Annotated in this window: 49 protein-coding genes and 2 pseudogenes; 40 read left to right on the top strand and 11 right to left on the bottom strand. The window is 41.1% G+C overall.

Features of this window, described 5'->3' with window-relative positions; all coding sequences use genetic code 11:
- Positions 1–3: 3 nt before the first annotated feature.
- Both DW059_RS08340 and DW059_RS08335 read left to right on the top strand, forming a co-directional pair.
- Positions 4–1,335, top strand: a complete 1,332-nt coding sequence (locus DW059_RS08340; protein WP_117698469.1) for a uracil-xanthine permease family protein — start codon at positions 4–6, stop codon at positions 1,333–1,335.
- A gap of 13 nt (positions 1,336–1,348) precedes the next feature.
- The gene (locus DW059_RS08335) at positions 1,349–1,885 is read left to right on the top strand and encodes a TIGR00730 family Rossman fold protein (RefSeq protein WP_117698464.1); all 537 of its coding nucleotides are present in this window, start codon (positions 1,349–1,351) and stop codon (positions 1,883–1,885) included.
- Positions 1,886–2,027: 142 nt separating this feature from the next.
- On the opposite strand, the gene DW059_RS08330 is transcribed toward DW059_RS08335, so the two are convergent.
- A complete protein-coding gene (locus DW059_RS08330; RefSeq protein ID WP_117698463.1) occupies positions 2,028–4,112 on the bottom strand; it encodes a methyl-accepting chemotaxis protein in 2,085 nt (694 codons plus the stop codon).
- Between the two features lie 320 nt (positions 4,113–4,432).
- Here DW059_RS08330 and thiE point away from each other — a divergent pair, with 320 nt between their 5' ends.
- From thiE to thiM, 5 genes are all read left to right on the top strand, one after another.
- Positions 4,433–5,080, top strand: a complete 648-nt coding sequence (thiE, locus tag DW059_RS08325) for a thiamine phosphate synthase (protein WP_117698462.1) — start codon at positions 4,433–4,435, stop codon at positions 5,078–5,080.
- 400 nt (positions 5,081–5,480) lie between these two features.
- The gene (thiD, locus tag DW059_RS08315; protein ID WP_117698460.1) at positions 5,481–6,284 is read left to right on the top strand and encodes a bifunctional hydroxymethylpyrimidine kinase/phosphomethylpyrimidine kinase; all 804 of its coding nucleotides are present in this window, start codon (positions 5,481–5,483) and stop codon (positions 6,282–6,284) included.
- Entirely contained in the window at positions 6,277–7,461 is a 1,185-nt protein-coding gene (gene cytX, locus DW059_RS08310) for a putative hydroxymethylpyrimidine transporter CytX (RefSeq protein ID WP_117698459.1), read from the top strand. The genes thiD and cytX overlap by 8 nt, the downstream gene beginning before the upstream one ends.
- Positions 7,462–7,503: 42 nt before the next feature.
- Complete coding sequence (thiW, locus tag DW059_RS08305) at positions 7,504–8,019, top strand: energy coupling factor transporter S component ThiW (protein WP_022243897.1); 516 nt, start codon at positions 7,504–7,506, stop codon at positions 8,017–8,019.
- A gap of 3 nt (positions 8,020–8,022) precedes the next feature.
- The gene (gene thiM, locus DW059_RS08300) at positions 8,023–8,823 is read left to right on the top strand and encodes a hydroxyethylthiazole kinase (RefSeq protein ID WP_117698458.1); all 801 of its coding nucleotides are present in this window, start codon (positions 8,023–8,025) and stop codon (positions 8,821–8,823) included.
- 21 nt (positions 8,824–8,844) lie between these two features.
- Here the strand turns inward: thiM and DW059_RS08295 are convergent, their stop codons facing one another.
- Together DW059_RS08295 and DW059_RS08290 are read right to left on the bottom strand one after the other, a co-directional pair.
- Complete coding sequence (locus DW059_RS08295) at positions 8,845–9,723, bottom strand: YitT family protein (protein WP_117698457.1); 879 nt, start codon at positions 9,721–9,723, stop codon at positions 8,845–8,847.
- A gap of 18 nt (positions 9,724–9,741) precedes the next feature.
- Complete coding sequence (locus tag DW059_RS08290; RefSeq protein ID WP_117698456.1) at positions 9,742–11,694, bottom strand: helicase-related protein; 1,953 nt, start codon at positions 11,692–11,694, stop codon at positions 9,742–9,744.
- 797 nt (positions 11,695–12,491) lie between these two features.
- Here DW059_RS08290 and DW059_RS08280 point away from each other — a divergent pair.
- Positions 12,492–13,876, top strand: a pseudogene (locus DW059_RS08280) (MATE family efflux transporter).
- 159 nt (positions 13,877–14,035) lie between these two features.
- On the opposite strand, the gene DW059_RS15905 reads toward DW059_RS08280, so the two are convergent.
- Both DW059_RS15905 and DW059_RS08270 read right to left on the bottom strand, forming a co-directional pair.
- Positions 14,036–14,860 (bottom strand): TPM domain-containing protein, encoded by an 825-nt coding sequence (locus DW059_RS15905; protein WP_158552085.1) that lies wholly within the window; start codon positions 14,858–14,860, stop codon positions 14,036–14,038.
- Complete coding sequence (locus DW059_RS08270; protein WP_117698454.1) at positions 14,853–16,448, bottom strand: zinc ribbon domain-containing protein; 1,596 nt, start codon at positions 16,446–16,448, stop codon at positions 14,853–14,855. The genes DW059_RS15905 and DW059_RS08270 overlap by 8 nt, the downstream gene beginning before the upstream one ends.
- 680 nt (positions 16,449–17,128) lie before the next feature.
- Between DW059_RS08270 and DW059_RS08265 the strand changes: the two genes are divergently transcribed.
- Entirely contained in the window at positions 17,129–17,395 is a 267-nt protein-coding gene (locus tag DW059_RS08265) for an RDAC family protein (protein WP_117698453.1), read from the top strand.
- Between the two features lie 50 nt (positions 17,396–17,445).
- Here DW059_RS08265 and DW059_RS08260 read toward each other — a convergent pair whose 3' ends face one another.
- Together DW059_RS08260 and DW059_RS08255 are read right to left on the bottom strand one after the other, a co-directional pair.
- Positions 17,446–17,802 (bottom strand): hypothetical protein, encoded by a 357-nt coding sequence (locus DW059_RS08260; protein ID WP_147326034.1) that lies wholly within the window; start codon positions 17,800–17,802, stop codon positions 17,446–17,448.
- Positions 17,769–18,563: a DUF4422 domain-containing protein gene (locus DW059_RS08255; RefSeq protein ID WP_117698451.1), complete on the bottom strand. Its 795-nt coding sequence runs from the start codon at positions 18,561–18,563 to the stop codon at positions 17,769–17,771. The genes DW059_RS08260 and DW059_RS08255 overlap by 34 nt, the downstream gene beginning before the upstream one ends.
- Positions 18,564–18,698: 135 nt before the next feature.
- Between DW059_RS08255 and DW059_RS08250 the strand changes: the two genes are divergently transcribed.
- Both DW059_RS08250 and DW059_RS08245 read left to right on the top strand, forming a co-directional pair.
- On the top strand, positions 18,699–19,460 hold the full coding sequence (locus DW059_RS08250) for a LysM peptidoglycan-binding domain-containing protein (protein WP_117698450.1): 762 nt from the start codon (positions 18,699–18,701) through the stop codon (positions 19,458–19,460).
- A 170-nt stretch (positions 19,461–19,630) separates the two neighbouring features.
- The gene (locus DW059_RS08245; RefSeq protein ID WP_117698449.1) at positions 19,631–20,059 is read left to right on the top strand and encodes a hypothetical protein; all 429 of its coding nucleotides are present in this window, start codon (positions 19,631–19,633) and stop codon (positions 20,057–20,059) included.
- 783 nt (positions 20,060–20,842) lie between these two features.
- On the opposite strand, the gene DW059_RS08240 is transcribed toward DW059_RS08245, so the two are convergent.
- Positions 20,843–21,106, bottom strand: a complete 264-nt coding sequence (locus DW059_RS08240) for a TIGR03905 family TSCPD domain-containing protein (RefSeq protein WP_117698448.1) — start codon at positions 21,104–21,106, stop codon at positions 20,843–20,845.
- 709 nt (positions 21,107–21,815) lie between these two features.
- Between DW059_RS08240 and secA the strand changes: the two are divergent.
- The 9 genes and pseudogenes from secA to recD2 all read left to right on the top strand — a co-directional run bounded on the left by secA (position 21,816) and on the right by recD2 (position 36,685).
- A pseudogene (gene secA, locus DW059_RS08235) lies at positions 21,816–24,385 on the top strand (preprotein translocase subunit SecA).
- 81 nt (positions 24,386–24,466) lie between these two features.
- Positions 24,467–25,666 (top strand): FprA family A-type flavoprotein, encoded by a 1,200-nt coding sequence (locus DW059_RS08230; protein WP_117698447.1) that lies wholly within the window; start codon positions 24,467–24,469, stop codon positions 25,664–25,666.
- A gap of 173 nt (positions 25,667–25,839) precedes the next feature.
- Complete coding sequence (gene uvrB, locus DW059_RS08225; RefSeq protein WP_117698446.1) at positions 25,840–27,822, top strand: excinuclease ABC subunit UvrB; 1,983 nt, start codon at positions 25,840–25,842, stop codon at positions 27,820–27,822.
- Positions 27,823–27,844: 22 nt separating this feature from the next.
- Positions 27,845–30,679, top strand: a complete 2,835-nt coding sequence (gene uvrA / locus DW059_RS08220) for an excinuclease ABC subunit UvrA (protein WP_117698445.1) — start codon at positions 27,845–27,847, stop codon at positions 30,677–30,679.
- Positions 30,680–31,160: 481 nt separating this feature from the next.
- A complete protein-coding gene (locus tag DW059_RS08215; protein WP_022244522.1) occupies positions 31,161–32,156 on the top strand; it encodes a rod shape-determining protein in 996 nt (331 codons plus the stop codon).
- Between the two features lie 19 nt (positions 32,157–32,175).
- On the top strand, positions 32,176–32,976 hold the full coding sequence (locus DW059_RS08210) for a flagellar hook-basal body protein (RefSeq protein ID WP_117698444.1): 801 nt from the start codon (positions 32,176–32,178) through the stop codon (positions 32,974–32,976).
- Positions 32,977–33,087: 111 nt separating this feature from the next.
- Positions 33,088–33,903 (top strand): flagellar hook-basal body protein, encoded by an 816-nt coding sequence (locus DW059_RS08205; protein WP_117698443.1) that lies wholly within the window; start codon positions 33,088–33,090, stop codon positions 33,901–33,903.
- 20 nt (positions 33,904–33,923) lie between these two features.
- Positions 33,924–34,283, top strand: a complete 360-nt coding sequence (locus DW059_RS08200) for a rod-binding protein (protein WP_117698442.1) — start codon at positions 33,924–33,926, stop codon at positions 34,281–34,283.
- 197 nt (positions 34,284–34,480) lie between these two features.
- A complete protein-coding gene (gene recD2, locus DW059_RS08195; protein WP_117698441.1) occupies positions 34,481–36,685 on the top strand; it encodes an SF1B family DNA helicase RecD2 in 2,205 nt (734 codons plus the stop codon).
- A gap of 180 nt (positions 36,686–36,865) precedes the next feature.
- Here recD2 and DW059_RS08190 read toward each other — a convergent pair whose 3' ends face one another.
- The 3 genes from DW059_RS08190 to DW059_RS08180 are packed head-to-tail and all read right to left on the bottom strand — an operon-like array spanning position 36,866 to position 39,646.
- Positions 36,866–37,663 (bottom strand): ABC transporter ATP-binding protein, encoded by a 798-nt coding sequence (locus DW059_RS08190; protein ID WP_022244517.1) that lies wholly within the window; start codon positions 37,661–37,663, stop codon positions 36,866–36,868.
- The gene (locus DW059_RS08185) at positions 37,656–38,585 is read right to left on the bottom strand and encodes an ABC transporter permease (RefSeq protein ID WP_117698468.1); all 930 of its coding nucleotides are present in this window, start codon (positions 38,583–38,585) and stop codon (positions 37,656–37,658) included. The genes DW059_RS08190 and DW059_RS08185 overlap by 8 nt, the downstream gene beginning before the upstream one ends.
- Positions 38,586–38,635: 50 nt before the next feature.
- Entirely contained in the window at positions 38,636–39,646 is a 1,011-nt protein-coding gene (locus DW059_RS08180; protein ID WP_330408337.1) for an ABC transporter substrate-binding protein, read from the bottom strand.
- 227 nt (positions 39,647–39,873) lie between these two features.
- Between DW059_RS08180 and DW059_RS08175 the strand changes: the two genes are divergently transcribed.
- The 20 genes from DW059_RS08175 to DW059_RS08080 all read left to right on the top strand — a co-directional run bounded on the left by DW059_RS08175 (position 39,874) and on the right by DW059_RS08080 (position 57,555).
- Positions 39,874–40,572 carry a ComF family protein gene (locus DW059_RS08175; RefSeq protein ID WP_242986176.1) on the top strand — a complete coding sequence of 233 codons (699 nt, stop codon included), beginning with the start codon at positions 39,874–39,876 and terminating at the stop codon, positions 40,570–40,572.
- 11 nt (positions 40,573–40,583) lie between these two features.
- Entirely contained in the window at positions 40,584–40,985 is a 402-nt protein-coding gene (locus DW059_RS08170) for a flagellar protein (protein ID WP_117698439.1), read from the top strand.
- Positions 40,986–41,082: 97 nt separating this feature from the next.
- Positions 41,083–41,505, top strand: coding sequence for a hypothetical protein (locus DW059_RS08165; protein WP_117698438.1), 423 nt, complete (start codon positions 41,083–41,085; stop codon positions 41,503–41,505).
- Between the two features lies 1 nt (position 41,506).
- A complete protein-coding gene (locus tag DW059_RS08160) occupies positions 41,507–42,508 on the top strand; it encodes a hypothetical protein (protein ID WP_117698437.1) in 1,002 nt (333 codons plus the stop codon).
- A 21-nt stretch (positions 42,509–42,529) separates the two neighbouring features.
- Complete coding sequence (gene cdaA / locus DW059_RS08155) at positions 42,530–43,441, top strand: diadenylate cyclase CdaA (protein ID WP_022244510.1); 912 nt, start codon at positions 42,530–42,532, stop codon at positions 43,439–43,441.
- Positions 43,407–44,789 (top strand): CdaR family protein, encoded by a 1,383-nt coding sequence (locus DW059_RS08150; protein WP_117698435.1) that lies wholly within the window; start codon positions 43,407–43,409, stop codon positions 44,787–44,789. The genes cdaA and DW059_RS08150 overlap by 35 nt, the downstream gene beginning before the upstream one ends.
- A 3-nt stretch (positions 44,790–44,792) precedes the next feature.
- Positions 44,793–46,142 carry a phosphoglucosamine mutase gene (gene glmM / locus DW059_RS08145; RefSeq protein WP_022244508.1) on the top strand — a complete coding sequence of 450 codons (1,350 nt, stop codon included), beginning with the start codon at positions 44,793–44,795 and terminating at the stop codon, positions 46,140–46,142.
- A 17-nt stretch (positions 46,143–46,159) separates the two neighbouring features.
- Positions 46,160–46,423: an HPr family phosphocarrier protein gene (locus tag DW059_RS08140; RefSeq protein WP_022244507.1), complete on the top strand. Its 264-nt coding sequence runs from the start codon at positions 46,160–46,162 to the stop codon at positions 46,421–46,423.
- Positions 46,424–46,426: 3 nt separating this feature from the next.
- Complete coding sequence (gene rfbD, locus DW059_RS08135) at positions 46,427–47,302, top strand: dTDP-4-dehydrorhamnose reductase (protein WP_117698434.1); 876 nt, start codon at positions 46,427–46,429, stop codon at positions 47,300–47,302.
- A gap of 11 nt (positions 47,303–47,313) precedes the next feature.
- Positions 47,314–48,138, top strand: a complete 825-nt coding sequence (locus tag DW059_RS08130; RefSeq protein WP_117698433.1) for a glycosyltransferase family 2 protein — start codon at positions 47,314–47,316, stop codon at positions 48,136–48,138.
- A 10-nt stretch (positions 48,139–48,148) separates the two neighbouring features.
- Positions 48,149–48,838 (top strand): glycosyltransferase family 2 protein, encoded by a 690-nt coding sequence (locus tag DW059_RS08125; RefSeq protein ID WP_117698432.1) that lies wholly within the window; start codon positions 48,149–48,151, stop codon positions 48,836–48,838.
- 9 nt (positions 48,839–48,847) lie between these two features.
- Complete coding sequence (locus DW059_RS08120; RefSeq protein WP_117698431.1) at positions 48,848–49,210, top strand: DUF2304 domain-containing protein; 363 nt, start codon at positions 48,848–48,850, stop codon at positions 49,208–49,210.
- On the top strand, positions 49,211–50,056 hold the full coding sequence (locus DW059_RS08115) for an NAD-dependent epimerase/dehydratase family protein (RefSeq protein ID WP_117698430.1): 846 nt from the start codon (positions 49,211–49,213) through the stop codon (positions 50,054–50,056).
- A 51-nt stretch (positions 50,057–50,107) separates the two neighbouring features.
- Positions 50,108–51,193 carry a dTDP-glucose 4,6-dehydratase gene (rfbB, locus tag DW059_RS08110; protein ID WP_117698429.1) on the top strand — a complete coding sequence of 362 codons (1,086 nt, stop codon included), beginning with the start codon at positions 50,108–50,110 and terminating at the stop codon, positions 51,191–51,193.
- A gap of 188 nt (positions 51,194–51,381) precedes the next feature.
- On the top strand, positions 51,382–52,260 hold the full coding sequence (gene rfbA, locus DW059_RS08105) for a glucose-1-phosphate thymidylyltransferase RfbA (RefSeq protein ID WP_117698428.1): 879 nt from the start codon (positions 51,382–51,384) through the stop codon (positions 52,258–52,260).
- A 20-nt stretch (positions 52,261–52,280) separates the two neighbouring features.
- The gene (gene rfbC, locus DW059_RS08100; protein ID WP_117698427.1) at positions 52,281–52,847 is read left to right on the top strand and encodes a dTDP-4-dehydrorhamnose 3,5-epimerase; all 567 of its coding nucleotides are present in this window, start codon (positions 52,281–52,283) and stop codon (positions 52,845–52,847) included.
- Between the two features lie 47 nt (positions 52,848–52,894).
- Complete coding sequence (locus tag DW059_RS08095) at positions 52,895–53,632, top strand: ABC transporter permease (protein ID WP_330408336.1); 738 nt, start codon at positions 52,895–52,897, stop codon at positions 53,630–53,632.
- Positions 53,633–53,643: 11 nt separating this feature from the next.
- Complete coding sequence (locus DW059_RS08090; RefSeq protein WP_117698425.1) at positions 53,644–54,381, top strand: ABC transporter ATP-binding protein; 738 nt, start codon at positions 53,644–53,646, stop codon at positions 54,379–54,381.
- Positions 54,382–54,391: 10 nt separating this feature from the next.
- The gene (locus DW059_RS08085) at positions 54,392–56,707 is read left to right on the top strand and encodes a rhamnan synthesis F family protein (protein WP_117698424.1); all 2,316 of its coding nucleotides are present in this window, start codon (positions 54,392–54,394) and stop codon (positions 56,705–56,707) included.
- Between the two features lie 5 nt (positions 56,708–56,712).
- Entirely contained in the window at positions 56,713–57,555 is an 843-nt protein-coding gene (locus DW059_RS08080; RefSeq protein ID WP_117698423.1) for an acyltransferase family protein, read from the top strand.
- Positions 57,556–57,671 lie beyond the last annotated feature (116 nt).

Raw genomic sequence — 57,671 nt, 5'->3', positions numbered from 1 at the left:
GGTATGGCAGCAGGTCAGAAAGCCAGCGTAGATAATATTTATGCGCTGGATGGCAAAGTGCCGGTTTTAAATGCAATTCCATTTGGCTTGCAGCATATTTTAGCTATGTTTGTAGCCAATATTGCACCGATTCTGATTGTGGCAGGGGCCTGCGGAATGGATGCAAAGAATACGGCGATGATTATTCAGAGTGCAATGATGATTGCTGGAATCGGAACATTGATTCAGTTATTCCCAATCTGGAGAATCGGTTCGAGACTTCCGATTGTCATGGGAATTTCCTTTACCTTTGTATCCATTGCCTGTGTCATTGGCGGACAGTATGGCTATGGAGCAATCATGGGAGCGGTTCTTGTTGGAGGTATCGTAGAAGGTGTCCTTGGACTTTTATCCAAATACTGGATGAAACTGGTAACACCGATTGTAGCAGCTACCGTTGTAACAGCAATTGGATTTTCCCTGCTTGAAGTAGGCGCAGATTCCTTTGGTGGTGGCAGCAGCAGTGCAGATTTCGGATCTGCAACCAACTGGATACTTGGAACTGTGACACTGGTATGCTGTATCGTATTTAATATTGTAACAAAATCCTATTTCAAACAGTTAGCCGTACTGTTTGGACTGATTGTAGGTTATATTGTGGCATTGTGTATGGGTGTGGTAGATTTTTCAGCACTTTCCGATACAAGCCTTCTGGCACTGCCGCATCTGATGCCATTTAAAATGGAATTTCATGCAGATGCTATTATCGCATTTGTTTTGATATTCTTAGTGTCAGCAACCGAGACAATTGGAGATACCTCGGCACTGGCATCATCCGGCTTAAACCGTGATGTTACCCGGAAGGAGACTGCAGGTTCACTTGCCTGTGACGGATTTGTCAGTGCATTATCTTCGGTATTTGGCTGTATGCCGATTACATCCTTCAGCCAGAATGTAGGTCTGGTTGCCATGACCAAGGTTGTAAACCGTTTTGTCATTGCAACGGGGGCCATAATTATGATTCTGGCAGGAATTTTCCCGGTAGTGGGTGCAGTTCTTGCCACACTGCCAAGTGCAGTTCTGGGCGGATGTACAATTATGATGTTCGGAACTATTGTAATCAGTGGACTGCAGATGATTGGAAAATGTGGATTTTCCCAGAGAAATATTACCATATCGGCACTGTCCTTAAGTATCGGATTAGGCTTTACCCAGCTGCCGGATTTATTTGCAATCTTCCCGGGCATTATCCGTTCTATCTTTGCAGAAAACTGTGTAGCAGTTGTATTCCTTACTGCCATTATTTTAAATCTTGTATTGCCTAAAAATATGGAAGTAGAACGTCAGGAAAAGTAGCAGAGGAGAGCATATGAATATAGCAGTATACTGCGGTTCATCCGCAGGAAGTAAAGAAGCATATACCATCGGTGCAGTAGCCCTTGGTATGTGGATTGCAGAGAACGGACACACGCTGGTATATGGTGGAGCTCGTGGCGGATTGATGGGAACCATAGCCAATTCCGTCTTATCCAATGGTGGGAAAGTAATCGGTGTACTGCCGCAGGTGGAATCCATTCAAAACCGCAGACACCAGTTTTTAACAGAGTACATAGATACGAAAGACATGGCAGAGCGGAAAGCGAAAATGATAGAATTAGCGGATGCTTACATTGCACTGCCGGGCGGGCCGGGAACCTTAGACGAGTTATCGGATATCATATCCCTGCAGCGTCTTCACATCAATGAGAATCCATGTATTCTTTATGATATTGATGGCTTCTATCAGCCACTGAAAGCATTTTTCGAAGAAATGCAGAGCTCAGGCTTTGCAGCAAAAGAAGATTTTAACCGTCTGCTGATTTCCAAAGATTTATCGGAAATTGAAGCATTTATTCAGCAGCATTAAATGAAGCAGGAAAATAAAGACGGAGATTACGGATACAAAATACAGACCAAAAAGAAAACTCATAGTAAATTCCAAACGGAATCTGCTATGAGTTTTCTTCTTTCGCAAGCAGCGATATCTTAAAAAATTACTTGAAATAGTTTTATCCTAGCAACTGTTCTACATAATCTTTAATTGCCATATTGTCTTCCGGCATCTGGCAGCCGACGATATACATGCCTTCGTCGTCAGAACTTCGGATAATATGACCTTCCAAAGCAGCCTGATCCGGTAAATCAAAGGAAAGGATATTTAAGAGAATATCAGTCCCTTTACTATCTGCAAAGAACGGTGCATCGCAAAGGAAAGCAAATCCGTTGGCACTGATATTTTCCATGCGTCCCTGGAAGGTTTCTCCGGTGTTCTTAACTGTAATATTACAGAAATTGGAAAGGTCGGCACGAGGATATTTCCGTCTGTTTAAAATATTTGGACTGCCGGTGATTTCTACGACGAAATCAGAGGTTGTTTTATCTACATGGATGGAAGCATTATCCCAGCAGTATAGTACATTTCCAACAGTAATCTGGATGGAACAGGATTTGCTGTTACGAAGAGAAAGCTTTTCTTCCAGGGAAAGTATAATCTGGTTGGAATACTGTTTCAGAACTTCACCATGGAAAACATGGTCAGGGTTCTCCGTCAGGCGGATGGTTGCTTTCATACCAGGATTGATATCCTCAATACCCATGAAGCCGCCGATTCCAAGCTTGCACATCAACGCCTGGATTTCATTTTCTATGCTGTTAATATTGTTAGCACTTTCATCATATTTGCTTACCATACGTTGACTGATATCATCAGAATCATGAATGCAGAGTGTCATGGTATCGACAATTTCAGAAATATACTTCATATTTTCTACTAACTGGCGGTTTGATGTTTCCACTTCTTTGATTGCATTGTCAATGACCTGTATATGCTCACCCATCTGAGATGAGTCAGCGGTAATTTTATTTACGTTTTCACCGGTCAGTGTGACTTTCTCAAGAGTAAGCTGGATAAGTTTTAAGGTCTCTTCAATGGATTTTGTCATTTTGCCGGAGATTTCATCCAAACGCATCAGTGCATCCTGGATCTGTTTGGAAGAAGCCTTGGTTTCAGTGCTCAAGGTACGGATTTCCTCAGCAACAACAGCAAATCCTTTTCCTGCTTCTCCGGCTCTTGCAGCTTCAATGGAAGCATTTAAGGCAAGGAGGTTTGTCTGACCGGAAATATTATCAATGGTTCCGGTTTCTGATTTTACTTTTTCAAATTCAGAAGTAAATTCCGTAAGAACCTGTTCTACTTCGCTGGAAAGCTTTGACATAGTGCCGGCAGTTGTAACCAGACCCTCTAAGTCAGCAGAACTAATCTGTGCATGGTGAATGGATTCATCCGTCAAAGATACCATTTCGTGAATCATGGATACAACATGCTCAACCTGGGAATTGATATCGGTAGTCATATCAAGGGAAGAAGTCGTACGGTTCTGTAATTCCTGATTGTTGTTGGTCAGATTATTCATTCCTTTTAAGACAACGTCAGAACCATGTTTATTTTCATTAGCCAGTTCCCGGACAACGGTGATACCGTCCATAACGTTATTGCTGGCAGTTTTCACCTTTTCTACGGTATTTACCACACGGTGTAAATCATTCTTAATGCTGTCTGTTAATGCACCGTCAGCTTCATTTAAGTGGCGGATGGACATGATATAACAGATATAGCACAGAATCAGGCAGGATATCTGCAGCTGATAATTCTTTACGTCAGTAGCAGTGGTGCAGCTTAATACCATATAGCGGTAAATAATACTGATTACTACGCTGATAGTATTTGCAATACCGCACTGCAGCATGAATTTCCGGTCTTTAAAAATAATTAAAAGACTGGTTACCGGCAGAATGTAGGTAAATGCAATTGGGGATGCTGTGGTACATAAAAGATAAGTATAAAAGATACCGTAACCAAGCACCAGTATATAGCGATAGATGTCAGTAGTTTTTCCTTTGATTTTTAGAAATAATTCTCCAATAAAAAATGGAATCCAGCAGAGCAGAACAAAATAGAGATACTGCTTCGATGGATAGAGACCGTTGGACATATCGGCACCATAGTTAGCGGTCAGCAGCAGGGAAAATACAAGCCAGATTCTGCGGGCTTTGATATTGGCCTTGGCTTTAAAAACATTTTCATCATAATTCATAGATATTCTTAATCCTTCTCTTTCGTACAATGATATAATAAGCTAAACTAATTCTAAGCCATTTTTTTGTGGTTTTCAAGGTATTTTATGGAAAACATAGCTTGCTTTTTTGTGGGGAATGTGTATAATGAAAATCGTTGAAAAACGGGGTGCTCGCACAGGCGGGCTGAGAGTAAGCAGAAGCTTTAACCCAGAACCTGATTTGGATAATGCCAACGTAGGGAGATAACGAAACGCAGGTGCGATTACTTAGTGTGCAGGAATCTTTTTTACAGAGGTCCTGCACTTTTGTTTTTGCAGGTAGTGAGGAGAAATCACATATGAATATTACAAGAGAACAGCTTCTTCTTTATGCCGTTACCGACCGTAGCTGGCTTAAGGGAGAGACCTTATATGAGCAGGTAGAAAAAGCATTGAAGGGCGGAGTTACTTTAGTGCAGCTTCGGGAAAAAGAATTATCTGAGCCGGAATTTGAAGCAGAAGGCAGAAGCCTTTTGGAACTCTGCCACCGTTATAGGGTACCATTGATCATCAATGATAATGTGGAACTGGCAGAAAGGATAGGAGCCGATGGCGTGCATGTGGGACAGTCCGATATGGAGCTGACCCGTGCAAGAGAAATTCTTGGAACAGATAAAATCATCGGAGTGACTGCGAAAACAATAGAACAGGCACAGGCAGCAGAAAAAGCCGGTGCAGATTACTTAGGAAGCGGAGCCGTATTTGGCAGCAGCACCAAGACTGATGCAAAGCCGATGGAACTAAGCCTCCTGCAGGAAATCTGCCAGAGTGTCACCATCCCCGTAGTCGCAATTGGCGGCATCAACCACGATAACATCCTGAAATTAAAAGGATGCGAAATTGCAGGAGCAGCAGTTGTAAGTGGGATCTTCGCATGTGAAGACATCGAAGAGGGAACGAAAGAACTGTTGCAAAAAGTAAATATGGTAGTAAAAAATCATGAATAAGATAGGACATAAAAAAGTCTTACTTATATAAAGTGCAGATGATGATAAGATGAGTCTTATTTTGAATGAGGAAACACGCTGTCCTTGGAATACCATTTCTTTGTCTTTCCTGGGACACTTGGATTTCCCCTATTCAACAGGCAACGCCGGCATCATGGATGTGCCGGCGAGGCGGAATGGAGCATGGATGCAACTTTTCGCCGTTTGCCGGAAAAAAGATATACTTACGGGAAATTCTAGTGACCCTGAAAGACAAAGAAGGTATGCAAGGGCAGCGGGATTGCTCATTGGAAATATAGTAAGATATATCATCGCCTGCAATGTAATAACAAACCACAGCGGCAGATTGGGGGCACCACCTTAGGTCGCTATACAAAATTAATGCAAAGGAGACAAATGTATGAACACAGCATTAACAATCGCTGGAAGTGATTCCAGTGGAGGCGCCGGCATCCAGGCAGATATTAAGACGATGACCGCCAATGGCGTATACGCCATGAGTGCGATCACGGCACTTACTGCCCAGAATACAACCGGCGTAACAGACATTATGGAGGTAACTCCAGAATTTTTGGCAGAGGAGCTGGATCGTATTTTTACGGATATATATCCGGATGCAGTGAAGACCGGAATGGTCTCTTCCAGTGCTCTGATAGAGACAATTGCGGACAAACTGACAGCGTACCACGCAAAAAATATAGTCGTGGATCCTGTTATGGTAGCGACCAGCGGAGCAAAGCTCATCAGCGATGACGCTATCGGTACATTGAAAACTAAATTATTGCCTCCGGCAACTGTTATAACCCCAAATATCCCGGAAGCGGAAGTGCTTTCCGGTATGGAGATAAAGACAGAAGCAGATATGGAAAAAGCAGCAGAAATCATTTGTAAAACCTTCGGTTGTGCCGTGCTGTTAAAAGGCGGACATCAGTTAAATGATGCCAATGATTTGCTCTGGCAGAAGGACAAAGAGCCGGTATGGTTCCACGGAAAGAGAATTGACAATCCAAACACCCACGGAACCGGTTGTACCTTATCATCTGCCATAGCATCTAATCTTGCCAAGGGACGCAGCCTGGAAACATCCGTGCAGTATGCAAAGAATTACATATCCGGCGCACTGGCAGCCATGTTAGACCTTGGAAAGGGAAGCGGCCCGATGAATCACGCATTTGCAATAGAAGGAGAATATACCAATGAATGAGAAGAAGACATCTGTATTCAGTAACGGATTAATCTGGTTTGGAGCCGGTGTATCCATAGCTGAAATTTTAACCGGAACTTATTTTGCACCGCTTGGATTTGGAAAAGCCATGGCAGCTATCTTATTAGGACACTTAATCGGTGGACTGATGATGTTTGCAGCAGGGATGATTGGTGCAAGAGAACGAAGAAGTGCCATGGAAACCGTAAAAATGAGCTTTGGAGAGAAGGGAAGCCTTCTTTTTGCAGCGTTGAATGTATTGCAGCTGGTAGGATGGACAGCCATAATGATTTATGATGGCGCACTGGCAGCCAATGGTGTCATTCCGGTAGCAAACTGGTTCTGGGCAGCTATTATCGGAGTCCTCATTATCCTTTGGATCCTGATTGGACTTACCAATCTTGGGAAGCTCAATACCGTTGCAATGACCGCATTATTTATCCTGTCACTGGTATTGTTTAAAGTGATTTTTATTGGAAATGGAGCCATTCCGGCAATTGTGGATGATGGAAGCCTTACCTTTGGCGCAGCCGTAGAGCTTGCGGTAGCAATGCCACTTTCCTGGCTGCCATTAATCAGTGATTATACAAGAGAAGCAGAAAAACCATTTGCAGCTACCGCAGTCAGCGTTGTTGTATACAGTCTGGTCAGTATTTTCATGTATGTCATTGGTATGGGTGCAGCACTTATTACCGGTGAATATGATATTGCACAGATTATGTTAAAGACCGGATTTGGTATCGTAGGACTTGTGATTATCATTTTCTCAACAGTAACAACGACTTTCTTGGATGCTTATTCTGCAGGTGTTTCCAGTGTATCCATTTCTGAGAAAATCAATGAGAAATGGGCAGCAATTATTGTAACGGTAATCGGAACTGTTGCAGCAATTGTATATCCAATGGATAACATTACAAATTTCTTATATCTTATCGGTTCTGTCTTTGCTCCGATGATTGCCGTACAGATTGCAGATTACTTTATTTTAAAGAAAGCCAATGCAAAAGACATGGCATTTCAGTGGCGTAATCTTGGTGTCTGGCTTATCGGATTTGTGCTTTACCGTGTGCTGATGCACATTGATACTCCGGTTGGAAATACACTTCCGGATATGGTGGTTACCGTCATTCTCTGCGTGATTGTGGAAAAAGTTGCAGAAGCAGTAAAGAAAAACTAAGAGGTTCCCGTCCTCTCGGATGGGAACAGAAGAGAGGACAAAATGAATCACAAATCAAACTTAAAGAAATTAACCGTAACCGCAATTTTTGCAGCAATCGCAGTCGTAGGAAGCCTGTTTTCATTTCCGGTATTCGGCTCAAAATGTGCCCCGGTACAGCATCTTGTAAACGTACTGTGTGCTGTTCTGGTAGGACCTTGGTGGGGACTTGCCCAGGCATTTATTGCATCTTTAATCCGTAACCTTTTAGCACTGGGAAGCCCACTGGCATTTCCGGGAAGCATGTGTGGAGCACTTCTTGGCGGACTCCTTTATAAATATGGAAAGAAACTCCCATTTGCATATATCGGTGAGGTAGTAGGAACCGGAATTATCGGTGGGATGCTTTCTTATCCGGTTGCTTATCTGGTAATGGGAAATACAGCAGCTGCATTATTTACTTTTGTAGTACCATTTTTAATCAGTACCTGTGGCGGAACCATTATTGCAATGATTATTACCATTCCTTTAAAGAAATCAGGAATGTTAGCAAAAATGAAAGACAGTCTGGAGAACTAGAATATGGAATTAGAAGCCGGAAAAATTGCAGAACTGCATCATGAGATAAAAAAGAAACGTCCGGTCATTCACTGTATAACCAATGCGGTGACCGTCAATGACTGTGCCAATATTCTGCTGGCAGCAGGCGCATCTCCGACCATGGCACATCATCCGCTGGAAGTGGAAGAGATAACAGAAGGGGCAGCAGCCTTAGTCTGCAATCTTGGAGCTATTGCGGATTTTGAAGCTATGGAAAAAGCCGGAAAGAAAGCGGATGAAATGGGACATGCCATTGTATTAGACCCGGTAGGAATTTCCGGTTCTACTTACCGGCGGATGAAATGCCAGACTTTGATAAAAGAAATTCACCCGACCTGCATTCGGGGAAATTATTCTGAGATTCGTGCACTGTTAAAGGACTGCAATACCGTAACCGGTGTGGATGCATCGGATAAGTCTGTTGATGTGGAAAGCATGAAACAATATGCGAAGGTACAGAAGACCATACTGATTGCATCCGGTGCAGTGGATGTGATTACGGATGGCAGAGAAGTCTTTGAATGCAGAAGCGGCCATGAAATGATGGCACATATTACCGGAAGCGGTTGTATGTCATCGGTTGTGCTGGGTGCATTTCTTGGAGTGGAAGCAACCATAGAAGCGGCAGCAGCCTGCTGCAGTTTTATTGGATTGTGCGGCGAGGCAGCCGCAGAAAAAACAAAGGAATGTCAGGGCGGTACCATGACATTCCGAAATGCTTTCATCGATGAAGTTTCGCTGATGACACCGGAGAAAATTTATGACCGGTATCAGGAAAAGTAGTTTTGTATACCAGATGATGCATTAATCATTTGGCGTATTGTGGAACCGGCCTTCCAGTTCTTCTGTCTTTACAATATTGATAAAGGCATGCGGGTCGATGGAACGTATCATAGGAATTAACTGGCGCTTAGCCTCCGTATTAATGACGGAGTAGATAAGCGTCTTTTCTTTTTCCTCATAACAGCCAATGCCCTGAAACAGGGTGGCATCATGGTTGGTGGTTTCCCGGATTGCATGATAAATTTCGTTGGATTTATCAGAAATAATAAACAGAGTCTCTTTCTTGTAACGCTTATAAAGCATCTGAATTACCTGGGTGCTGCAGAACTGGTAGATGATGGAGTAAAGTGCAATGGACCAGCCAAAGAGAGCACCTGCAATGGCAAGGATAATGACATTGCCAAGGAGAATATAATTCCATGCATCAATTCCCTTCTGGGAAGAAAGATAAATACTGATAAAATCGGTTCCACCGGTAGTAGTTCCAACGTTTAAGCACAGGCAGATGGCAAATCCGTTTAAAAGACCACCGAACACACTGATTAAAAGAACATCCTGTGTAAATACATAAGCCGGCAGCAGGTCTACGAAAATACTGGATAAGAAAATCGTAAGAATCGAGTACCAGGTAAATTTTTTCCCAAGGAACCGGAAACCGATATAGATTGGGAAAATATTTAAAGCCACGTTGAAAAAGGTATATGGAATATCAATATGGAAAAAGGTCAGTCCGATTTCCTGCAAGAGCAGGGATACTCCGGAAAAGCCACCCGGAAATAATCCGGCAGTTTTCGCAAAACAACGCAGGTTCCATGCATACAGAATCGATGCAAAAAATACGATGAAAATCCGGAAGACCTGATAAAATTTTGGATGTTTGGACTCAATGGAAAGAAACATAATGATTACCTCCTGTTATCAGATTTTTTTATAGGGACTGTGTCCATAACACTTCTCACAGACCCGGAACGGATAACCTACCGGCAGCGTTACGCCGCAGTATTTACAGGTGCGGATATAATCCTTCTTATCTTTGGCAAGAAACTTCATAATTGTATCTTCTGTCTTTTCCCGTTCCCGGTTTAATCGCTCGCTATCAGAAATTTTTCCCATTCTGGTGGAAAACTGATGGTACAAGTCCAGCATTTTATAAAAAGTTTCGTAACGCATCAGTCCCTTGTCATTACACATAATCAGTGATGGAAAATGAAGGGAGACATCAGCAGTATAGGTTTTACAGTAATAGAGCCACAAATCAACGATATCCCGGTTTTTGATATCAATGGAGCAGGTCAGCATCCGGTAGAGGGTATGTTTATCCTCAAACCCATCGATTTCTTTACGGGCTTTATATGCCTTATCATATAGAAAGAGAATTTCGTCAATGCTGATTTTCTCAAAAGGAGCAGAGGGCTCTACGGATTTCCATATTTTTAAAATGGCATTTAATGGCTCGTCCATATCTAAAAGGACATGTGGGAAACCAAGGCTTACCTTCTTAATAACCGGTTCCGGCTGGTCAAAACGTTTGGCAATATAATTTCTGGCATCCTCGCCCATGGCATTGACATAACCGGTGTCATACATGCCAAACCGTCCGGCACGTCCGGCAATCTGCCGTATCTCCGGAATATTAAGCGGGCGGGTGGAAATGCCGTCATACTTTTCTGTCTGGATAAAAACAATTCTTCGTACCGGAAGATTCAGTCCCATACCGATGGCATCGGTGGAAACCACTACTTTTGTTTCGTGGCTTAAGAAAAGACGAATCTGTCTTCTGCGGATTTCCGGTGGAAGACTGCCGTAGATGACACTGGCACGAATTCCCTCACGTTCTAATCGTCCGGCAATGTCTAAGACAGCACGCTTGGTAAAAGTGATTAGTGCATCACCTTCTGTGACATCATCCGGAAAAACAAATGCCTCTTGCTCACAGACCAGTGCAGTTTTCCGTTCATAGTGGCGAACCTCAAAGGTGTCATCGCAAAGGGCTATGAGGTGGGTAACAACTTCCTCGGCAGCAAGACTCATGCAGATATGGATTTCATCTGCTTTTACCCCCAGAATAGCGCGGGTCCAGGAGTGCCCACGGTCACGGTCTGCAATCATCTGTGCTTCATCAATAACGGCAATATCATAGTGCTGTTCCATGTCCAACATTTCAATGGTAGAAGAAGTAATCCGGCTGTTTTCCTCCGGAATGCATTCTTCTCCGGTAAGCATCGTACAGGCAATGCCGGCATCTTTCATTTTCTCATAGATTTCCAGCGCTAGAAGACGCAAAGGACCAAGATAGACTCCGCACGAAGCCTCTTTTAAACGTTCTAATGCGTGATAAGTTTTGCCACAGTTGGTAGGACCAACATGCAGGATAAAATGCCGCTGCATGCCTCTGGTCTGTGGAAATTCTGTTTCCGGTTTCAACGGAACCATCCCGACAATCTGATGACGCATTCCAAATTGTCCATACTGATGGCACAAATCCTTTAAGGTGCGCCGGCAGATTGCAAGGGGCATTTCCTGATATAAAAAGTTTAAGAAACGCTCTGTAATTAATTCCGGTTCCTCGTCCCGCAGGGAACTGATATCAAGACGGACCAGCTCAGCAACAAGATAAGTCTCAAACTGCATAATATAAATGGGATTGGCATCCCGATAAACAAAATAGGAAAGATTACGGAGCTGACGGTGATAATTCTCCAGCTGCGGCTGCTTTATCTTCGGAGAATGGATAGCCAGCAGTTCCTTGGAAAGCCGCTGCATCCGCTTCGGATAGGGACCTGTTTCCGGTATCGTTTTTTTATGCTTCTTTTTCGCAAAGGTTTTATACTGGGCACAATAGAATTGTACCAATTTATCTGTCTGTATCATAAGACCTCCATATCTATGCTAAGTATACCATTCTTTGGGTATGGTTGCAAAAGACATATTTTTTACTTTACAGGAAATTGCTTTCCTGTAAAGTAAGAAACGCTCCGCGAGGATGCGCACTGCGGCGTATGAGGTAGATGTCGCAAGCGACCGCCGCAGGCGCGAGAATGTGCCAAGGCATATTCTATGTTCTATGAAATCTCTTCCACCGCTGGTTTGACTTCGGAGAAAATGGGTGTTACAATCGTTCGGTATGAAATGCTTTATGCAGGCGATGGGGAAAGCTTATAAGATAATACAAAATCATTGGTTATTCAGCAATTGCCTGTTTGGGACTGGAAAATCCCACAGTTCTAAAGTACATGTTTTTCTTTTTGCTATGAAAACAGTCTTTTCCATGTTTGACAGTAATACTGCACCGTTCGCTGAAATACGGATGTATTTTAAGGACTGTTAGGGGCACTTGGAATTTCGTCTGGCAATAGGCAACGCTGGTACAGGGATGTACCAGCGAGGCACAGATGAACATGGATGTGAATTTGTGCCGGTTGCCAGACAAAGCAGGCTGTAAATCGAAATTCCTAGTGCCCCTTGCAGGACTTATGTGGCATCCGTATCCAGCGGACAGTACAGTATTCCAGTCAAAGCAGGCAAAAGACAGTTTACAATCAAGAAAAACATGTACTTAAGAACGGTTGGTATTTTCCGTCAACAAACAGATTGTTGCTGAATATCCAATTGATTATTTGTTTCAGTCATAAGCTTTCCCCTTCGCCGGAGAAAGAAAGGAGACTGTGATGGAACACATAGTAGAAACTACGAAGAATCCGCTGGCGGAAGAAAAAATCGGGAAACTGATTGCCCGCTTTGCAATACCGGCAATCATCAGCATGCTGGTAAGTTCCCTTTATAATATAGTAGATCAGATATTTATCGGACAGGGCGTTGGCATGCTTGGAAATGCTGCAACAAATATTGCATTTCCGGTATCCATTATCTGCACGGCAACGGCATTGTTACTTGGAATCGGAAGTGCATCCAATTATAATCTGGAAACCGGAAAAGGAAATGTAGAAGAAGCAAACAAGATTGCAGGAACAGGACTGGGTCTGTTGTTTATCTGTGGAGTGATAATTGCAGCAATCGTATTGCTGTTTTTAAATCCGCTGCTGTATTTATTTGGTGTAACACCGGATGTGCTGCCATATGCACAGGATTATACATTTATTACAGCCTTTGGAATCCCGTTTCTGGTATCCACAACCGGCGGAACGCATCTGATCCGTGCGGACAGAAGCCCGACCTATTCCATGACCTGTATGCTTGTGGGTGCAATTATCAACACGATCTTAGACCCGTTATTTATTTTTACATTTAACTGGGGAATCAAAGGAGCCGCATGGGCGACTGTAATCGGACAGTTTGTATCAGGTCTGCTTGTTATTATATATTTTGTAAAATTCCGAAAAATGGAACTTCGGTTTTCCATGCTTCGTCCAAGGGTAAAATATATGAAAGCGATTGCAGCATTGGGAATGGCTTCCTGCATCAACCAGATAGCCATGGCAATCGTGCAGATTACCATGAATAATACGTTGCGTCATTACGGAGAAATGTCTGTATATGGAACAGATATCCCCCTTGCCTGCGTTGGAATTATCTCAAAAGTAAATATGGTATTTATGGCAATCTGTATTGGAATTTCCCAGGCTGTCAGCCAATCTGGGGCTTTAATTATGGAGCGGGAAGTTTTGGGAGAGTAAGAAAAACATTCTGGCGTGCCTTTGAGATATCCGTGCTGGTGGGTGTTGCATTTTTTGTTGTATTTCAGATATTTCCACATCAGCTGGTGACGGTATTTGGTGATGGAAGTACAGAATATTTCCAGTTCGCAGAGCGGTATTTCAGAATTTTTATGTTTATGACATTTATCAATGGAATCCAGCCAATGTCTTCTAGTTTCTTTACATCCATTGGAAAAGCCAGACTTGGTATTGTTGTATCACTGACCAGGCAGGTGCTGTTTTTACTGCCGCTGATTCTTATTTTCCCTTTGTTTATGGGAATCGACGGAGTAATGTATGCAGGACCAATCGCAGATGCAGCTGCAGCTGTCGTTGCCATTTTCTATGCACTGCGTGAATTAAATATCATGAAAAATTTAGAAAAGAAAGCAGTATAAAAATATCAATATAAAAAACGTCAAAAAGAATCCCATGGAAAACAGAAATATTCTCCATGGGATTTTTGCTATTTCCGGGCATCTGCAGGAATTTGCCGGTGGCAGGTCCTACAGGTTATGAAATAGCGGTATAAAACGGCAAAAGGCAGGTCTTTGGGATTAGAAGCTGTGGCCGCCGCCACCGCCGCCACTGCTACTGCCACCGCCGCCACTGCTGCTGCCACCGCCGCCGCTGCTGCCACCGCTGCCGCTGCTGGAAGGCGGACTGTAGACACGGGATTGCCGGATAAAACGGACATTTGGATTGACAATATTGCACTGTGTAAATACCTTTCCTAAAAGATCTGTTTTCGATGGTCTCTTCGCACGGGAGAAGGAACGTACCAGAAAATAATTTAACAACAAAGCAATGATAACTGCTAAAAAGGCATTACTGATATATTTCATCGGCTGCGCAATTTTTCGCCCTTCGAGCAATGTATTAATCTGACCAAAAGCGGTAAATGCACAGGTGTAATAATCACCATCAGAGGCATATTTGTATACATTATCGGTGATAGTGTTGGCATAACTTTTCGTAATGGTTTCATAAATGGTTCCGTTGCTGTGAATCCAGATGTTCCGATTGTCCATATCAATGAGAAATACGGTTGCACTGGTGGAACCGAAGGTGTCGCGGTAATAGCTTCGGATATAATCCTCAGTAGAATAGTAAGGATTGTAATCGATGGATTTAAAAGCAACACTTCCGTAAGTGGTAATCGGAGCCATCTCTTTTCCAAGGGTGGTTTCTTCCTCGTCTGTTAAAAGGTTGGCATCGTCCTCAACGATAACCTGATAACCGGTGCTTTTATTGGTATAGGTCTTGGTTTCGGCTTTGCAGGTAATACTTCCGTTAAGTAAGAGGAAGAAACATGCAAGCAGGCAGCCAAGAATTATTTTTGCAGAAAAAGAGCTGTATTTCTTCTTATATGTATCAGGCACGGTCATCACCTCCCTGTCGGTTAAACTGCGGCAGTTTCCGCATGGTAAGCATATTGTATTCCTTTAAAATGCTAAGAAGCGTAAAAATAATACCGGCAAAAGATACAATTGCACCACCATAGTAATAAAGGTCGGAAACCGGATGCAGGAAAGTAATCATTCCGGCAGCAGCAATGGAAATTAAGGCACCTAGGAATCCCGGAATTTTTCCACGGGTGGTTGTTTCACTGAACTGGGAAAATCCAAACAGCGAAGTCAGAATCCCACCGCCGATAACAATAAGCATAACAATTTTAGAAAATGAAAAACCGCCGGAACTAAAGATTCCCATTAGAACCTGAATTGCAAATACACCTAAAAACAGATAAGGAATAATGCTTTCAAATTTAGATTTCATGCTTTTATGGGGCTTTAAGTTTATTTTTACGTTGGCTTCTTTCTTGACATTTCCCTGTTTGGACTGATATCCCCTGTCATTCTCATAGGTTTCCTGACTATGGATTTCGCTCAGCTCCACAAAATAAATAATGGAGGCAAAAAGTGCCAGAGCCGCAGAAAGTATCAGGGTTGAAGCAGGCCGTATGGTAAAGAAAAGATTTAAAAGCAGAAAAACCGGGATAGCCAGTAGAAAGGAACCGAGTAAAAATTTACGTCTATCTACCGGGATATCAGCAGCAACCTTTCCGGTCTGTCCATTGACCGTAGCGTAGGCAACGCGGTCTTTGTTACGGTAGGATAAGAACCATACCGGAAGCATGGCGCTGGCAGCTTCCTTGCATTCCGTATTTAATGCATAACTCATATAATGGTTTGTTTCCGGATAAATAAAATTAAATTCCTGGAAGGCAGGTATTTTTTTGACTTTGGAATAAGTCTGTTCATTGGCAATGGCTTTTGCGTCCTCCAGATAAATATCGCTGTCCACATCGGCAGTATCAGCATAGAAACCACACAGAATGGACGGAGTAAAACTTTTCATGCCGCGCACATCAAAGGGAGCAATATTCTCGCTGATAACATCCGAAAAAGAAGAAGACGCATCATAAGAGAGCCCTTTATAATAGGCATCCGTCTGGCAGAGCAGATTATAGTGGTCGGTTACAATATAGTTACCTTCCCGGTGGCTTTTTTCAGCCGGCAGCTGTACCGTACCTTCGTGGGTAATGTTATATACCCAGTAAGGCATATAAATCCCACGGAAATTGTCTACATTGCGCGGGTCTTTCAGTTCCTTAGGGGCAAAAATGGCATGGCGCATCATTTTGCCATAAGCCTTCTTGCAGTCCTCCTTGGTAATCTGGAAAGGAACAATGTAGTCCGGACGTTTTTCCCTGGCAATCCGGCTGTCAAGAATCGTAGAAGCACCACAGAAACTACAGAATCCGGTTGCAGCATTCTCAGTACTTAAGATTTCACCGCCGCATTGCGGACAGGTGAAAATGTTGACATCATAAGTAGATGTCTCCACAGCATCGTGATCCTTCTGATAGCTGTAAGGATTCAGCTGTGTGTGACAGTAGTCACAGACAAGTGATTGTGTTGGAATATCAAACCTCAGATTTCCTCCACAATTGGGACATTCATACATAACATTCTCCTCTTTTGATTTAATATACTCAGGTATTGACCGCACAAGGATACGTTGTCCCCGGAAAACTTCTGGTATCGAAGACCTTTGTTTTAGATATAAAAATACCGAATTTCTAATGTGTGTGTTTCACTTTTGGTTATAAAAACTATCTTTCCAATGTTTGACAAAATCACTGTACGGTTCGTCGAAATGCAGATGCCTTATAACGACTGCTAGGGGCACTTGGAATTTCGCCTGAAAACCGGCAACACTGGCACAGGGATGTGCCAGAGAGGTGCATATGAGCACGGATGTGAATTTGCACCGGTTGCCGGATAAAGTGATATATTGTCCGAAATTTCCGGTGCCCCTTGCAGCCGTTAGGTGGCATCTACAATCGACGGACAGTGCAGAGATTCCGTCAAAGCAACGGAAAGACAGTTTACCATCAAGCGAAACACACACATAAGAAATGCAGGTATTTCATATTATAAAAACAAAAGGTTCTTCGATACCAAAGTTTTCCGGTATCAACTTATCTCGTTGACAATGACCTAATGTAATATACTAATATGGTAATAGAAATATAACAGAAAGTAAATACATTTTACTTTATATTTTCAGAAAATTGAGTTATAATATATATATCTAGAAGTAATACGAGAGAGTTGTCATACGACCGTAGAGGAGGGGTGCTTATGAGACAGGAATTTACTTATAACCAGATTGCACACCTGAATGCAGCGTTACATGAACAACGCCTGCCATACCGTATTAGCTTTCATGATGCGGAGACAGCCGTTGTAGAACCGTTAGGATTTTGTGCATGTGATGGTAAAGAGGGTATGCTCAAAGCGGCAATTGAAGCATTTTTTGAAAAAGAGGGAATGACCGTAACATTCTCTGACCATTGCGAAATTATTTCACCGGGATGCCGGACCGTTTCTGTGGCAGCCTGCCAGTAGAAACAGGTGAAACCGGAAAGATGGGCAGATTAGAAGGAAGAAGCCGGAATTCAAAAATCTTTGAGATGGGAACAGATTTTTGAAAATACGTTCTCTTTTAAGTCCTCATCAGAACAGAACATTTGAATCGCTATATCCACTGCTTTCGGAGAGAGAGCAGTGGATTTTTTGAGCCATGAAATATCAGCGGCAGACTCTGTCCCTGTAAGAAAATGATTTACAATTTCATTTAACCGGTGGCAGAATTCCATCAGGGAATGATAATCATGAATCATATCTAAAAGGTTGTGCCCATAAAGTTCCTGTTCAAAGGAACAGGTAGAAATTACCTGCATGCAAAGGTGCAGTTCACCGGTAATATCAGAAGCTTCCATCAGAATGTCCGGGCGTTTCGCATAGCTTTCCATGAAAATGGACTGGCTTTCTGGTAGTCGCCATTCGCAAAACATTTTGCCAGAGATTCCCGGAGAACTCTTGTTTCATGTTTTTCGCCGGACATCCCCACCATACATTCATAAGTGGAGAGATTCTGCTTCGCAATGTAAACTGTTAACAGAAATTCCGACAGGAATCCAAACAACCGCTTGCAGTAATTATCATAGTTGCTGATATCGACCCGGCACTCCACTTCAAAGAGAATGTCAAACAGCCATTCACAGTAGGCATCAAATCGTTCCTTTGAAGTAATGAAAATATTCCCAAAATAAGTATGTACATCATGAACCATATGGTGAAAAACAGGCAAATAGTCAGGGTATTTTTCAGAAATAACCTGCTCAGTAATCAGCAGATCCTTCTGGTGATGGTTCTGGCTGAAACCATTAAAATACGAAGTATTTAAAGTCAGAAGCTTTGGTGTGATCATGTCATGATTCTGAAGCAGCCGCATCAGCTCTCTTTCCGTGAAAATAAGCCCCTGCCTATTTATGAGATAGCGGCGGTAATGACAGATGCCGATATAATCGCAGGCATGGTAATTTTTCCAGAGCCAGTAGATGCCAGTCAGCTCGCAGAAACTTTTGTTTTTCCGGGAAATATTATCTCCGGTATCATCTGCAAGATAGCCCAATTCCGGAGAAATTGCATGTCCGACCTGCAGGGGGACATACATGGAATCGGTGGGAGCTTCAAATTGTTTGTGGGTCATAACGAATATTTTAATGGACATAATACACCTCGCGAAAACATGCTTTTCCCTTACTGTATACGCAATCGCATTCCTTGACAAGAGCAAATCAGGGAACCAATCAACATTTTTGACATAAACTAATACGAAAGTAAGAAAGAATGGGAAGAGGTCAGCGTGAACTGCAGCAATTCAATCGAACATACCGTGGAAGCGGGGGATACATTATACAAACTTTCCCGGCAGTATAAGACAACGGTATCCTCTATTATTTTAAGCAATCCAAGGATAAATCCTTACAATTTACAGATTGGAATGAAGATAGAAATATGCCCGGGCAGAGAATACACAAGACCGGAAATGCAGGGAAATACAGGAGATTCCGGGATTTCCAATAACAATGGAAAAGGAAATTTAAAAGAACTGATGCGGATGGCATGGCTGAATCATACCTACCTGCTCCGGATGCTTTTGGTCAGCATGGCAGCGGATTTGCCGGATCAGCAGGAGCTGGTTACTGCATTAATTGATAATGCAGAGGAAATAGCAGACTTTTTCGGCAGATATTATCCGGAAAATACGGTGCACAGCCTCAGAGATTTACTGGTGCGCCATGTAGAACTTACCGGTGGACTGATTACCCAGAAAAAAGAAGGGAGAACGAAGGATACGGCGGAGCAGGTACGCCGGTTAAACGAAAATGCAGACCGCATCGCAGAACTTTTAGCATCTGCAACACCGGAATATGAAGAAAGTGTATTAAAAGAAATGTTCCGTATGTATGTAGACCTGACCGGACAGGAAATCAGTGAGCGGCTTGCCGGCAATTATGAAAAAGATTTACAGACATTCTGGAATATCCAGCGGCAGATTATTGCCATGGCAGATTATCTTGCCAGCGGACTGGAAACAGAGGCAAAGGAATCCGGGCTTCGTTAAAGAAAAGGCATTAAAAAGTATTATTTCTTATGGTTTCACAGCAGAAGCGGCTGTGTTATAATAGAAAAACAGGACAAAAATAACCGGGGCTGTCCGAATGCAACTGCGGACAGCCACAACATAAAAGTACCAGTACAAAAATAATAGAAAATAGAAGGAGACAGCAAAAAATGACACCAGAATTTTTAAACAGTACATTAGAGCATTTATATGAAAGAACCAAAGAGGGAAAGCAGCACTGGAATGTTGAGATGAAGACCAGCGAATATAAAGAGGAATCCGAAAAGCCGGTTGTAGAAGCCGACGGGAAGCAGTGGGTAGTAGATGAGTGTTATACGGCCTATTCCTGCGAAGAGCATGGAAATGAATTTGTGATGATTACCTATGAAAATATTGAGACCTGCGGAGAAGAAGTGCGGAGCACCAACATGGTATTCCTGCCGGATCCAAATGTCCGCTATTTTGATTTGGAACGGCTGGCCCAGTATGCAATTCTTCCAAGCCAGAAATTGATGGAGACCATTCATCAGTTATTTGCTCTTCTGCTTTCTCTTCAGAAGGAAGAAAGTGCCCAGGTAGAGTGGAAAGTCAGCGAATAGGAAATGGCATCGCAGACAGATTACAGTTACATATGTTTCTTGTAGTTGTTTTAACAATTTAAATAAAACTGAAAATTCAGATAATTTACACAATATATGCAATATAATAAAGCAAATACGAAAAATAATTAAGAAAATTCTAAAAATAGTATTGACAAATGAACTATAGTTAGATATAATCAAATCATCAAAAGAAACAAATGAACGGAAACAAAGTAAGGAGGAGATTCCACCAGAAAGAGAAGGAACAAACTCATAATAATGTAAGAGGAGGTCGATACCACCAGGATATTAAATCAGAATCGGACAAGCGTTTAGACGAAGAGAAACGCAATAGTAAGAAAGGAAGGTACGGTCCAATGCAGAGCTGATAGATATTATGAAACCTGACATAATAAATAATAAAATCAGATTCAGTTCATGGATTCAGAATCGGAAGGAAAACCTGAGGTAAATACAAAAGAAAAGTGGATGGAGAATCAGAACGGCAACGTAAAGATATGGTTCCAGTCCAACAGGACTCAGAAGCGAACGGATTCAGGAGGAAGGGTTCAGGGATTGAAGACGAAATATACGAAATGAGGTAAAAGTCCAATGGACGAAATAGTATGAAAGGGCATCATCTTAAGAGAATTTAGATGATGCCCTTTTTCACTTTACAGGGAATTGCTTTCCTGTAAAGTGAAAAACGCTCCACGAGGATGCGCACTGCAGCGTATAAGGTAGATGTCGCAAGCGACCGCCGCAGGCGCGGGAATGTGCCAAGGCACATTCTTTGTTCTGTTATGCTTCTTTTTTTTGCACTTCAAGGGCTGCTAAGCATGCCTGGGCAAGCTGGTCGCCACAGGAAGTGGATTTGAATCCACAGGTGATGCCCTTTAATTTCTCTTCTACTTCTTCTACCGTTAATCCTTCTACCAAAGAAGAGATAGCCTTTAAGTTGCCGTTACATCCGTTGGTAAAGGTAACATGTTTTAAAACATTTCCCTCTAAATCCAAATCAATCTGGGTGGAACAGGTTCCTTTGGTTTTGTATGTGTAATGCATAAGAAACTCCTTTCTATACCTGGACTTGTTGTCAGGCGATTGCAAAATGAAAAATAGTGTATGACATATTTTTTATGAGGTGAAAGGCTCCTCTTCTTTTCGGATATGAAATATTGTAACACTAAGCACTTTATTTTTCTTTCTGTTATATCGACTGTCTTTCCAATGTTTGACAAGAAATTCCGGAACTGTCCGCCGGAGTGCGGATACCTTGGCAAAGCTGCTAGGGGCACTTGGAATTTCACTGGCAACCGGCAACACTGGCACAGGGATGTGCCAGTGAGGTGTATCTGAACATGGATGTGAATATACACCGGTTGCCGGACATAATCATGATTTCATCGAAATTCCTAGTGCCCCTTGCGGTTTTGACGTTGCATCCGCAACCGGCGGACAGTTCTGGAATCCTATGTCAAAGCAACCGGAAAGACAGTCTGCAATCAAGAAAAATAAAGTGCTAAGAGTTACGAGATATTTCATATCCATTAAAAAGAAGTGAAGTCTTTCACCTATAAAAATATCGTATTCTGTTTTTCCATTTTGCAATCGCCTGTTCAATCTTTGCCTATTATAGCATCTGTTTGTAAAAAGTCCACTGATTTAACAAAAAGTTTATAAAACGTTCATTGGATTAGATATTGTGAAGAAAGGCAGATAGTGGTACAATATTTCATAGTTGCGTAAGCAAAATTATGGATAGGAGCATTATATGAAAGCAATAGAAAAAATCTTTGGAACACATAGCGAAAGAGAATTAAAAAGAATTTATCCGCTTATAGATAAGATAGAGTCTTATCGGCCTGCCATGCAGGAACTGACTGATGAGCAGTTAAAGGATAAGACAAAAGAATTCAAAAAGAGACTTGCTGATGGTGAGACATTGGACGATCTGCTTCCGGAAGCATATGCAACCGTTCGTGAGGCAGCAAAGAGAGTGCTTGGAATGGAACATTACCGTGTTCAGCTGATTGGTGGTATTATCCTGCATCAGGGACGTATCGCTGAGATGAAGACTGGTGAAGGAAAAACACTGGTATCTACCTGCCGGCATACTTAAATGCATTGGAAGGAAAGGGCGTACATGTTGTAACTGTCAACGAATATCTGGCAAAACGTGATGCTGAGTGGATGGGACAGGTTCATGAATTCTTAGGACTGACTGTTGGCGTTGTGTTTAACGGCATGGACACTAAGGAACGTCAGGATGCATATAACTGCGACATTACTTATATTACCAATAATGAATTGGGATTCGATTACCTGCGTGATAACATGGTAATTTACAAGGAACAGTTAGTACAGCGTGGACTTCATTTTGCAATTATCGATGAGGTCGACTCTGTGTTGATTGATGAGGCAAGAACACCGCTTATCATTTCCGGACAGAGTGGCAAATCCACCAGTATTTATGAGGCATGCGATATTCTGGCAAGACAGATGAAACGTGGTGAAGACCAGAAGGAATACACCAAGATGGATGCTATCATGGGAGTGGAAATCGAAGAAGATGGAGACTTCGTGGTAAATGAGAAGGATAAAGTAGTCAATCTGACATTAGAAGGTGTAAAGAAGGTAGAACAGTTCTTCCACATTGATAACCTTGCGGATCCGGATAATCTTGAGATTCAGCATAATATCATTTTGGCACTGCGTGCACACAATCTGATGTTCCGTGATCAGGATTATGTGGTAAAAGATGATCAGGTATTAATCGTAGATGAATTTACCGGACGTATTATGCCGGGCCGGCGTTATTCAGATGGATTACATCAGGCAATTGAAGCAAAAGAGCATGTAAAAGTAAAACGTGAGAGCAAGACCCTTGCCAATATTACATTCCAGAACTTCTTCAATAAGTATGATAAGAAAGCAGGTATGACCGGTACCGCTTTGACAGAGGAAAAAGAGTTCCGTGACATCTATGGAATGGACGTTATCGAGATTCCTACCAACAGACCGGTTATCCGTGTGGATAAAGAGGATGCTGTTTATAAGACCAAGAAGGAAAAATTCCATGCAGTTGTGGATGAAGTAGAAGAAGCATACAAGAAGGGACAGCCAGTTCTGGTTGGTACAATTAATATCGATACTTCTGAGCTGGTAAGCTCCATGTTGAATAAGCGTGGTATACCACACAAAGTCTTGAATGCAAAATTCCATGAGTTAGAGGCTGAAATTGTAGCACAGGCCGGTGTACATGGTGCGGTTACCATCGCAACCAACATGGCTGGTCGTGGTACTGATATTAAGCTGGATGATGAAGCAAAGGAAGCCGGCGGTCTGAAAATCATCGGTACTGAGCGTCATGAATCAAGACGTATTGATAATCAGCTGCGAGGACGTTCCGGCCGTCAGGGAGACCCGGGAGAATCCCAGTTCTTCATTTCGCTGGAAGATGATTTGATGCGTCTGTTTGGTTCTGAGAAACTGCTTAGCATGTTTAATACTTTGGGTGTGCCGGAAGGCGAGCAGATTCAGCATAAGATGCTGACCAGTGCAATTGAAAAGGCACAGAAAAAGATTGAGGGAAATAACTTTGGAATCCGTAAGAATCTGTTGGAGTATGATCAGGTTATGAATGACCAGAGAGAGATTATATATGCAGAGCGTCTCCGTGTATTGAATGGCGAGAGCATGCGTGATGTTATCTATAAGATGATTACCGACAGAGTGGAAAATACAGTAGATACCTGTATTTCGCCGGATTTACCACCGGAAGAATGGGACATTAATGAACTGAACCAGTTATTGATTCCAATTATTCCACTTCAGCAGGTGACACCGGAGCAGGCAAAAGAATACAAGGATCAGAAGAAGTTAAAACATGCTTTAAAAGAACAGGCTGTAAAACTCTACGAGGAGAAGGAAGCAGAGTTCCCGGAGCCGGAAGCTGTCCGTGAATTAGAGCGCGTTATTTTACTGAAAGTTATTGACCGTAAGTGGATGGATCATATTGATGATATGGATCAGCTGCGTCAGGGAATCGGTTTACAGGCTTATGGACAGAGAGACCCGCTGGTAGAGTATAAGATGAGCGGTTATGATATGTTCGAAGAGATGATTAACAGTATTCAGGAAGATACCGTCCGTCTGTTATTCCATGTCAGAGTAGAGCAGAAGGTAGAAAGAGAGCAGGTTGCAAAAGTAACCGGAACCAATAAGGATGAGACTGCACAGGGCGTACCGAAGAAACGTGCGGCAGCAAAGGTTTATCCGAATGATCCGTGCCCATGCGGAAGTGGCAAGAAATACAAACAGTGCTGCGGAAGAAAAGCTTAAGAATAAAAATACAAAAATTAAATCGACTTATAATAATTAAATTACATTATAACAGTAAATATGACAAAAGGAGGAAAATAGATGCATTGCACAAGAAAAGTAACAGAAGATATAATCTGGATTGGTGGAAGTGACAGGAGACTTGCTTTATTTGAAAACGTATTCCCGATTCCAAGAGGCGTATCCTATAATTCCTATCTTTTAAAAGATGAAAAAACAGTATTATTAGATACCGTAGACCGTTCCATTGCAGGACAGTTTTTAGAAAATCTGGCATTTGCACTGGATGGAAGAAATCTGGATTACATGATTGTAAATCATATGGAACCGGATCACTGTGCTTTAATCGAAGAAATCGTAAGACAATATCCGGAAGTAAAGGTTGTGGGAAATGCCAAGACCTTTGGCATGATACAGCAGTTCTATACCTTTGATATTGCAGAACATTCCGTTACTGTGAAAGAAGGTGAGACATTAAATACTGGAAAACATACCCTTCACTTTGTGATGGCACCGATGGTACACTGGCCGGAAGTAATGGTAACATATGATGAAACGGACAAAGTATTATTTTCAGCAGATGCATTCGGAACCTTCGGTGCATTGAACGGAAATATTTTTAATGATGAAATTGATTTCGACCGCGACTGGCTGGATGACGCAAGACGTTATTATACCAATATTGTTGGAAAATACGGCGGACCGGTTCAGACAACCTTGAAGAAAGCGGCAGGACTGGATATTTCTATTATCTGTCCGCTACATGGACCAATCTGGCGTTCCAATCTTGGTTACATTCTGGATAAATACAATACCTGGAGCAGCTATGAGCCGGAAGAGAAAGCAGTTATGATTGCTTATGCGTCCATGTATGGAAATACAGAAAACCTTGCAAATGTACTCGCAGCAAAGCTGGCAGAAGCAGATATCCATAATATTGCAGTATATGATGTATCCAATACACATGTTTCCACTTTGATTTCAGAAGCATTCCGCTGTAGCCATATTGTACTGGCAGCTCCGACCTATAATGGAAACGTTTATCCGGTTATGGAGAACTTCTTGAATGACATGAAAGCACTTTCCGTACAGAAACGTACCGTTGCAATTCTGGATAATGGTACCTGGGCAGCAACAGCTGGAAAACAGATGGCAGATAAGATTGCGGAAATGAAAGACATGAAGATTATTGAACCAAAGGTAAGTATTAAATCTTCATTAAAGAACGAACAGCTGGAACAGCTGGATGAGCTGGTGGCAGAGATTAAAAAAGATTTCTAAAGCACTGATATTCATCAGAAGAGCAAATGAAATAGAAATAAAAAAGGTCAGAGTAAAATGAGTGCAGAACAAACATTCGATTTTGTTCTGTACTTTTTTGTTGAGGGATGCTATAATGAGCGGAGAAACGTGGTAATACTAAAGGAAGAGCAAATAAACAGAGGAGAAATTGAGTGGATCATTTTAAATTAGTTTCCAAATATCAACCTACCGGGGACCAGCCGCAGGCAATTGAAAAGCTGGTGAAGGGATTTAAAGAGGGCAATCAGTTTGAAACACTGCTGGGTGTAACCGGTTCCGGTAAGACCTTTACCATGGCAAATGTCATTGCCCAGATGAATAAACCGACATTGATTATTTCACATAACAAGACACTGGCGGCACAGCTCTATGGTGAGATGAAGGAGTTTTTCCCGGAGAATGCAGTAGAGTATTTTGTATCCTATTACGATTACTACCAGCCAGAGGCATATGTGCCATCCACGGATACTTATATCGCAAAGGATTCTTCTGTAAATGATGAGATTGATAAACTGCGTCTGTCCGCGACAGCAGCATTGACGGAACGGCGGGATGTTATTGTAGTTTCCAGTGTATCCTGTATCTATGGATTGGGTGAACCGGAGAACTTTCAGAAGATGATGGTATCTCTACGGCCGGGTATGGAACGGGATCGTGATGATGTTATCCGGCAGTTGATTGATATACAGTATACAAGAAATGATATGGATTTCCAGCGAGGCACCTTTCGGGTACGGGGAGACGTTTTGGAAATCTTTCCGGCAGACCGTGGAGAGACTGCTATCCGGGTAGAATTCTTTGGCGATGAAATAGACCGGATTACAGAGATTGATGTATTGACCGGCGAGATTAAGAATAGTCTGAATCATATCAGTATTTTTCCAGCATCCCATTATGTAGTGCCAAGAGAGAAAATCCTGCGGGCATGCGATACCATTGAAGCAGAGCTGGAAGAGCGTGTGAAATACTTTAAAGGGGAAGATAAGCTCTTAGAGGCACAGCGGATTGCCGAGCGGACGAATTTTGATATTGAAATGTTAAAAGAGACAGGCTTCTGTAGTGGAATTGAAAACTATTCCAGACATTTATCCGGACAGCCGGCAGGTTCGAGACCGTTAACACTGATTGATTATTTCCCGGATGACTTCCTGATTATGGTAGATGAGTCCCATATTACAATTCCGCAGATTCGTGGAATGTATGCGGGAGACCAGTCCAGAAAGACAACGCTTGTGGATTATGGCTTCCGTCTGCCTTCGGCAAAAGACAACCGTCCAATGAATTTTGAAGAGTTTGAAAGCCAGATAGACCAGATGCTGTTTGTATCTGCAACGCCAAATGATTATGAAGAAGAACATGAACTTTTGCGGGTAGAGCAGATTATCAGACCGACAGGACTTTTAGACCCTGACGTGGAAGTGCGCCCGGTAGAAGGCCAGATTGACGATTTGATTGGAGAGGTCAATAAAGAGACTGCGGCAGGACATAAGGTGCTGGTAACGACACTGACCAAGAAAATGGCAGAGGATTTGACAGAATATATGCGTGAAGTGGGTATTCGTGTGAAATACCTGCATTCGGATATTGATACTTTGGAAAGGGCAGAGATTATCCGGGATTTACGGCTGGATGTATTTGATGTGCTGGTGGGAATTAACCTTTTGCGGGAAGGACTTGATATACCGGAAATTACATTAGTGGCAATTATTGATGCGGACAAGGAAGGTTTCTTGCGTTCCGAGACTTCACTGATTCAGACTATCGGACGAGCGGCAAGAAACAGTGAAGGTCATGTTATCATGTATGCAGATAAGATTACAGACTCCATGCGGGTTGCGATTGATGAGACAAAGCGCCGCCGTGAGATTCAGCAGAAATACAATGAAGAGCATGGTATTACGCCGACTACCATTCAGAAATCTGTCCGTGAGTTAATCAGTATTTCCAAGAAGGTAGCCAAGAATGAAATGGAATTCAAGAAAGATCCGGAATCCATGGATAAGAAGGAATTGGAGAAGCTGATTGCAGATATTCAGAAGAAGATGAACCATGCTGCTGCAGAGTTGAACTTTGAGGCTGCGGCAGAATATCGTGATAAGTTAATTGAGTTAAAGAAGATGCTTCGCGATTTGTAAGGTAGAGAAAGAGGAAGAAAAAGTGGCAAAGAAAGAGAGAAAATATATCAGGATTCGTGGTGCAAGCGAACATAATTTGAAACATATTGATGTGGATATACCAAGAGATGAATTTGTGGTACTGACAGGACTCAGCGGCTCCGGTAAATCCTCACTGGCATTTGATACGATTTATGCAGAGGGGCAGCGGCGTTATATGGAGAGCCTGTCATCTTATGCAAGGCAGTTCTTGGGACAGATGGAGAAACCGAATGTAGAGAAAATAGAAGGTTTGTCTCCGGCAATTTCCATTGACCAGAAATCCACAAACCGTAACCCGAGATCTACTGTAGGAACGGTAACGGAGATTTATGATTATTTCCGTCTGCTCTATGCGCGGATTGGAATTCCGCACTGTCCGAACTGCGGCAAGGAGATTAAAAAACAGACCGTAGACCAGATGGTAGACCAGATTATGAAGCTGCCGGAGCGTACCAGGATACAGCTTTTAGCACCGGTAGTCCGTGGAAGAAAGGGTGAACACCAGAAGCTCTTTGAACAGGCAAAGCGAAGCGGCTATGTGAGAGTACAGGTGGACGGAAATACCTATGAACTGACGGAAGAGATAAAGCTGGATAAGAACAAGAAACATAATATCGAAATCGTAGTGGATCGTCTGGTGGTAAAGGAAGGTATTGAAAAGCGTCTGACGGATTCTATTGAAAATGTGTTAGAACTTTCAAACGGACTTCTGATGGTGGATATCATTGATGGAGAGACCATGCAGTTTTCCCAGAGCTTTTCCTGCCCGGATTGTGGAATCAGTATTGATGAAATCGAACCGAGAAGCTTTTCCTTTAACAATCCATTCGGAGCCTGCCCGGAATGCTTTGGCCTGGGCTATAAGATGGAATTTGATGAAGAACTGATGATACCGGATAAAAGACTGAGTCTTGCAGAGGGCGCAATTCAGGTAATGGGCTGGCAGTCTTCTACCGATAAGAAGAGCTTTACTTATGCAATCCTTAAGGCACTTTCTGAAGAATATGGCTTCAGTCTTGATACACCATATAAGGAATTGCCGGCAGAAGTCCGGAATATGCTGATTCATGGAACCAATGGAAGGTCTGTAAAGGTATATTATAAAGGTCAGCGTGGAGAAGGCGTATATGACATTGCCTTTGAGGGACTGATTAAGAATGTGGAGCGTCGTTACCGTGAGACCGGCTCTGATACCATGAAACAGCAGTATGAAGAGTTTATGCGGATTACGCCATGCAAATGCTGTGGCGGGCAGAGGTTGAAGAAGGAGTCACTGGCAGTAACGGTTTCCGGTAAAAATATATATGAAATAACAGCGATGTCCATCCGTAATCTGGATGCCTATTTAAAAGAAATGGAACTGACGGAACAGCAGCATCTGATTGGTGACCAGGTTTTAAAAGAAATCAGAGCGCGGGTAGGCTTTCTGATGGATGTGGGACTGGATTATCTGTCACTGTCCCGCGCGACCGGAAGCTTATCGGGTGGTGAAGCACAGCGAATCAGACTGGCAACCCAGATTGGCTCCGGACTTGTAGGTGTGGCTTATATTCTGGACGAGCCTAGTATCGGTCTGCATCAGCGGGATAATGATAAACTTTTGAATTCTTTAAAGGGGTTAAAAGACCTTGGAAATACACTGATTGTAGTAGAACATGATGAAGATACTATGCGTGCAGCAGATTATATTGTGGATATCGGACCGGGAGCCGGTGAACATGGCGGAGAAGTCATTGCTACCGGAACAGCAGAGGAGATTATGAAAAATAAGAACTCTATCACCGGTGCTTATTTAAGCGGAAGAATCAAGATTCCGGTACCGAAAGAAAGACGGAAACCAACCGGATTCATTACTGTAAAAGGTGCAAGAGAGAATAACCTGAAGAATATTGATGTGAAGATTCCACTGGGTATAATGACCTGCATTACCGGAGTGTCCGGCTCCGGAAAGAGTTCACTGACTAATGAAATCCTCTATAAACGTCTGGCAAGGGATTTAAACCGGGCAAGGTGTATTCCGGGTGCCCATGATGATATTGAAGGTCTGGAACAGTTAGATAAGGTAATTGATATTGACCAGTCTCCAATCGGAAGAACACCCCGTTCCAATCCGGCTACTTATACCGGTGTGTTTGATATGATAAGAGATTTGTTTGCATCCACTCCGGATGCCAAGGCAAGAGGATACCAGAAGGGAAGATTCAGCTTTAATGTGAAGGGTGGCCGGTGTGAAGCCTGCTCCGGTGATGGTATTCTTAAGATAGAAATGCATTTCCTGCCGGATGTATATGTTCCGTGTGAAGTGTGTCAGGGCAAACGATATAACCGTGAAACACTGGAAGTAAAATATAAGGGCAAGAGTATCTATGATGTGCTGAATATGACAGTGGAAGAGGCACTGGAATTCTTTCAGAATGTGCCTTCTATTGCAAGAAAGATACAGACCCTTTATGATGTGGGCTTATCTTATATCCGTCTGGGCCAGCCATCTACTGAACTGTCTGGTGGAGAAGCACAGAGAATTAAGCTTGCAACAGAATTGAGCAAACGCAGTACAGGAAAGACTATTTATATTCTGGATGAGCCGACAACAGGACTTCATTTTGCAGATGTCCATAAATTAATTGAAATTCTGAGGAGATTGTCTGATGGTGGCAATACAGTAGTTGTAATTGAACATAATCTGGATGTAATCAAGACGGCAGATTATATTATTGATATGGGGCCGGAAGGCGGAGACGGTGGCGGAACTGTGGTTGCCCAGGGAACGCCGGAAGAGATTGCCAAAGTACCGGAATCCTATACCGGACAATATGTAAAGAAATATCTGGAATAGTAATACCGGATAAGCATAAGACAATGAAAAATGGCATCTGCTAGAAACTGCCAGTGGCGGGTTCGGCAGGTGCTATTTTCTATAGGCACATTCTTTGTTCCTGTTATGTGCACAAAAAAACTGCTGAAACATTCAGCAGTTACTATCTTGGGGAGTACCCTCCGGACATCCCGAGGGACATCCGAAGGGCTGAGTTATGAAAAATTATATTAGCTTAATAGCTAGTACATATATGATACTATAGAAGACGTGTGACTATTATGTGAACAAAAAGTTAAGACAATTAGAAAGCAAAAGAAAGTTAAGAAGATGTTGCGATTTCATTAAAAATAAGTAAAAACAGAAAAAAACCTTTGAAAAATGCCATTTATTGTATATAATGTGATTATATATGTAAGAATATGATTGAATGCGTAGTCTGTCTTTTTTTGAGATAGATTACTCCACATATAATGAAACAGATGAAAGGGGAAACATTGACATGGTTTCAACAGATATTGGAATTGATTTAGGAACAGCCAGCATATTGGTTTATATTAAAGGAAAAGGCGTAGTTTTAAAAGAGCCGTCCGTAGTAGCGTTTGACAGAGATACAAACAAGATTAAGGCGATTGGTGAAGAAGCAAGACTGATGCTTGGTAGAACACCGGGCAACATTGTAGCAGTAAGACCACTCCGTCAGGGTGTTATTTCTGATTATACCGTAACAGAGAAGATGATTAAGTACTTTATTCAGAAGGCACTGGGAAAGAAAACATTCCGTAAGCCAAGAATCAGTGTCTGTGTACCAAGTGGTGTAACAGAGGTTGAGAAGAAGGCGGTAGAGGATGCAACTTATCAGGCAGGAGCAAGAGAAGTTGCAATTATTGAAGAACCAATTGCAGCAGCAATTGGAGCAGGCATCGATATTGCAAGACCTTGTGGAAATATGATTGTAGATATCGGAGGAGGAACCGCAGATATTGCAGTAATTTCACTGGGCGGTTCGGTAGTAAGTACATCAATTAAAATTGCCGGAGATGATTTTGATGAGGCAATTGTCCGTTATATGAGAAAGAAACATAATCTTCTGATCGGAGAAAGAACTGCAGAAGATATTAAGATTAAGATTGGAACCTGTTTCCCGCTGGCACAGCCGGAAACTATGGATGTCCGTGGACGTAATCTGGTAACAGGACTTCCTAAGACAGTAACTGTTTCTTCAGAAGAGACTGAGGAAGCATTAAGAGAACCGACTTTACAGATTGTAGAAGCGGTACACAGTGTTCTGGAAAAAACACCACCAGAGCTGGCAGCAGATGTTGCAGACAGAGGAATTGTGCTGACAGGTGGCGGTTCATTACTTAGAGGACTGGAAGAGCTGATTGAAGATAAGACAGGAATTAATACAATGACAGCAGAAGAACCAATGACTTGTGTAGCAATTGGTACAGGTAAATTCGTAGAATTCTTAGCTGGTAAGAGAGACGACGATTAAGATTTCGGGAGGACTGTAGATGGTAAAAGGATTATATACCGCATGGACCGGAATGCTAGACGAACAGAACCGTCTGGATATTCTGACAAATAATCTGGCAAATGCCGACACAACCGGATATAAGAAGGAAGGTACCACAAACCATACATTTGCTGATACACTGGCAATTAAGATTAAGGATACTTCTGATTATGGGCAGCCGCGGGTACTGGGAAATATCAGTATGGGTGTGCATATTGGCGAAGTATATACCGATTTCAGCCAGGGCAGCTTTAAAGTGACAGACAGAAGTACCGATATGGCATTGGATGGAAATGGTTTTTTTACGGTATCATTTACCAATAAGAATGGTGAAACATCTATGAAGCTTACCCGGGATGGAGCATTTACACTGACCAGAGAAGGCTATCTGGTGACCAAAGACGGTGATTATGTGCTGAACCAGAATGGAGCTTCCACTGGCAATCCTGGTGCAGAGAATTATATCCGGATTAATCCGAATCTGGATTTTGAAGTGCTTTCCGATGGAAGTATTATGCAGAATAATCAGGTGGTTGCAAGACTTGGTGTGGTAGATGTAGATAATTATGACTATATCAGCAAATATGGTGAGAATCTCTATGATGTAGTAAATGGCGGACAGCTTGTGGCATCGAATGCGAGAGTAGAGCAGGGTGCATTGGAAGCTTCCAACATTAATGTAGTATCCGAAATGGTAGATATGATTACAATCACCAGAGCTTACGAGGCTGGACAGAAGATTATCCAGACGATGGATTCAACACTGGACAAAGCCGTAAATAATGTAGGTAAAGTATAAAAAGAACTAAAGAAAAGTGCAAAAGAAGCCGATATAAATAAGTAGGAAACAGGTACGTTTCATAAAAGGCTGGCCACGGATGGCGCAAGAGAGATAAGGAGCGCAGGGCTTATGATGAGAGCATTGTGGACTGCTGCATCAGGAATGATTGCACAGCAGACAAATATTGATTCGATTTCTAATAACTTATCGAATGTAAATACAACAGGTTACAAATCCGAACAGGCAGAGTTTAAATCACTGCTGTATCAGACACTGCAGTCTAAAACAACTTCTGCAAATGGTGATGAAAAACCGGTTCCGGTTCAGGTGGGACTGGGAACCAGAGTAGCCTCTATTACATCTGATTTTACCAATGGAGCATTAATTGCCAATTCCAGCAATACAGCATTTGCGTTGGAAGGAAAAGGATTTTTCTCGGTACGTGGAGAAGATGGACAGACATACTATACCAGAAATGGTAAATTTGGCTGGGCAATCGGAACTAATGGGACGACACTTTGCAATGAAGCCGGACTTCCGGTATTAGATAGTAATGGAAATGAAATTGTTCTGCCGGATGGCGTGACTGCATCATCTATCGAAGTATCAAATGATGGAAAGTTCTATTATAAAGATGCGGCAGGCAATACCATAGATATGAACAGACAGATTGGCGTATATCAGTTTACCAATCCGGCTGGACTGGAAAAGGATTCTGGAAGCCTTTTGGTTGCAACAGCAGCATCCGGTAATCCGATGAATGAGCTGACTACTCCGGGACTGACCAGAAGCAAGGTATGCCAGAATTATCTGGAAGCATCCAATGTCCAGGTGGCAGACGAGATGGTTAATATGATTATTGCACAGCGTGCATATGAATTAAACTCTAAGGCGATTCAGGCAGCAGATGAGATGCTTGGACAGGCAAATTCATTAAGAAGATAGTTCTAAAGGCAGGGTAAAGTATGAGTATATCGATGGATAATATTTCGACATTGCTGAATACAACTTCATCACAGGCAAGTAACAGTTCCAATGGACTGGAGAAGACATTGAATTCAGATTTATCAGGTGCAACGGATGACGAACTGATGGATGTCTGCAAGGAATTTGAGGCATATTTCTTAGAACAGGTTTATAAGGAAATGAAGAAAACCATTCCGGAGAACGAAGACCAGGATGCCAGTATGAGTCAGATGACGGATTATTTTGAAGACGAGATGATACAGAAGCTGGCAAGCCAGTCAGTAGAACAGAGTGGCGGAAGTAACAGTCTGGCACAGCAGCTGTATGAGCAGATGAAGCGTAATTATAATATGGAATAGAATTTAAAAAAGACGATAAAAGGGGCTGTCATATGATGACAGCCTTCTCTTACTTTACAGGAAATTGCTTTCCTGTAAAGTAAAAAATGCTCCGCAAGGATGCACACTGCGGCGTATAAGGCAGATGTCGCAAGCGACCGCCGCAGGCGCAAGACTGTGCCAAGGCACATTCTTTATTCTGTTGGAAAGGAAAGACGATGGAGACGATAACCGGTTATGTAGATCATATCATATATCGAAATGCTGACAATGGCTATACGGTACTGGTGCTGGTTTGCGAAGAAGAAGAGATTACCTGCGTGGGAATCTTTTCGGGAATCAGTGAGGGAGAGAATATCGAAGTGACCGGTGAATATACGGCACATCCGACCTATGGAAAGCAGTTTAAAGCTGAAAGTTATGTGGAGAAAGAACCAACCGATGAACTGTCCATTGAGCGTTATCTTGGCTCCGGAGCAATTAAAGGGATTGGTGCGGCACTTGCAGCAAGAATTGTAAGAAGATTTAAAGGCGATACCTTCCGGATTATCGAAGAAGAACCGGAGCGGTTAGCGGAAGTGAAAGGAATCAGTGAACGGAAAGCAATGGAAATATCAGACCAGGTCTCTGAAAAACGAGATCTGCGTCAGGCAATGATATTTTTGCAGCAGTATGGCATTACACTGAATCTTGCGGTGAAAATCTATAAAGAATACGGACAGGAAGTATACGGCATCATTCAGGAGAATCCATATCGTCTGGCGGATGATATCAGTGGTGTGGGATTTCGGATTGCAGATGAAATTGCTAAGAAAGTCGGTATTCATACAGATTCTGATTTTCGAATCCGAAGCGGTATATTGTATACACTTTTACAGGCATCCGGGGAGGGCCATACTTTTCTGCCGGAGGAAGAACTGACAAAGCGGGCAGGAGAACTTCTGGGTGTAACAGAAGAAGCAATCGAAAAGCAGTATATGGATTTGTCGATAGAGCGGAAAATCATTATGAAACAGGAGGGTGAACAGGTTCAGATTTATGGCGCACCACTCTATTATACGGAAGTAAATACAGCCATGATGCTTAAGAATCTGGATATTGCCTATGATGTGTCAGATGCAGAGATTGCCCAGCGAATCCATAAGATTGAGAAGCAGACCGGCATGGAACTGGATGAACACCAGAAAGAGGCTGTTTCGGAGGCAGTAAGAAACGGACTTTTGGTAATCACCGGTGGACCCGGAACTGGTAAGACGACGACAATTAACAGTATTATCAAATATTTTGAACTGGAAGGTCTGGACATTTTCCTGGCAGCACCTACCGGAAGAGCTGCAAAGCGAATGAGCGAAATGACCGGATATGAAGCTAAAACCATACACCGGATGCTGGAATTAAACGGTGGAATGGAAGGAGCGGTAGGATTCGAACGAAATGAAAGTAATCCACTGGAAACGGATGTTGTAATTATCGATGAGATGTCTATGGTGGATATCAGCCTGATGCAGTCCCTTCTGAAGGCAATGGTAGCCGGAACAAGACTGATTCTTGTAGGAGATGTAAACCAGCTTCCGAGCGTAGGACCGGGAAGCGTATTAAAGGATATTATCGACAGCGGACAGTTCCATGTGGTACAGCTTACCAAGATTTTTCGACAGGCATCCCAGAGTGATATCATTGTCAATGCCCATAAAATCAACGGGGGAGAAGAAGTAGTGTTAGATAACAAGAGCATGGATTTCTTTTTCCTGAAACGATATGATGCAGATGTGATTATCAATGTGGTACTGCAGCTGATTATGCAGAAACTGCCTAAATTTGTAAATGCACAGCCTTATGATATACAGGTGCTGACTCCGATGAAAAAAGGAAATCTGGGCGTAGAACGACTGAACAGTATCTTGCAGCAATATTTAAATCCTCCTGCTCCGGATAAGAAAGAAAAAGAGTATGGCGATAAAGTGTTCCGCGAAGGGGACAAGGTCATGCAGATAAAAAATAATTATCAGCTGGAGTGGGAGGTCTTGAGTAAATATGGATTTGCTATTGACCGTGGAACCGGTGTGTTTAATGGGGATACGGGAATTATCCGTGAAATCAATGATTATAAAGAGACAATGACCGTGGTCTATGATGAAGACAAGGTGGTGGAGTATTCCTTTAAAATATTAGAGGAACTGGAACTGGCATATGCCATTACAATACATAAATCCCAGGGTAGTGAATATCCGGCAGTTGTAATTCCGCTTCTTGGGGGCCCGAGAATGCTGATGAACAGGAACCTTTTGTATACAGCGGTAACCCGTGCAAGAAAGTGTGTAACTCTTGTGGGAAATGAAATGTGCTTCTATGAGATGGAACAGAATATTACAGAGCAGACCAGATACAGCGGTCTACGGGCAAGACTGGAAGAAAATGTGTAGAGGTGGTTGGCTGTACAGACATGCAGAACCTTCCACCGACCGCTTCTTACGGGTGTCTGGAAAGAAAGAAAAACCAGCCGAAATGCTGTATTTTGCAGAATTCCGGCTGGTTTTTGCGTGTCTGACAACCTGCAAAGCAAGTCATTTGTCAATTTTCGTTTAAAAACCGGCAGATACCAATTACTTGGATAATAAAGCTTTGTCATTGGCAAATTCTTCGCCACTGATTTCTTCAAATTTCTCTAATAAATCTTCTACGGTAAGATTCTTTTTCTCTTCTCCGGAAATATCTAAGATAACCTGACCTTCATTCATCATAATCAGACGGTTGCCATGAACAATTGCATCACGCATGTTGTGTGTTACCATCAGAGTGGTAAGGTTCTGCTCTGCAACTATTTTATCCGAAAGAGTAAGAACCTTTGCAGCAGTCTTTGGATCCAGAGCAGCGGTGTGCTCATCTAAGAGAAGCAGCTTTGGACGGTTTAAAGTAGCCATAAGAAGAGTCAGTGCCTGACGCTGACCACCGGAAAGCAGTCCGACTTTAGAGGTAAGACGGTTCTCAAGTCCTAAATCCAGCTCTTTTAACAATTCTTTGTAATGTGCTCTTTCTGCCTTAGTAATACCGCTTCCAAGACCTCTGCTTTTGCCACGACGGGCAGCGAGGGCAAGATTCTCATCGATTCCCATGGTAGCAGCAGTTCCCATCATAGGATCCTGGAATACGCGGCCTAAGAAACTGGCACGTCTGTGCTCAGACATTCTTGTAACATCTACGTCATCAATAGAAATGGAACCTTCATCCACAAGGAATACTCCTGCAATAGCATTTAATAAAGTGGATTTTCCGGCACCATTTCCACCGATGACAGTAACGAAATCACCTTCGTTTAAAGTAAGGGTAGTGCCGTTAAGAGCGGTTTTTTCGTTAATGGTTCCCGGATTAAATGTTTTGTAAATATGATCAACTTTAAGCATTGGTTTTGGCTCCTTTCTTTACTGGTTTTGTAAAATATTTCTTCTTCCAGTAAGGAACTGCAAGGAAGAAAGCAACCACAAGTGCAGATAACAGCTTTAAGTAGTTGGTATCAAGACCAAGCCAGATAACAATCTGAAGTACAGCGTAGTAAATAACAGCACCGATAGCGACAGATAAAAGCTTCAACGCAAAGTTGTGGAAAATCTTTTCGAACAATACAGTACCGATAATAACGGCAGCAAGACCGATTACGATAGCACCACGTCCTGCATTGACATCAGCAAATCCCTGATACTGTGAGTAAAGAGCGCTGGCAAGACCAACAAGACCGTTGGAAATCATTAAACCGATTACGGTATTGAAATTTGTGTTGATACCCTGGGCACGGCTCATATTCGGGTTGCATCCGGTAGCACGGATAGAACAGCCTCTTGCAGTTCCGAAGAACCAGTACAGGATAGCTATAATGGCGATGACGAAGATAGCAACGATAAATATGGTGTTTTTATAAAAAGCCACATTTTTTACATATCGTAAAGATACAATTAAATCGTATTTGTCAGCGCTGATTGCCTGGTTGGATTTGCCGCCAAGAATCTTTAAGTTAATGGAGTATAATCCAAGCTGGGTTAAAATACCTGCAAGGATTACCGGGATTCCCATTTTTGTATGGAAGATTCCGGTAATTAATCCTGCCAGCATACCGGATATGGTAGCGGCAAGGATTGCTACCCAGATATTCTGTCCAGAAGCAATCAGAGTAACACAGACAGCACCGCCAAGACTCATGGTTCCATCCACGGTTAAGTCTGCCACATCCTGTATTTTAAAAGTGATGTATACACCGATTGCCATAATACCCCAGATTAATCCCTGGGCTACAGCACCGGGCATAGCGTTTAATAAATCAGCAATTTGCAATTCCACAATAAGTTCCTCCGGTTTCTAAATAAATAATTCAAAAGTAAAAATTACTCAGACATGTCTAAAGCTTCGTAATCGTCTGGAACAGTGATGCCAAGCTTCTCGCAGATGTCAGGGTTGTACTGTTTGGTAACTGCTGGAGCAAATTCAACTTCCATAGTGGATGGGTCTGCACCATTTACTAAGATTTCGTATGCCATTTTACCTGTCTGATATCCAAGGTCATAGTAGCTGATGGATAAGGTAGCAACACCACATCCTTTACAGATACCGGCTTCCCCTGCAATAATTGGAACACCGGCTTCCCCTGCAATGTTATTGATGACTTCTGTATTGGAAGCTGCAGTGTTGTCGGTAGGAACGTAAAGAACATCGTTATCATTTACAGCACTCTGGACAACACTTGCAATATCGTTGGAATCAACGAAAGAATATGCAGTACAGGTGTAATTTAATTTTTCTAATTCTTCTTTGATAACGTCAATCTGATACTGTGAGTTTGCTTCTGCGGAGCAGTAAAGCAGTCCGACATTTTTAGCATCCGGGAATAATTCATTTAACATAGCTGCCTGCTCGGACAGAGGAGCTAAGTCAGAAGTTCCTGAAATGTTACGTCCTGTTGTGCCTGACCAGTCAGAAATGTCAAGAGCGGTTGCATAATCTGTTACGGAAGTTCCAAGAATAGGAATATCTGTAGTTGCAGCAGCTGCAGACTGAAGAGGAGCAGTTGCATTTGCAAGAATCAGGTCTTCATTTTTGGAAACGAAGGAGTTAACGATAGTTGCGCATGTGGCAGAATCACCCTGTGCGTTCTGCTCGTCAAAAACAACGTCATCACCTAATTTCTCGGTAAGATAGTCTTTGAATCCTTTTGTTGCAGCATCTAATGCCTCATGCTGTACGAGCTGACAGATGCCAACGGTGTACTTTGCGTTGGATGAACTTTTCTCTGTAGCGTCAGCGTTTTGGGTATCTCCTGCTTTGGAGCCACAGGCGGTCATGCTGAGCGCAAGAACTGCTGCAACTGAAAGAGAGAGAAATTTCTTCATTTTTTTCATAATAATTTCCTCCTGAAATATGTAATGTTTTTTTTTGATTTAACGCGTTCGTGCGTCTGCGCGTTTATGCATTAAAGCGTTAATCCGAATAGACTAATTATAATAAGTAGAGAAAAATAAGTCAATAAATTAAATCCTATTTTTATCAGGAAAAATTAAGAGAATGTTAATGTTTTTGCAAAAGGGACTGTGCTAATATGTGCAAAGAGAGTTTTGGAAAGGAAATAATGAATATACTGGATATTATATTCCCAAGAAGATGCCCGCTGTGTGATGAGGTAATACCGCCGGATGGGGAAATCTGCCCGGAGTGCATCGGAAAGGCAGAACTGGTGCAGGAACCGGTCTGTAAACGGTGCGGAAAACCCATTGGGAATGCCAGAAAGGAATATTGTGGTGACTGTGACCGGAAAAAACATTTTTTTGATTCGGGAAAGGCAGTATTTGTTTATCAGGGGGCAGTGCAACACTCGCTGTATCGTTTTAAATATGCCAATCGGCGTGAATATGCAGCTTTTTATGGAAAAATGGCATGTATACAGTATGCCCGGTGGATTTCAAGACTGGGGATAGATGCAATCATACCGGTTCCGCTGCATCGGAAACGCAGGAGGGAGAGAGGGTATAATCAGGCAGAACTCTTTGCAAAGGAAATAGGAAAACGTACCGGAATTCCGGTAGAAACGAAATTGCTATATCGGTGTATAAATACCAGACCCCAGAAGGAACTTAATGACCAGGAACGCAAGAAAAATCTGAAAAAGGCTTTTACAATCGCACAAAATATAGTACAATTAAGAAAAGTTCTGCTTGTAGATGACATTTACACAACTGGAAGTACCGTGGATGCAGCAGCAGAATGTTTGAAGGTATCAGGAATACAAGAGGTTTATGTGCTTTGCATTAGCATTGGCAGGGGACATTAGGAGGAGAAAGAATGGACGTAAGAAACTGCAAAGGATGCGGAAGATTATTTAATTATTATGGGGGCGTACCGTTATGTAAAGCCTGCAAAGATAAGCTGGAAGAGAAGTTCCAGGAGGTAAAAGAATATTTGCGGCAGAACCCGAATACTCCGATACAGGTTGTATCGGAAGATAATGATGTTTCTGTAAAACAGATTAAACAGTGGGTGCGTGAAGAAAGACTTGTCTTTTCAGAAGATTCACCACTTGGTCTGGAATGTGAAGGCTGTGGAACAATTATCAAAACAGGACGTTTCTGTGAAAAATGCAAACGTAAAATGGAAACGGACTTCCAGAGTGTAATAAAGAAAAAACCGGTGGAGCCTCAGTTGGATAAGAGACCGAAGGAAAGAGATAAGATGAGATATCTGTAACTGTAGATAAGAACTGCCGCAGTGACTGGTGGCAGTTTTTTCTTTTCAGAAGATAATATCTATGTTATACTAAAGAGAGTTTGTTTAGGAGCAGAGTATGATTAGTAAAGAACGCGTCAGACATATGACAAAGCTGTCAGAATTCGAAAATGAAGAAAGTAAAGCCTGCCAGAAAGCAACACAGTATTTTAGAAGAGATTATGTTGCCATGGAGTTGATAAAAAGCTTTTTTGCCGGAACCATTGCGTTTGGACTTCTTTTTGTGCTGTGGCTTTTTTACGACATGGAGAATCTGGTAAAGAAAATTAATGATATGGATATGATTGGATTTGGCATCCAGATTGTAATGGTGTATCTGGTATTTCTGGCTGCTTATCTGCTTATTACTTATATTATCTATAATCGTAGATATACAAAGGGGAGAAAACAGGTGAAGGAGTATTATAACAGACTGAAGAGGGTGAGCAGTCTGTATTGTGAGGAAGAAAATATATCTAATACGGATGACTGGGAGGTTTAGGATGACGGGTTTACTCGAACTGAAGGAGCGGTTAATCCGCTTTTTTGGAAAAAATGAAATATATGTGGTGCCGGTACTTAAGTTTATTCTGGCAACAGTGGTATTTCTACTGATCAATCAAAATATTGGCTATATGACCAGATTGGCTGGACTTCCGGTAACACTGGTACTGGCACTGTTATGTGCGGTTCTTCCGGTCAACGCTATCCTGTTGTTTGCGTTCATTCTGATTGCTGCACATTTATTTGCACTGTCTATGGATGTATGCGTGGTAGGACTGATTCTTATGCTAGTTATCGCACTGCTGTATTTACGGTTTTCACCAAAAGATGGTTATTATGCAGTGCTGACACCGATAACATTTACATTACATATCCCGTATATCATGCCGATTTCAGCAGGACTGTTACGGACACCGGCATCTGCTGCATCTATTGTGAGCGGAACTGTGATGTTTTATTTCCTGAAGGGAATAAAGGAAAATGAGGCAGTATTAAGTGCGGTGGAAGAGGACAGCAATGCGGCTTCAAAAATGGTGGTAGCAATCAACCAGCTGCTGGGTAATAAGGAAATGTATCTGGTACTGGCAACTTTTATTGTGATTTTACTGGTGGTTTATGTAGTGCGCCGCCTGTCCATAGATCATGCATGGACAGTGGCGTCACTGGCTGGCATTCTGATTGGACTTACTGTGCTGATCAGCGGTTTTGTAATGCTGGGCATCAAGGGACGAATCGTCTGGATTATTGTAGGAAGCGTAATTTCTACGGTGATTGCATTGATACAGCAGTTCCTGTTCTTTAACCTGGATTATAGCAGGACAGAACGGGTACAGTTTGAGGATGATGAATATTACTATTATGTAAAAGCGGTACCGAAGATTTATGTTACAACCAAGGAGAAAAAGGTAAAACGTATCGCAGCCAAGGATGAGGAAAAAGAACGTATTTCCCGCAAAGCATTGGCAGAGGAAATGGATATAGACGAAGATTTGCTGAAATAAGACAGAGAGGAAGTGGAACAGGTGCAGTCATTTTTGACAGTGTTGGAAAATTTTAAAGAAAATTATCTGGCGTGGGTAAGCGTTTTGAACATTACGGTATCAAAGACTGATATTGTAGAAATGCTTATTATTGCGTTCCTGTTTTATCACGTCCTGAAATGGATTAAGGATACACGGGCATGGATGCTGTTAAAAGGAATTCTTGTGATTTTAGCGTTTGTACTTGTGGCAGCAATCTTCCAGATGAATACAATTCTCTGGATAGCAGAGAAGACGATTAATGTAGCGATTATTGCAATCGTTGTTATCTTCCAGCCGGAGCTCCGGAAAGCACTGGAAGAATTGGGACGAAAGAAATTTATTTCATCCCTCTTTTCTTTTGATTTTGGGAAAGACGGAGTGGAACGTTTCAATGACCATACGATTGGAGAACTGGTAAAGGCAAGCTATGAGATGGGTAAGGTGAAGACCGGAGCCCTGATTGTAGTGGAAAATGAAATTATGCTGACAGAATACGAAAGAACCGGTATTGCACTGGATTCCCTGGTATCAAGCCAGCTTCTGATTAATATATTTGAAAAGAACACTCCGTTACATGACGGAGCTATTATTGTACGTGGGGACAGAGTTGTCTCTGCTACCTGTTATCTGCCACTGTCTGACAGCCTGGAACTGAGCAAGGATCTGGGAACCAGACATCGTGCAGCAGTTGGAATTAGTGAAGTGAGTGATTCTCTTACAATTGTGGTATCAGAGGAAACCGGAAAGGTTTCTATTGCGATGGGTGGACAGCTGTACCGTAATGTGGATGCGGAGTTTCTGCGCAGCAAACTGAAATTTCTCCAGAGCAGCAATATCGAACCAAAGCGCTTCCAATTACTGAAGAGGAGGTTACGCAATGTTAAAAAAGCTGACAAAACTGGTGACGAATAATTTTGGACTGAAGGTTGCAGCATTATTCTTCTCTGTTGTGCTGTGGCTCGTTGTTGTCAACATTGATGATCCGACACAGGCGAAGAACTTTACCACGTCTATTACGATAACCAATTCGGATTATATGACACAGCAGGGCAAATACTTTGAAGCAAAGGACAGTAATCTGCAGGTAACCTTTAAGGTTTCTACTGTGCGTTCTGTTATGAAGAACTTGAGTAATACTGACTTCCGGGCAGTAGCAGATATGGAGAATGTTGAGCAGGTAGACGGTGTATACCGGGTACCGATTGAGATAACTGCAACACGATATGCGTCTGCGGTGAACTTCCAGGGCAAAACACAGTATATGGAAGTAAATGTAGAAGATCTGATGCTGTCACAGTTTTCTATTAAGGCAAAAACAGTAGGAGATGCAGCTGAGAATTATGCGGTGGGAGATGTGCGGGTATCTCCGAACATCTTAAAAGTAACCGGACCGGAATCGGTGGTGAATCAGATTGATCATGTAGAAGCAACCATTGATGTAACAGGTGCATCCGCAGACTTGACGGATAGTGTAGTTCCGGTTGTATATAATGCAAACAGTGAGGCAGTAGACACCTCAAAGCTGAATTTTAATATTGATAAAGTGACAATTTCGGCTACGATACTTAATATCCGTAACCTTTCAGTAGAAATTGAACCGAGTGGAACGGTTGCAGATGGATTTGTATGCACCGGAGTGACGATTAATCCGAATAAGATAGCGATAAAGGGAACACCGGAAGCACTGAACGCAGCCGGAAGTATTGTGATTCCGTCAGACCAGCTGGATATCAGCGATGCAACTGGCAATGTAGTGAAGACAATTAATATTTCTTCTTATCTGCCGGATGATGTAGAGGTGGTCGATGCTGACAATCTGAATGTTGAAGTAACCGCAGTGGTGGAGCAGATTGTGTCAGAATCTTATAGCGTACCGGTTGAAAACATTGCAATTCAGAATCTGAAAGAGGGTTATGAAGCAGCCTTTGCAGAGAGTACAGTTACGATAACTTTAAAGGGACTGCGTAATGATCTGGATAAACTTATGGCAGACAGTATTAAGGGAAATGTAAATGCAGCAGGACTGGCAGAAGGCAATCATACCGTAACAGTTACCCTGGAGCTGGATGACAGCTTATATTCGGTAAATGGAACACAGACTGCAGTGATAACCATAACAAAGAAATCAGAAGACACATCAGATACTACAAATACTGGAAATGACAATGGAACCCATACGGGTTCGAATGGTGGTACAGAAACGGGAACGGGCAGTACCAATGGAAATAATACGAATAATGGAAATTCGGAGGAAGATTAGAAAATGAGCAGAATGTTTGGAACAGATGGTGTAAGAGGTGTTGCAGGAGCGGAGCTGACCATTGAACTGGCAACAAAGCTTGGGCAGGCAGGTGCCTATGTGCTGACGAAAGAGCAGGAACATCAGCCGACATTAATTGTAGGATGTGATACAAGAATTTCAGGTGGAATGCTTGCCAATGCACTGATGGCAGGAATCTGTTCTGTAGGAGCCAATGCAATCTATGTAGGGGTAATGCCGACACCGGCGATTGCCTATCTGACCAGAAAACATAAAGTAGATGCAGGCGTTGTGATTTCCGCATCCCATAATCCGATGGAATTTAACGGAATCAAATTCTTTAATGGAGACGGATATAAGCTGTCTGATGCGTTGGAGGATGAAATCGAAGAGCTGATCCGCAATAATATGAAAGATGTTGTACTGCCGATTGGATCCGGTGTGGGAAGAATTGACTATCGTTTTGATTTGCGTGATGAATATGTGAAATTTATGAAGAAATGTGTGCCGGTTGATTTGACCGGTATGAAGATTGTGATAGACTGTGCAGAGGGTGCATCCTACTATACATCGGTTAAGACATTAAAAGACCTGGGTGCAGATTTGGTTGCTATCCATACGAAGCCGGATGGAACCAATATCAATGCCAACTGCGGTTCCACCCATATGGAAGAACTTCAGGCAAGGGTTGTTTATGAAAAAGCAGACGTTGGTCTTGCATTTGATGGCGATGCTGACCGTATGCTTGCGGTAGATGAAAAAGGTAACCTGGTGGATGGCGACCAGCTTATGGCAATCTGTGGATGCCATATGAAGAAGAAAGGAACTTTGAAGAAAAATACCATTGTAGTAACCGTTATGACCAATCTTGGCTTCAGTCTGATGGGAGAGCGGGAAGGCATCCATGTAGAGAAAACCAAGGTCGGAGACAGATATGTCCTTGAAAATATGCTGGAGAATGGCTATAATATCGGGGGTGAGCAGTCCGGACATATTATATTTTTAGATGATAATACAACCGGTGACGGACTTCTTTCCGGACTTCATTTATTACAGGTAATGAAGGAAACCGGCAGGAAATTATCTGAGCTGGCAGAGGTGATGGAAGTATTGCCGCAGGCACTTGTGAATGCCAAAGTGCCGAATCACAAGAAAGAAAAATTCATGGAATATACTGAGATTGCAGAGGCAATCAAGGCATTGGAAGAGAAATTCAATGGGGAAGGAAGGGTACTGATTCGTCCATCCGGAACCGAGCCGCTGGTAAGAGTTATGATTGAGGGAAAGAACCAGAGCGAGATTGAAGAAGAAGCACAGAAGCTGGCTGAATTAATTACCAACACAATGCTGTAATCAGGAGGGGAATAGAAATGGTAAGTCAGAAAGTTAAAATAAAGAATCCAACAGGATTACATTTGCGTCCGGCAGGAATACTCTGCAAGGAAGCAATGCAGTATAAATCGTTAGTAACATTTCATTATCGCGGAAATACTGCTAATGCCAAAAGTGTTTTAAGCGTACTGGGTGCGTGCATCAAATTTGGAGATGAAATCGAATTCGTCTGCGAAGGTGATGATGAGGACGAAGCATTAAAGGCAATGGTAGAAGCCGTAGAAAGTGGATTAGGAGAATAAAAGATGAAGAAGATATTGGTAACTGGATGCAATGGACAGTTAGGAAGAGCTATTCGTAAGGAATATGCAGAACAGAATATTGAATTCATAAATACAGATGTTGTTGCAGGCGATGGAATTGTATCACTGGATATCACCAATATTGATGTTGTAATGAACATGGTGAAAGATGCAAAACCGGATGTAATTATTAACTGTGCTGCACATACAAATGTAGATAAATGTGAAGAGCAGGAAGACCTGGCATATAAAATTAATGCGATCGGACCGAGAAACTTAAGCATTGCAGCAACAGAAGTGGATGCAAAAATGATCCATATATCAACTGATTATGTCTTTGAAGGAAATGGAACGAGACCGTATATAGAATTTGACAAGCCAAATCCGATCAGCGCATATGGAAGAACAAAATTAGAAGGCGAAAATTTTGTAAAACAGTTTGCTAGTCGTTTCTTTATGCTTCGGACAGCATGGCTTTATGGTGATGGCAGAAATTTTGTGAAGACGATGCTTTCTTTGTCAGAAAAGCATGATGAGTTAAATGTTGTCTGCGACCAGCTTGGATCACCGACAAGTGCAGTAGAACTTGCAAAGATGATTCATTTCCTGGAAGGAACAGATAATTATGGCATTTTTCATGCTACCTGCGAAGGTGACACAAACTGGGCAGAATTTGCAGATGAGATTATGAAACAGGCAGGAAAGAAGACCAGAATAAATCATGTGACCAGCAAACAGTATAAAGAGATGAATCCGGCATCTGCAAACAGACCTGCATATTCGATTCTGGAAAATTATATGATAAAGCTGACCAGCGATTACAGAATGGCAGACTGGCAGGATGCATTGACTGTATATATGAAAGAACTGCTGGGATAATAGGTGGAAAGATGGAACCATTAGTAAGTGTATGTATTCCGGCTTATAATAATGCCGGGTATATCAAAGAGACAATCGATTCGATTTTAAATCAGACCTATCAGAATATTGAACTTGTGATTGTAGATGACAATTCGAAAGATGAAACCTTAAAAGTTATACAAAGCATTAAGGATCCGCGGATAAAAGTCTATCACAATGAAGAAAACCTGGGCATGGTGGGAAACTGGAATAAGTGCCTGAGCCTTGCAAATGGTGAATATATTAAGCTTATATGCGCAGACGATATGATAGACAACAATGCGATAGAGATAGAAGCAAAAGCGATGCAGCAGAATCCGACGGCTAATCTGGTAGAGAGCGATACACGTCTGGTTGATATAAATGGAAAAAAGACTGGTGTATTTCACAGATATCGTAAATTGGGATTGGTAGATGGTAAAAAAGTTGCAAAAAAATCGTTATTAATACAGAACTTTTTTGGTGCTCCGGTTAATAACATGATTCGTAAATCAGCACTGGAAACAGTAGGATACTTTGATGAATCTTTTACATATATATTAGATTTTGATATGTGGATCCGGCTGGCCTGCAGTGGAGATGTATATATTATTCACCAGCAGCTTAACAGCTTCAGAATACGGAATGATTCAAACACAGGAAATTTAATTGGAGAGAATCGCGACGTATATGTGGACGAGCATAGACGACTGGTTGAAAAACATGCTTTGAATAAGGAATTACATATATCTGGATTTGATGTGAAATTCAGTATATGGTTCCGTAAAGTGAGAAATGTATTGATTGGAATATACTTGAAATTATTCTCGAAGTAGGAGTAATCAGATGAAGAAACTAGTAATCATTCCGGCGTACAATGAGGAAGGCGGAATTGTAAAGACGGTTACAGATGTAGTAGAAAATGCAAAAGACTTTGACTATGTGGTAATTAATGACTGTTCTAAAGATAATACGTTGAAAATATGCAGAGAACATAATTTTAATGTGGTAAATCTTCCGGTTAATATGGGAATAGGGGGAGGCGTCCAGACGGGATATATGTATGCGTACCGGAATGGTTATGATATTGCAGTGCAGTTTGACGGTGATGGGCAACACAATGCCAGCTATCTGACGGAAATGTCAGAAAAACTTGTCAAAGAACAATTGGATATGGTAATTGGTTCAAGATATATCGAAAAAGAAGGATTTCAATCCTCTGGAATGCGTCGGCTTGGTATCCGGTATTTTACTGGACTGATAAAGCTGTTGACAGGAAAGAAAATTACAGATCCTACTTCTGGCATGAGAATGATAAACCGGAAAATAATGAAACAGTTTTCAGAAGAATATCCAAAAGATTATCCGGAGCCGGAAAGCGTTGTGACAATTTTGAAAGAAGGCGCTAAGGTAGAAGAAATACCGGTAAAGATGAATGCAAGGGAAGAAGGCGTTTCATCAATATCTCCGTCTAAATCTATATATTATATGGTAAAAGTAAGCATAGCAGTTTTGATTGCTGCGATACGAAAGTAGAGGTGGACAATGGATATAAAAATACAAATAATAATACTGGTAATAATTATTATTGCATTATTAAGTCTTGGAAATATGATTCGCAAAAAAAAGGTAGATTTAAGATATGCATTGTCCTGGATTATAGTGGGCTGCATTATGCTTGTGTTTGATATATTTCCACAACTGTTAGGAAAGCTTGCAACTATTTTAGGATTTGAACTTCCTATAAATATGTTGTTTTTCCTGGGTGTGTGTTTGGCACTGGCAATATTGTTCATGCAGACAGTTGCCATTTCCAATTTGTCGGAGAAGGTAAAAAAACTGACACAGGAAGAAGCTTTAATGAATAAAACAGTTGATGATAAGATAAAGAAAAGAGAGGAAAAGTAAATGAGCAAAACAAAGGTATTGGTTACAGGTGCGAATGGTTATATTGGCAGACATGTTGTAGAACAATTACTTAATATGGGGGCTGATGTTCTTGCAGCGGATTTCAGTTTTGATGGAGTTGATGAGAGAGCACAGAGAGTGGAAACACCGATTTTTAGCGGCTTAGAAGATATTTATGAACAGATGGGAAAACCGGATGTATGCATTCATCTTGCATGGAGAAACGGATTTGTTCATAATGCAGATTCTCATATTGAAGATCTTCCGAACCATTATACTTTCTTAAAGAATATGATAGAAGGCGGATTGAAACATGTTGTTGTAATGGGAACAATGCACGAAGTAGGATATTGGGAGGGGGCAATTGACGAAAATACTCCAACCAACCCATTATCGCTTTATGGAATTGCTAAAAATGCATTAAGACAAATGGTGGAGCTTCTTGCCAAGAAAAGCGAAGTTTGCTTTCAGTGGACTAGAGGTTACTATATTATAGGAGATGACATTAAGAGTAATTCAATCTTCTCCAAAATTGTACAGGCTGAGCAGGCAGGTAATAAAAAATTCCCATTTACTACAGGAAAAAATTTGTATGATTTTATCTCTTTGGAAGAACTTGCAAAGGAAATTGCATGTGTAAGCTTACAGACAGAAGTGAATGGTATTATTAACTGTTGTACAGGAAAACCGGTATCACTTGCAGAACAGGTAGAATCATTTATTAAAGAACATAATTTTAAAATCCGTCTGGAATATGGTGCATATCCGGATCGTGCATATGATTCACCGGGAGTATGGGGAGATGCAAAGAAAATTCAGCAGATAATGAGCAAAGTTGAAAAGTAAAAGAATAGATGATATAATAACACAACAATGTAAATTAGGAGGATACTCAAAATGAGAACTTATTTGGTAACAGGTGGAGCAGGATTCATAGGATCCAATTATATTCATTACATGTTTCGGAAATATGATAATGAAATCAGAATTATTAATGTAGATGCTCTGACATATGCAGGTAACCTGGAGAATTTGAAAGATATCGAAAATAGAGATAACTATACTTTTGTGAAAGCTGATATTACAGATAGTGAAGCAATCAGCAAAATCTTTGCTGAGAATGATATTGACCGTGTGGTTCATTTCGCAGCAGAGAGTCACGTTGACAGAAGTATTAAACATCCAGAAGTATTTGTTAAGACAAATGTACTTGGAACTGCTGTTATGCTGAACTGTGCAAAGGCTGCATGGGAATTGCCAGATGGTACGTTTAAAGAAGGAAAGAAATTCTTACATGTATCTACAGATGAAGTATATGGATCATTGGAAGATGATGGAACAAGTTACTTCTATGAGACAACACCATATTCTCCTCATAGTCCATATTCAGCAAGTAAAGCTTCTTCAGACTTTTTAGTAAAAGCTTATATTGATACTTATCATTTCCCGGCTAATATCACAAACTGTTCTAATAATTATGGACCTTATCAGTTCCCAGAGAAACTGATTCCTCTTATTATTAATAATGCATTACATGGAAAGAAGTTACCGGTGTACGGTGATGGAATGAACATCCGTGACTGGTTGTATGTAGATGATCATGCAAAAGGAATTGACATGGTTCAGGAAACTGGTCGTCTTGGAGAGACATATAATATCGGTGGACATAATGAAAAACGTAATATTGAAATTATAAATATTATTATCGAGACTTTACAGGAGATTCTCCCGGATGACGATCCAAGAAAAGCAAATGTAAGTAAAGATTTGATTACTTATGTAGAGGATCGTAAGGGACATGACAGACGTTATGCAATTGCTCCGGATAAGATTAAAGCTGAGATTGGCTGGGAGCCGGAAACTATGTTCAAAGATGGTATCAAGAAGACAATAGCATGGTATCTTGAACATGAAGACTGGATGAAGAATGTAACAAGTGGCGATTATCAGAAATATTACGAAGATATGTATAGTAATAAATAAAAATAAGAAATAAATAAGAAATGGAAGGGCTGCCCGATTTTAAATCGGACAGTCCTTTTTGCAACAAAATCAAGTCATTGCAAAGAATGTATATTGTGAAATACAAAAGACCCGTAATTTGCTTTTTCTTTACAAAAGTGTTAAAATAAATCGATTATATTATGACGAAAATGTTGGAGGTATGTTTGATGAAAGGAATTATACTTGCTGGAGGTTCCGGCACAAGACTTTATCCATTAACAAAGGCTATTTCAAAACAGATTATGCCGGTATATGATAAGCCAATGATTTATTATCCGTTATCAACACTTATGCTTGCTGGAATTCGAGAAGTACTTATTATTTCTACTCCGAGAGACCTTCCGGTATTTGAGGAATTGTTAGAGGATGGAAGTCAATTGGGTATGCACATCGAATATGCAATTCAGGAAAGCCCAAGAGGACTTGCAGATGCATTTATTATTGGAGAAAAATTTATTGGTAAAGATGCTGTTGCATTGGTATTAGGAGATAATATCTTCTATGGACAGAGTTTTTCCAAGGTATTAAGAAGTGCTGCAGAGCGTACAGAAAATGAAGGCGGAGCTACAATCTTTGGTTATTATGTAAGAGATCCAAGAGAATACGGCGTAGTAGAATTTGATGAAAATGGAAAAGCTTTATCTATTGAAGAAAAACCAGCAGAACCAAAGTCTAATTATGCGGTTCCGGGTTTGTATTTCTATGACAATAATGTAGTTGAAATTGCCAAAACTGTGAAACCATCAGCCAGAGGAGAAATTGAAATTACAAGTGTTAATAATGAATATTTGAACAGGGAAACTTTAAGTGTAGAGACTTTAGGACGAGGCTTTGCATGGCTTGATACAGGAAATCATGATATGCTCCTGGCAGCCGCTGATTTTGTATCAGCATTCCAGAAACGTCAGGGATTGTATATTTCATGTATTGAAGAAATTGCTTATAAGAGAGGCTTTATAGATAAGGAACAGCTTGTAAAACTGGCGCAGCCTTTGTTGAAAACAGATTATGGTAAGTATTTGATGGAAATTGCAGAAGGATTATAAATAGAAAAGAGGAAAACAAAATGGGAAAAATTAAAGTAACAGATGATTGCAACGGTATCAAAGGATTAAAAGTAATTGAGCCTGCAGTATATGGAGATGCCAGAGGTTATTTTATGGAGACATATAATTATAACGATTTCAAAGAGGTTGGAATTGATTGTGAATTTGTGCAGGATAATCAGTCAGCATCTAAGAAGGGTGTTTTAAGAGGACTCCATTTTCAGATAAATTATCCACAGGACAAGCTGGTTCGAGTTGTAAATGGTACTGTATTTGACGTGGCCGTAGATTTAAGAGAAGGCTCTGAGACATTTGGAAAATGGTTTGGTGTAGAACTTTCCGCAGAAAATAAGAAACAGTTCTTCATTCCGAAAAATTTTGCTCACGGATTTATTGTTTTGAGTGATTATGCAGAATTCTGCTATAAAGTAACGGATTTCTATCATCCAAATGATGAGGGCGGATTATTATGGAAAGATCCGGAAATCGGAGTTGAATGGCCAATGCCGGAAGGCATGACTGAGGCAGATCTTATTTTATCGGATAAAGATAAGGTTTGGGGCGGTATTAGCACATTTAAGAAATAGAGGTTAATATGCGACAGTATATAGATACATTCATGAGATATCGGTCTTTGCTGACAGAACTGGTCAGCAGAGACCTTAAAACTAAATACAGAAGATCTGCATTGGGATTTATGTGGTCGGTGCTGAACCCATTGGGAATGATGGTTGTATTGACTATTGTATTTTCTACAGTGTTTCAGCAGGCAATTCCAAATTTCCCGGTTTATTTAATGTGTGGACAATTAACATTTAACTTTTTTAATGAGGCGAGCAATATGGCAATGACCTCTGTGCTGGATAATGCACCTTTGATTAAAAAAGTATATGTGCCAAAATATTTATTTCCATTATCAAGGGTGTGTTCATCTTTGGTAAATATGTTGACATCATTTGTTGCGTTAATGATTGTTATATTAATTACAAGAACACCAATTACATGGACTATTTTTTTGTCAGTATTTCCAATTTGTTTTGCAACATTGTTTTCCCTTGGAATAGGACTTATATTGTCTGTGGTTGTGGTGACATTTCGGGACATGAAACACTTATATAGTGTTATTACAACGGCATGGCTATACTTGACACCAGTATTCTACCCAATTAGTATGCTACCTGATTCAGTTGCAGTAATAGTTAGAAATAATCCGTTGACATTAATTGTTGAAATTTTAAGATATAATGTATTGTACCATCAGGTAGCTCCGTTTGTATTGGTATTAAAAACATTGATTTATTGTGCTGTAGCTATGATATTGGGCTTGTGGATGTTTAAAAAACAGCAAGATACCTTCATATTGAAATTATAGGAGGAATTGGTTTGAAACACGAAGAAAATGTGATTGAAGTTGAAAATGTTTCACTTCAATTCCGTTTATATAAAGAAAAAGTTGATAGTATAAAAGAGTATGTGCTAAAAAGAGCAAAAAGAGAATTGGAATATGAAAATTTCTGGGCACTGAAAGATATCAGCTTTGATGTAAAAAAAGGTGAGGCAGTAGGTCTTGTCGGGAAAAATGGTTCTGGAAAGAGTACAATGTTGAAAGTAATTGCGGGAGTCATAAAACCTACATTTGGTGAGGTGAGAAAACAAGGCTCAGTTGCACCAATGATTGAACTTGGTGCAGGCTTTGATTTTGATTTGACTGCAAGAGAAAATATTTATTTGAACGGAGCTATTTTGGGGTATCCTAAGGAGATGCTTCGTGAAATGGAGCATGAAATTATAGAGTTTGCGGAATTGGAAAAGTTTGCAGATGTTCCGGTGAAGAATTTTTCCTCTGGTATGGTAACACGTCTGGGTTTCTCTATTGCAACAATATATAAACCGGATATTTTAATCGTAGACGAAATTTTGTCTGTAGGCGATTTTAGGTTTCAGGCAAAATGTGAGGAAAGAATTGGCTCTATGTTAGAGAGTGGAACCACATTGCTATTAGTATCACATAGTACAGAGCAGGTACGACGAATCTGCGATAAAGCTGTGCTTATAAATCACGGAAATATGCTCTTACATGGTGACGTGGATGAAGTGTGTGATATGTATACAAGACTATAGGAGTTAAATTATGATAATTGATGAAAAGAAAGTAAAGCGTTTAATAGCTTATTTTATTTATGATAAACAGGGAATTGTAGATGATTATATCATTTACATGCTGTGTGCATTAAAAGAGCATTCCAGTGAAATAGCCGTTGTTGTAAATGGAAAATTAACATCGGAAAGCAGGAAAAAGTTAAATCAGGTGACACCTGTAGTGATGGTGAGAGAGAATAAAGGACTTGATGTATGGGCATACAAAACAGTTCTCGATTATTATGGATGGGATAAACTAGTTACATATGATGAAGTTATCATGATGAATTTTACGATAATGGGACCGGTGTATCCATTGAGTGAAATGTTTGAATCCATGAGTGCCAGAGATTTAGATTTCTGGGGAATTACAATGTATCATAAATATGAGAAGGGTGATCCATTTGGAACTATTGAATGTGGCTACATTCCAGACCATATTCAGTCTCATTTTATTGCAGTACGAACACCTATGTTAAAAAGCATTGAATTCCAAAGTTATTGGAATAATATGCAGGAAATTAAGGATTATCGTGATGCAGTAGGATGTCACGAGGCGATGTTTACAAAACGCTTCTCGGAAAAGGGGTTTAAATGGGATGTTTATGCAGATATGGGAGATGGTTATAATAATCATCCGATTTTGTGTGCAACAAGAGAAATGCTGGAAGAAAAACGCTGCCCTATTTTTAAAAGAAGATCATTTATGCAGGACTACTCCAACATTATTCATGATACAGTAGGACAGGAAGCTATCGAAGCATATGATTTCATAGATAAGCATACAGATTATGATGTGAATCTGATTTGGGATAATATTTTACGTCTGGAGAATCAGGCAGATATTAAGAAAAATATGCAGCTTAATTTCATACTGGACAGTAAACATGGTACAGATATATCAGAAGTGTTAAAGAAAAAAAGAGTAGCACTTGTGCTACATTTCTATTTTGAGGATTTGGCAGAATACTGTCTTCATTATGTACAGTCAATGCCAAAAGAAGCAGATATTTACGTGACAGTTGGTTCAGAAAAAAAGAAAAAAATTATTGAAGAGACTTTCTCGGTATTAGAAAACAATGTGAAAGTGATTTTGATTGAAAACCGGGGAAGAGATGTTAGCGCTCTTTTAGTTGGAACAAAGGATTTTATCATGGATTATGATTATGTTTGCTTTGTTCATGATAAAAAGGTAACTCAATTATCGCCACAAACAGTTGGGGCTGGTTTTTCATACAAATGTTTTGAAAATTTATTGCCGACAAAGGAATTTGTTCAGAATGTAATTCGGACATTTGAAGAGAATCCAAGAGCTGGATTGTTGACACCGCCACCGCCAAATCATGGTGATTATTATATTACTTTGGGACTTGAATGGGGCATGAATTATGATGTTACAGTAGAACTTGCAGAAAAATTAGGCATAACAGTTCCGATTGATAAAAAGAAAGAGCCGATTGCTCCACTGGGAACAATGTTCTGGTTCAGACCGAAGGCCTTGAAATTATTGTTTGACCAGGATTGGGAGTATAAGGATTTCCCGGCAGAACCAAATAAAATTGATGGAACGCTGTTGCATGCTGTGGAACGGATTTATAGCTATGTAGTACAGCAGGAAGGCTACTATCCGGCATGGATTTTTTCGGAAAAAGGTGCTCAGATTGAAGTGACTAACTTAAACTATATGGTGCGTGGATTAAATAATGCAGTATTTCATATGGGACCGGGTGCGGGAAATTATGAGGATGTTCTGATTACAACAAAACGTGCATTTGGGGAATGGAGAATGTGCCGCTCGGCTTTAGGCTATTTGGAAGGAAATATTGTGCGGGCCAGAATGTATTTTAAAAATGAAAGTGGATTTTCGGAAGAAAATTCATTCCTGGCAGAGAACTCAGTGGATGAAGTCAGCCATCTGGATAATCATGAATTTTTGTATACAGATTTGGACAAACTTGGTGTGATTGAAGAATTACGCTGGGATCCGGGTGAAGTTGGCGGAATTGTAGTAAGAGATATTCATATTAAAGTGTTATTCCAAAATAATCACATTGAGGAGTACACATTAAAGGATGCAGTAAGTAATGGGGTAATGGTTGATGATGAGCTGGTATTTATTGCCCCGGACCCTCAGATGTATTTCAGATTAAGGACTACAGGGATTATTAAAAAAATAATAGTACAGTGTGATTTTATGAATAGTGTTTCTACACAATGTGCACAGAAAATTTATGATAAAATTGGTGGTAAAAAGCCGTTTAAATTCCTGAAAAAAGTGTATAGAAAAATAAAAAAAGTTGGAAAGTGAAAACGATGAAAAGAGAAAGAATATTTTATTTGGATTTTATTCGGGCGTTGGCAGTAATACTTATTTTGCTTACACATTATAATGCATTATTTCTCTACATGGATCCGCAGCCTCTGGATAAGGTTGTAATCACATATAGAATATGCAATTTGTATATCGGTGATTTTGGTGTGTCATTGTTCTTTATTATATCAGGCGCCGCATTGATGTACGTATATGAAAACAGCTGCAATCTGGCAAAATTCTACAAGAAAAGATTTGTTGCAATTTATCCAATGTTCTGGATTACTTATATAATTGCGTTTGTAATACAGAAGCTGGTATATCATGCGGATTATTCTGGAATACCAAAACAAAATATTTTGTATACGATATTTGGATTTGACAGTTATTATGCTGCTGTAAAGCCGACTTTCTTCATAATTGGTGAATGGTTTTTAGGATGTATTATTTTAGTTTATATACTATTTCCGTTACTGCGTTGGGGGGCAAATAAGCACCCGGGAACATTTAGTGCAGCAATTATTTTAGTATATCTGTTGTCAATTGTGTGTTATCAGACAGGATTGAGCAAAGCAGAACTGGTGACGGTGAGACTTCCGGAAGTATTTTTTGGAATGCTTTATATGAAATATTTTAAAAAGACAAACTGGAAAGTTGCTTTGGGAGCCTTGGCGGTGTTGATTGCGAATACCATTCTGTCACCTGCTTTCAATAGTAACATTCAGACGACTTATGTTGGCGTTGCCACATTTTTAGTATTGACATTTATTGCAAAGTTTGTTGATTGTAAAGTATCAAGGGCAATATGCAGCTTTTTATCAAAATACTCATATGCTATTTTTTGATACATCATTATGTTGGCGTTGCCACATTTTTAGTATTGACATTTATTGCAAAGTTTGTTGATTGTAAAGTATCAAGGGCAATATGCAGCTTTTTATCAAAATACTCATATGCTATT

It is taken from the genome of Roseburia sp. AF42-8 (assembly GCF_003435965.1).
GTDB lineage: Bacteria > Bacillota > Clostridia > Lachnospirales > Lachnospiraceae > Roseburia_C > Roseburia_C amylophila.
Note: the sequence above shows the minus strand (reverse complement) of the source record. Positions and strands in the feature narration are given on the sequence as shown.

Excerpts from the sequence above, each read along its gene's own strand:
- DW059_RS08340 (WP_117698469.1), top strand. The coding sequence starts at position 4 with ATGGCAGCAGGTCAGAAAGCCAGCGTAGATAATATTTATGCGCTGGAT.
- DW059_RS08335 (WP_117698464.1), top strand. The coding sequence starts at position 1,349 with ATGAATATAGCAGTATACTGCGGTTCATCCGCAGGAAGTAAAGAAGCA.
- DW059_RS08330 (WP_117698463.1), bottom strand. The coding sequence starts at position 4,112 with ATGAATTATGATGAAAATGTTTTTAAAGCCAAGGCCAATATCAAAGCC.
- thiE (WP_117698462.1), top strand. The coding sequence starts at position 4,433 with ATGAATATTACAAGAGAACAGCTTCTTCTTTATGCCGTTACCGACCGT.
- thiD (WP_117698460.1), top strand. The coding sequence starts at position 5,481 with ATGAACACAGCATTAACAATCGCTGGAAGTGATTCCAGTGGAGGCGCC.
- cytX (WP_117698459.1), top strand. The coding sequence starts at position 6,277 with ATGAATGAGAAGAAGACATCTGTATTCAGTAACGGATTAATCTGGTTT.
- thiW (WP_022243897.1), top strand. The coding sequence starts at position 7,504 with ATGAATCACAAATCAAACTTAAAGAAATTAACCGTAACCGCAATTTTT.
- thiM (WP_117698458.1), top strand. The coding sequence starts at position 8,023 with ATGGAATTAGAAGCCGGAAAAATTGCAGAACTGCATCATGAGATAAAA.
- DW059_RS08295 (WP_117698457.1), bottom strand. The coding sequence starts at position 9,723 with ATGTTTCTTTCCATTGAGTCCAAACATCCAAAATTTTATCAGGTCTTC.
- DW059_RS08290 (WP_117698456.1), bottom strand. The coding sequence starts at position 11,694 with ATGATACAGACAGATAAATTGGTACAATTCTATTGTGCCCAGTATAAA.
- DW059_RS08270 (WP_117698454.1), bottom strand. The coding sequence starts at position 16,448 with ATGTATGAATGTCCCAATTGTGGAGGAAATCTGAGGTTTGATATTCCA.
- DW059_RS08265 (WP_117698453.1), top strand. The coding sequence starts at position 17,129 with ATGAGACAGGAATTTACTTATAACCAGATTGCACACCTGAATGCAGCG.
- DW059_RS08260 (WP_147326034.1), bottom strand. The coding sequence starts at position 17,802 with ATGGAAAGCTATGCGAAACGCCCGGACATTCTGATGGAAGCTTCTGAT.
- DW059_RS08255 (WP_117698451.1), bottom strand. The coding sequence starts at position 18,563 with ATGTCCATTAAAATATTCGTTATGACCCACAAACAATTTGAAGCTCCC.
- DW059_RS08245 (WP_117698449.1), top strand. The coding sequence starts at position 19,631 with ATGACACCAGAATTTTTAAACAGTACATTAGAGCATTTATATGAAAGA.
- DW059_RS08240 (WP_117698448.1), bottom strand. The coding sequence starts at position 21,106 with ATGCATTACACATACAAAACCAAAGGAACCTGTTCCACCCAGATTGAT.
- DW059_RS08230 (WP_117698447.1), top strand. The coding sequence starts at position 24,467 with ATGCATTGCACAAGAAAAGTAACAGAAGATATAATCTGGATTGGTGGA.
- DW059_RS08215 (WP_022244522.1), top strand. The coding sequence starts at position 31,161 with ATGGTTTCAACAGATATTGGAATTGATTTAGGAACAGCCAGCATATTG.
- DW059_RS08210 (WP_117698444.1), top strand. The coding sequence starts at position 32,176 with ATGGTAAAAGGATTATATACCGCATGGACCGGAATGCTAGACGAACAG.
- DW059_RS08205 (WP_117698443.1), top strand. The coding sequence starts at position 33,088 with ATGATGAGAGCATTGTGGACTGCTGCATCAGGAATGATTGCACAGCAG.
- DW059_RS08200 (WP_117698442.1), top strand. The coding sequence starts at position 33,924 with ATGAGTATATCGATGGATAATATTTCGACATTGCTGAATACAACTTCA.
- recD2 (WP_117698441.1), top strand. The coding sequence starts at position 34,481 with ATGGAGACGATAACCGGTTATGTAGATCATATCATATATCGAAATGCT.
- DW059_RS08190 (WP_022244517.1), bottom strand. The coding sequence starts at position 37,663 with ATGCTTAAAGTTGATCATATTTACAAAACATTTAATCCGGGAACCATT.
- DW059_RS08180 (WP_330408337.1), bottom strand. The coding sequence starts at position 39,646 with ATGAAAAAAATGAAGAAATTTCTCTCTCTTTCAGTTGCAGCAGTTCTT.
- DW059_RS08175 (WP_242986176.1), top strand. The coding sequence starts at position 39,874 with ATGAATATACTGGATATTATATTCCCAAGAAGATGCCCGCTGTGTGAT.
- DW059_RS08170 (WP_117698439.1), top strand. The coding sequence starts at position 40,584 with ATGGACGTAAGAAACTGCAAAGGATGCGGAAGATTATTTAATTATTAT.
- DW059_RS08165 (WP_117698438.1), top strand. The coding sequence starts at position 41,083 with ATGATTAGTAAAGAACGCGTCAGACATATGACAAAGCTGTCAGAATTC.
- DW059_RS08160 (WP_117698437.1), top strand. The coding sequence starts at position 41,507 with ATGACGGGTTTACTCGAACTGAAGGAGCGGTTAATCCGCTTTTTTGGA.
- DW059_RS08150 (WP_117698435.1), top strand. The coding sequence starts at position 43,407 with ATGTTAAAAAAGCTGACAAAACTGGTGACGAATAATTTTGGACTGAAG.
- glmM (WP_022244508.1), top strand. The coding sequence starts at position 44,793 with ATGAGCAGAATGTTTGGAACAGATGGTGTAAGAGGTGTTGCAGGAGCG.
- DW059_RS08140 (WP_022244507.1), top strand. The coding sequence starts at position 46,160 with ATGGTAAGTCAGAAAGTTAAAATAAAGAATCCAACAGGATTACATTTG.
- rfbD (WP_117698434.1), top strand. The coding sequence starts at position 46,427 with ATGAAGAAGATATTGGTAACTGGATGCAATGGACAGTTAGGAAGAGCT.
- DW059_RS08130 (WP_117698433.1), top strand. The coding sequence starts at position 47,314 with ATGGAACCATTAGTAAGTGTATGTATTCCGGCTTATAATAATGCCGGG.
- DW059_RS08125 (WP_117698432.1), top strand. The coding sequence starts at position 48,149 with ATGAAGAAACTAGTAATCATTCCGGCGTACAATGAGGAAGGCGGAATT.
- DW059_RS08120 (WP_117698431.1), top strand. The coding sequence starts at position 48,848 with ATGGATATAAAAATACAAATAATAATACTGGTAATAATTATTATTGCA.
- DW059_RS08115 (WP_117698430.1), top strand. The coding sequence starts at position 49,211 with ATGAGCAAAACAAAGGTATTGGTTACAGGTGCGAATGGTTATATTGGC.
- rfbB (WP_117698429.1), top strand. The coding sequence starts at position 50,108 with ATGAGAACTTATTTGGTAACAGGTGGAGCAGGATTCATAGGATCCAAT.
- rfbA (WP_117698428.1), top strand. The coding sequence starts at position 51,382 with ATGAAAGGAATTATACTTGCTGGAGGTTCCGGCACAAGACTTTATCCA.
- rfbC (WP_117698427.1), top strand. The coding sequence starts at position 52,281 with ATGGGAAAAATTAAAGTAACAGATGATTGCAACGGTATCAAAGGATTA.
- DW059_RS08085 (WP_117698424.1), top strand. The coding sequence starts at position 54,392 with ATGATAATTGATGAAAAGAAAGTAAAGCGTTTAATAGCTTATTTTATT.
- DW059_RS08080 (WP_117698423.1), top strand. The coding sequence starts at position 56,713 with ATGAAAAGAGAAAGAATATTTTATTTGGATTTTATTCGGGCGTTGGCA.